The 55663-nt window shown below is 66.0% G+C and carries 50 protein-coding genes and 1 tRNA gene (2 of these 51 running past the window's edge); 35 read left to right on the top strand and 16 right to left on the bottom strand.

Annotation, left to right across the window (positions count from 1 at the left end; all coding sequences use genetic code 11):
• Positions 1–720: the 3' portion of an HlyD family secretion protein gene (locus tag ACYJSS_RS10775; protein WP_111263974.1), read on the top strand. 468 nt of this gene lie to the left of the window's left edge; the window shows 720 of its 1188 coding nt (coding positions 469–1188); its start codon lies beyond the left edge, outside the window; its stop codon occupies positions 718–720.
• A gap of 10 nt (positions 721–730) precedes the next feature.
• Positions 731–2266: a DHA2 family efflux MFS transporter permease subunit gene (locus ACYJSS_RS10770; RefSeq protein WP_111263973.1), complete on the top strand. Its 1536-nt coding sequence runs from the start codon at positions 731–733 to the stop codon at positions 2264–2266.
• Positions 2267–2444: 178 nt separating this feature from the next.
• On the opposite strand, the gene ACYJSS_RS10765 is transcribed toward ACYJSS_RS10770, so the two are convergent.
• The 3 genes from ACYJSS_RS10765 to mobA all read right to left on the bottom strand — a co-directional run bounded on the left by ACYJSS_RS10765 (position 2445) and on the right by mobA (position 3600).
• Positions 2445–2521 (bottom strand) — tRNA-Pro (locus ACYJSS_RS10765).
• 185 nt (positions 2522–2706) lie between these two features.
• Complete coding sequence (locus ACYJSS_RS10760) at positions 2707–2928, bottom strand: YgdI/YgdR family lipoprotein (RefSeq protein WP_111263972.1); 222 nt, start codon at positions 2926–2928, stop codon at positions 2707–2709.
• A gap of 84 nt (positions 2929–3012) precedes the next feature.
• Entirely contained in the window at positions 3013–3600 is a 588-nt protein-coding gene (gene mobA / locus ACYJSS_RS10755) for a molybdenum cofactor guanylyltransferase MobA (protein WP_111263971.1), read from the bottom strand.
• 72 nt (positions 3601–3672) lie between these two features.
• Here mobA and moaB point away from each other — a divergent pair, with 72 nt between their 5' ends.
• Together moaB and ACYJSS_RS10745 are read left to right on the top strand one after the other, a co-directional pair.
• Positions 3673–4212 carry a molybdenum cofactor biosynthesis protein B gene (gene moaB, locus ACYJSS_RS10750; protein WP_236205736.1) on the top strand — a complete coding sequence of 180 codons (540 nt, stop codon included), beginning with the start codon at positions 3673–3675 and terminating at the stop codon, positions 4210–4212.
• Positions 4209–5423, top strand: coding sequence for a molybdopterin molybdotransferase MoeA (locus ACYJSS_RS10745; RefSeq protein ID WP_236205737.1), 1215 nt, complete (start codon positions 4209–4211; stop codon positions 5421–5423). The genes moaB and ACYJSS_RS10745 overlap by 4 nt, the downstream gene beginning before the upstream one ends.
• A 112-nt stretch (positions 5424–5535) precedes the next feature.
• Here ACYJSS_RS10745 and gliR read toward each other — a convergent pair whose 3' ends face one another.
• Entirely contained in the window at positions 5536–6558 is a 1023-nt protein-coding gene (gliR, locus tag ACYJSS_RS10740) for an AraC family transcriptional regulator GliR (protein WP_111262727.1), read from the bottom strand.
• A gap of 132 nt (positions 6559–6690) precedes the next feature.
• Here gliR and ACYJSS_RS10735 point away from each other — a divergent pair, with 132 nt between their 5' ends.
• Genes ACYJSS_RS10735 through ACYJSS_RS10725 form a run of 3 tightly spaced genes read left to right on the top strand, consistent with a single transcriptional unit; the run spans position 6691 to position 11442 of the window.
• Complete coding sequence (locus tag ACYJSS_RS10735) at positions 6691–8286, top strand: FAD-binding oxidoreductase (protein WP_236205738.1); 1596 nt, start codon at positions 6691–6693, stop codon at positions 8284–8286.
• Between the two features lie 2 nt (positions 8287–8288).
• Positions 8289–9866, top strand: coding sequence for a glycerol-3-phosphate dehydrogenase/oxidase (locus ACYJSS_RS10730; protein WP_236205739.1), 1578 nt, complete (start codon positions 8289–8291; stop codon positions 9864–9866).
• A 16-nt stretch (positions 9867–9882) separates the two neighbouring features.
• The gene (locus ACYJSS_RS10725; protein ID WP_236205740.1) at positions 9883–11442 is read left to right on the top strand and encodes an FGGY-family carbohydrate kinase; all 1560 of its coding nucleotides are present in this window, start codon (positions 9883–9885) and stop codon (positions 11440–11442) included.
• Positions 11443–11815: 373 nt separating this feature from the next.
• On the opposite strand, the gene ACYJSS_RS10720 is transcribed toward ACYJSS_RS10725, so the two are convergent.
• Positions 11816–12514, bottom strand: a complete 699-nt coding sequence (locus ACYJSS_RS10720) for a pirin family protein (RefSeq protein ID WP_111262731.1) — start codon at positions 12512–12514, stop codon at positions 11816–11818.
• Between the two features lie 212 nt (positions 12515–12726).
• Here ACYJSS_RS10720 and yegS point away from each other — a divergent pair, with 212 nt between their 5' ends.
• The 3 genes from yegS to ACYJSS_RS10705 all read left to right on the top strand — a co-directional run bounded on the left by yegS (position 12727) and on the right by ACYJSS_RS10705 (position 15577).
• The gene (gene yegS / locus ACYJSS_RS10715) at positions 12727–13632 is read left to right on the top strand and encodes a lipid kinase YegS (protein ID WP_111262732.1); all 906 of its coding nucleotides are present in this window, start codon (positions 12727–12729) and stop codon (positions 13630–13632) included.
• 130 nt (positions 13633–13762) lie between these two features.
• Positions 13763–14689 carry a chemotaxis protein CheV gene (locus ACYJSS_RS10710; RefSeq protein WP_111262733.1) on the top strand — a complete coding sequence of 309 codons (927 nt, stop codon included), beginning with the start codon at positions 13763–13765 and terminating at the stop codon, positions 14687–14689.
• An 84-nt stretch (positions 14690–14773) separates the two neighbouring features.
• The gene (locus ACYJSS_RS10705; RefSeq protein ID WP_236205741.1) at positions 14774–15577 is read left to right on the top strand and encodes an MOSC domain-containing protein; all 804 of its coding nucleotides are present in this window, start codon (positions 14774–14776) and stop codon (positions 15575–15577) included.
• Positions 15578–15649: 72 nt separating this feature from the next.
• Here ACYJSS_RS10705 and ACYJSS_RS10700 read toward each other — a convergent pair whose 3' ends face one another.
• Complete coding sequence (locus ACYJSS_RS10700; protein ID WP_111262735.1) at positions 15650–17578, bottom strand: transglycosylase SLT domain-containing protein; 1929 nt, start codon at positions 17576–17578, stop codon at positions 15650–15652.
• A gap of 180 nt (positions 17579–17758) precedes the next feature.
• Here ACYJSS_RS10700 and ACYJSS_RS10695 point away from each other — a divergent pair, with 180 nt between their 5' ends.
• Positions 17759–19678: an ATP-binding cassette domain-containing protein gene (locus ACYJSS_RS10695; RefSeq protein WP_111262736.1), complete on the top strand. Its 1920-nt coding sequence runs from the start codon at positions 17759–17761 to the stop codon at positions 19676–19678.
• Positions 19679–19701: 23 nt separating this feature from the next.
• Positions 19702–20388, top strand: a complete 687-nt coding sequence (locus ACYJSS_RS10690) for a DUF6901 family protein (RefSeq protein ID WP_111262737.1) — start codon at positions 19702–19704, stop codon at positions 20386–20388.
• A gap of 21 nt (positions 20389–20409) precedes the next feature.
• Here the strand turns inward: ACYJSS_RS10690 and ACYJSS_RS10685 are convergent, their stop codons facing one another.
• A complete protein-coding gene (locus ACYJSS_RS10685) occupies positions 20410–20850 on the bottom strand; it encodes a universal stress protein (protein WP_111262738.1) in 441 nt (146 codons plus the stop codon).
• Positions 20851–20937: 87 nt separating this feature from the next.
• Here ACYJSS_RS10685 and ACYJSS_RS10680 point away from each other — a divergent pair, with 87 nt between their 5' ends.
• Complete coding sequence (locus ACYJSS_RS10680; RefSeq protein ID WP_111262739.1) at positions 20938–21375, top strand: hypothetical protein; 438 nt, start codon at positions 20938–20940, stop codon at positions 21373–21375.
• Positions 21376–21425: 50 nt separating this feature from the next.
• Here ACYJSS_RS10680 and ACYJSS_RS10675 read toward each other — a convergent pair whose 3' ends face one another.
• Positions 21426–22238, bottom strand: a complete 813-nt coding sequence (locus tag ACYJSS_RS10675; RefSeq protein ID WP_111262740.1) for a hypothetical protein — start codon at positions 22236–22238, stop codon at positions 21426–21428.
• 473 nt (positions 22239–22711) lie between these two features.
• On the opposite strand from ACYJSS_RS10675, the gene fadB reads away from it, so the two are divergent.
• The 6 genes from fadB to ACYJSS_RS10645 all read left to right on the top strand — a co-directional run bounded on the left by fadB (position 22712) and on the right by ACYJSS_RS10645 (position 30066).
• A complete protein-coding gene (gene fadB / locus ACYJSS_RS10670) occupies positions 22712–24859 on the top strand; it encodes a fatty acid oxidation complex subunit alpha FadB (RefSeq protein WP_111262741.1) in 2148 nt (715 codons plus the stop codon).
• 30 nt (positions 24860–24889) lie between these two features.
• Positions 24890–26065, top strand: a complete 1176-nt coding sequence (fadA, locus tag ACYJSS_RS10665) for an acetyl-CoA C-acyltransferase FadA (protein ID WP_111262742.1) — start codon at positions 24890–24892, stop codon at positions 26063–26065.
• 150 nt (positions 26066–26215) lie between these two features.
• Entirely contained in the window at positions 26216–26452 is a 237-nt protein-coding gene (locus ACYJSS_RS10660; protein ID WP_111262743.1) for a DUF1653 domain-containing protein, read from the top strand.
• Between the two features lie 113 nt (positions 26453–26565).
• Positions 26566–29175, top strand: coding sequence for a type I DNA topoisomerase (gene topA, locus ACYJSS_RS10655; protein ID WP_111262744.1), 2610 nt, complete (start codon positions 26566–26568; stop codon positions 29173–29175).
• Between the two features lie 67 nt (positions 29176–29242).
• Complete coding sequence (locus ACYJSS_RS10650) at positions 29243–29761, top strand: DUF6586 family protein (RefSeq protein WP_111262745.1); 519 nt, start codon at positions 29243–29245, stop codon at positions 29759–29761.
• A 71-nt stretch (positions 29762–29832) separates the two neighbouring features.
• Positions 29833–30066: a hypothetical protein gene (locus ACYJSS_RS10645; RefSeq protein ID WP_111262746.1), complete on the top strand. Its 234-nt coding sequence runs from the start codon at positions 29833–29835 to the stop codon at positions 30064–30066.
• An 89-nt stretch (positions 30067–30155) separates the two neighbouring features.
• On the opposite strand, the gene sulA is transcribed toward ACYJSS_RS10645, so the two are convergent.
• Together sulA and lexA are read right to left on the bottom strand one after the other, a co-directional pair.
• Positions 30156–30623, bottom strand: a complete 468-nt coding sequence (sulA, locus tag ACYJSS_RS10640; protein ID WP_111262747.1) for an SOS-induced cell division inhibitor SulA — start codon at positions 30621–30623, stop codon at positions 30156–30158.
• An 11-nt stretch (positions 30624–30634) separates the two neighbouring features.
• A complete protein-coding gene (lexA, locus tag ACYJSS_RS10635; protein WP_111262748.1) occupies positions 30635–31243 on the bottom strand; it encodes a transcriptional repressor LexA in 609 nt (202 codons plus the stop codon).
• A gap of 240 nt (positions 31244–31483) precedes the next feature.
• On the opposite strand from lexA, the gene ACYJSS_RS10630 reads away from it, so the two are divergent.
• From ACYJSS_RS10630 to ACYJSS_RS10615, 4 genes are read left to right on the top strand one after another with little or no spacing between them, the layout of a single operon-like run.
• Entirely contained in the window at positions 31484–32191 is a 708-nt protein-coding gene (locus tag ACYJSS_RS10630; RefSeq protein ID WP_111262749.1) for a TetR/AcrR family transcriptional regulator, read from the top strand.
• 43 nt (positions 32192–32234) lie between these two features.
• Positions 32235–32759, top strand: a complete 525-nt coding sequence (locus tag ACYJSS_RS10625) for a L,D-transpeptidase (protein WP_111262750.1) — start codon at positions 32235–32237, stop codon at positions 32757–32759.
• Positions 32760–32767: 8 nt separating this feature from the next.
• A complete protein-coding gene (nagZ, locus tag ACYJSS_RS10620; protein WP_236205742.1) occupies positions 32768–33766 on the top strand; it encodes a beta-N-acetylhexosaminidase in 999 nt (332 codons plus the stop codon).
• 10 nt (positions 33767–33776) lie between these two features.
• Positions 33777–34514, top strand: coding sequence for an S-methyl-5'-thioinosine phosphorylase (locus ACYJSS_RS10615; RefSeq protein WP_111262752.1), 738 nt, complete (start codon positions 33777–33779; stop codon positions 34512–34514).
• Between the two features lie 7 nt (positions 34515–34521).
• Here the strand turns inward: ACYJSS_RS10615 and ACYJSS_RS10610 are convergent, their stop codons facing one another.
• From ACYJSS_RS10610 to mfd, 3 genes are read right to left on the bottom strand one after another with little or no spacing between them, the layout of a single operon-like run.
• Positions 34522–37170 (bottom strand): DEAD/DEAH box helicase, encoded by a 2649-nt coding sequence (locus ACYJSS_RS10610; RefSeq protein ID WP_373875128.1) that lies wholly within the window; start codon positions 37168–37170, stop codon positions 34522–34524.
• Between the two features lie 5 nt (positions 37171–37175).
• Positions 37176–37700 carry a CsiV family protein gene (locus ACYJSS_RS10605; RefSeq protein WP_111262753.1) on the bottom strand — a complete coding sequence of 175 codons (525 nt, stop codon included), beginning with the start codon at positions 37698–37700 and terminating at the stop codon, positions 37176–37178.
• A gap of 11 nt (positions 37701–37711) precedes the next feature.
• Positions 37712–41164 carry a transcription-repair coupling factor gene (gene mfd / locus ACYJSS_RS10600; protein ID WP_236205743.1) on the bottom strand — a complete coding sequence of 1151 codons (3453 nt, stop codon included), beginning with the start codon at positions 41162–41164 and terminating at the stop codon, positions 37712–37714.
• 134 nt (positions 41165–41298) lie between these two features.
• On the opposite strand from mfd, the gene ACYJSS_RS10595 reads away from it, so the two are divergent.
• From ACYJSS_RS10595 to sthA, 11 genes are all read left to right on the top strand, one after another.
• The gene (locus tag ACYJSS_RS10595) at positions 41299–42765 is read left to right on the top strand and encodes a glyceraldehyde-3-phosphate dehydrogenase (protein WP_111262755.1); all 1467 of its coding nucleotides are present in this window, start codon (positions 41299–41301) and stop codon (positions 42763–42765) included.
• A 93-nt stretch (positions 42766–42858) separates the two neighbouring features.
• Positions 42859–44250: an amino acid permease gene (locus ACYJSS_RS10590; protein ID WP_111262756.1), complete on the top strand. Its 1392-nt coding sequence runs from the start codon at positions 42859–42861 to the stop codon at positions 44248–44250.
• A 270-nt stretch (positions 44251–44520) separates the two neighbouring features.
• Entirely contained in the window at positions 44521–45858 is a 1338-nt protein-coding gene (locus ACYJSS_RS10585) for a Na(+)-translocating NADH-quinone reductase subunit A (RefSeq protein WP_111262757.1), read from the top strand.
• Between the two features lies 1 nt (position 45859).
• Positions 45860–47071 carry an NADH:ubiquinone reductase (Na(+)-transporting) subunit B gene (locus ACYJSS_RS10580; protein WP_111262758.1) on the top strand — a complete coding sequence of 404 codons (1212 nt, stop codon included), beginning with the start codon at positions 45860–45862 and terminating at the stop codon, positions 47069–47071.
• Positions 47064–47852, top strand: a complete 789-nt coding sequence (locus tag ACYJSS_RS10575) for a Na(+)-translocating NADH-quinone reductase subunit C (RefSeq protein WP_021219524.1) — start codon at positions 47064–47066, stop codon at positions 47850–47852. The genes ACYJSS_RS10580 and ACYJSS_RS10575 overlap by 8 nt, the downstream gene beginning before the upstream one ends.
• On the top strand, positions 47849–48523 hold the full coding sequence (locus tag ACYJSS_RS10570) for an NADH:ubiquinone reductase (Na(+)-transporting) subunit D (RefSeq protein WP_178082988.1): 675 nt from the start codon (positions 47849–47851) through the stop codon (positions 48521–48523). The genes ACYJSS_RS10575 and ACYJSS_RS10570 overlap by 4 nt, the downstream gene beginning before the upstream one ends.
• Entirely contained in the window at positions 48523–49131 is a 609-nt protein-coding gene (nqrE, locus tag ACYJSS_RS10565) for an NADH:ubiquinone reductase (Na(+)-transporting) subunit E (protein ID WP_021219522.1), read from the top strand. Before ACYJSS_RS10570 ends, nqrE begins: the two co-directional genes overlap by 1 nt.
• Positions 49132–49140: 9 nt before the next feature.
• A complete protein-coding gene (nqrF, locus tag ACYJSS_RS10560; protein WP_111262759.1) occupies positions 49141–50367 on the top strand; it encodes an NADH:ubiquinone reductase (Na(+)-transporting) subunit F in 1227 nt (408 codons plus the stop codon).
• A complete protein-coding gene (locus ACYJSS_RS10555) occupies positions 50360–51367 on the top strand; it encodes an FAD:protein FMN transferase (protein ID WP_111262760.1) in 1008 nt (335 codons plus the stop codon). Before nqrF ends, ACYJSS_RS10555 begins: the two co-directional genes overlap by 8 nt.
• Before the next feature lie 2 nt (positions 51368–51369).
• A complete protein-coding gene (gene nqrM / locus ACYJSS_RS10550) occupies positions 51370–51597 on the top strand; it encodes a (Na+)-NQR maturation NqrM (RefSeq protein ID WP_111262761.1) in 228 nt (75 codons plus the stop codon).
• A 118-nt stretch (positions 51598–51715) separates the two neighbouring features.
• Positions 51716–53110, top strand: coding sequence for a Si-specific NAD(P)(+) transhydrogenase (gene sthA / locus ACYJSS_RS10545; RefSeq protein WP_111262762.1), 1395 nt, complete (start codon positions 51716–51718; stop codon positions 53108–53110).
• Positions 53111–53390: 280 nt separating this feature from the next.
• Here the strand turns inward: sthA and ACYJSS_RS10540 are convergent, their stop codons facing one another.
• From ACYJSS_RS10540 to ACYJSS_RS10530, 3 genes are read right to left on the bottom strand one after another with little or no spacing between them, the layout of a single operon-like run.
• On the bottom strand, positions 53391–54110 hold the full coding sequence (locus ACYJSS_RS10540) for a glycerophosphodiester phosphodiesterase (protein ID WP_111262763.1): 720 nt from the start codon (positions 54108–54110) through the stop codon (positions 53391–53393).
• Positions 54107–54400 carry a phosphodiesterase gene (locus ACYJSS_RS10535; RefSeq protein WP_459479845.1) on the bottom strand — a complete coding sequence of 98 codons (294 nt, stop codon included), beginning with the start codon at positions 54398–54400 and terminating at the stop codon, positions 54107–54109. Before ACYJSS_RS10535 ends, ACYJSS_RS10540 begins: the two co-directional genes overlap by 4 nt.
• Before the next feature lie 4 nt (positions 54401–54404).
• Complete coding sequence (locus tag ACYJSS_RS10530; RefSeq protein WP_111262765.1) at positions 54405–54992, bottom strand: PilZ domain-containing protein; 588 nt, start codon at positions 54990–54992, stop codon at positions 54405–54407.
• Positions 54993–55087: 95 nt separating this feature from the next.
• Here ACYJSS_RS10530 and ACYJSS_RS10525 point away from each other — a divergent pair, with 95 nt between their 5' ends.
• Positions 55088–55663 carry the beginning of a lipoprotein-releasing ABC transporter permease subunit gene (locus tag ACYJSS_RS10525; RefSeq protein WP_111262766.1) on the top strand. The gene runs 675 nt beyond the window's last position, so 576 of the gene's 1251 nt are visible here — the first part of the coding sequence; its start codon is at positions 55088–55090; its stop codon lies beyond the right edge, outside the window.

Below are 55663 nucleotides of genomic sequence, written 5' to 3'. Positions count from 1 at the left end.
GCCCACGCCCGAGACGCCCTGGATTCCGCGCAGAGCGCCCTGACCAGCGCCGAGCAGCAGCTCAATACCAGCCGCGCGCTGGTGGACGACACCGTGATCGCCTCCCACCCGGATGTGAAGGCTGCCGCCGCGACCCTGCGCCAGGCCTACCTGGAGGACGCCCGCGCCACCCTGGTGGCCCCGGTCACCGGCTACGTCGCCAAGCGCACGGTGCAGCTCGGCCAGCGCGTGCAGCCCGGCACCGCGCTGATGGCGGTCATCCCCCTGGACCAGGTGTGGATCGACGCCAACTTCAAGGAAACCCAGCTGAAGAACATGCGCATCGGCCAGCCGGTGGAGATCGAGTCCGACCTCTACGGCGGCGACGTGAAGTACAGCGGCACGGTGGACAGCCTGGGCGTCGGCACCGGCAGCGCCTTCTCCCTGCTGCCGGCGCAGAACGCCACCGGCAACTGGATCAAGATCGTCCAGCGCGTACCGGTGCGCATCCGCATCAACCCCGACCAGCTCAAGGAGCACCCGCTGCGCATCGGCCTGTCGATGAACGTCAAGGTCGACCTGCACGACCAGAGCGGCCCGTCCCTGGCCCAGCAGGCACCGAAGCAGCCGCTGTTCGCCACCGACGTTTACCAGCGCCAACTGGCGGAAGCCGACCAGTTGATCGAGCAGCTGATCCACGCCAACGGCCCGGACGCCACCCACACCACCGCGCAGCGCTGAGACGGCGACCATGAGCGATAACGCAGCAGCCAGCTTCACCCCGCCGAACCTGGTGCTGGCCACCATCGGCCTGTCGCTGGCGACCTTCATGCAGGTGCTCGACACCACCATCGCCAACGTGGCGCTGCCGACCATCGCCGGCAACCTGGGGGTGAGTTCGGAGCAGGGCACCTGGGTGATCACCTCCTTTGCGGTGAGCAACGCCATCGCCCTGCCGCTGACCGGCTGGATGAGCCGTCGGGTGGGCGAGGTGCGCCTGTTCATCGGCGCCGCGCTGCTGTTCGTGCTGGCATCGTTCCTCTGCGGCGTGGCCCAGTCGATGAACAGCCTGGTGGGCTTCCGCGCCCTCCAGGGCTTCGTCGCCGGGCCGCTGTACCCCATCACCCAGACCCTGCTGCTGTCGATCTACCCACCGGCGAAACGGGGCATGGCCCTGGCGCTGCTGGCGATGGTGACGGTGGTGGCGCCCATCGCCGGGCCCATCCTCGGCGGCTGGATCACCGACGACTTCAGCTGGCCGTGGATCTTCTTCATCAACCTGCCCATCGGCCTGTTCGCCGCCTTCGTGGTCTACCAGCAATTGCGCAAGCGGCCGGTGACGCTCAAGCGCGAGCCCATGGACTGGATGGGGCTGGCGACCCTGGTGATCGGTGTCGGCGCGTTGCAGATCGTGCTCGACAAGGGCAACGACCTGGACTGGTTCGAATCGAACTTCATCGTCGGCGGCACGGTGATCGCGGTCATCGCCCTGGCGGTGTTCATCATCTGGGAATTCACCGACCGCCACCCCATCGTCAACCTGCGGCTGTTCCGCCATCGCAACTTCAGCGCCGGCACCGTGGCGCTGGTGGGGGGCTACGCGGCCTTCTTCGGCATCAACCTGCTGTTGCCGCAATGGTTGCAGACCCAGCTCGGCTACACCGCCACCTGGGCCGGCCTGGCGGCGGCGCCCATCGGCCTGCTGCCGGTGATCATGTCGCCGTTCGTGGGGCGCTACGCGCAGAACTTCGACCTGCGCGTGCTGGCCAGCCTGGCGTTCTTCGCCATCGGCGCCAGCTGCTTCATGCGGGCGTCCTTCACCACCGAGGTGGACTACCTGCACATCGCCCTGGTGCAGCTGTTCATGGGCTTCGGCGTGGCGCTGTTCTTCATGCCGATCCTCAGCATCCTGCTCTCGGACCTGCCGCAGAGCGAGATCGCCGATGGCTCGGGCCTCGCCACCTTCCTGCGGACCCTGGGCGGCAGCTTCGCGGCCTCGCTCACCACCTGGATCTGGATACGCCGGGCCGACCAGCACCACGCCTACCTCACCGAGCACATCAGCAGCTACGACCCGGGCACCCGGCAGATGCTGGAGCAGATGGGTGGCATGAGCCAGCAGAACGCCGCGTCCCTGGACCAGATCGTCACCGGGCAGGCGTACATGATGTCGACCATCGACTACTTCACGATGATCGGCTGGGTCTGCATGGGGTTGATCCTGCTCATCTGGCTCGCCAGGCCGCCGTTCGGCGCCAAGCCCGGTGCGGCGGCCAACGCCCACTGAAGCAATGCGCACAGGCAGGTTGGCGCCGCGCCTAGCGAGGCCCAACACAACGAAGCCCGATGCCCTCGCATTGGGCTTCTTTCCTGGCAGAAGGGAGAGGGTGGGGGAGGAAAGGAAAAGGGGCTGACTTTTTCGCAGGCAATAAAAAACCCGCCTATAAGGCGGGTTTTTCGGGATTTGGTCGGAGCGACTGGATTCGAACCAGCGACCTTCTCGTCCCGAACGAGACGCGCTACCAAGCTGCGCTACGCTCCGTGGAATGAGCGCGCATTCTACAGAAAACTTTTTGGTCGACAAGGGGTTAGCTGAAATTTTTTTATCGGGCAGGGCTGCCGCGGTGTCCAGGGTGCTGCCCATGGCGGGGCGGAAAAAACCAAGCCCGCCGCAAGGTGGCTTGCGGCGGGCTTGGCCGGGCGATCGCGAAGGTCGCCGGGTGGGGCTCAGAGTTCCTTGATGGTGCGGACCTGGTCCTTGTTGACCCTGGCGCGCTTGCCGTCGAGTTGCTCGAACTCGTAGAAGCCGGAGTCATCGTCGTAATCGGGCTTGTCCACGGCCTGGATCTCGCGGCCGTCGTTCAGGGTGATCACGGTGGGGGACGAGCAGCCGGCCAGGGTGACCAGGCCGAGCGCGAGCACGAATGCGGGAATGATCCGCTGGTTCATCTTCCATCTCCTTGATGAATGAACGGGAGGTTCTCGGGCTCTGACGGAAAACCAGCCGGCAAAGTTCCGGAAGCCCGCTGCAATTCATGCCGACCCGCGAGGGCTCTCCAGCAGGTCCGGGGTGTTCAGGTTGGCCAGGCGTGGGTCGCCCACCGGGCATTCCACGGCGATCGGGTCGAGGGTGCGGAAGATGCGCTGGGGGCTGCGCTCGCCGGCCTGCCAGGCGTGTTCGATCTGCGGCAGAAGGGCGCGTGGCAGCACGCTGAACAGGGGTTCCCAGAAGCCGCCCTGGTGCAGCATCACCGGGCGTTCCCCGGCCTCGCGCAGCAGCGCATCGAGCAGCGGGGCGTCCACTAGCGGCGCATCGCAGGGCAGTACCAGCAGGTGCGCGTGGCGCGCGGCGGCGAGGCCCGCGCGGATGCCGGCCAAGGGGCCCGGGTAGTCGGGGCTGTCGTCCGCCACCAACTGGTCCGCCCACTGCGCGTAGCGCTCGGCGTTGCGGTTGCAGGAAATGATCAGGTCGTCGGTGAGCCCGCGCGTCGCGGCGTGCAGCCAGGCGATCAGCGGCTGGCCGCGCCATTCCACCAGGCCCTTGTCACGGCCGCCCAGGCGCTGGCCACGGCCGCCGGCGAGCAGCAGGACGGAGCAGGGAAGGGGGGCGTTGCCGGGCATGGGCGGGCTCTCGGGAGGGGGCGGCGCTGTGATATAACACCGGGCATTCTGTCCTACAACTGGAAGCCTGCCATGAACCACAAGGCCGAGGCGGTGTTCGTGCCGCTCGATATCGCCGTCCTCACCGTCAGCGACACCCGCAGCCTGGAGACCGACACCTCCGGCCAGCTCTTCGTCGACCGCCTCACCGCCGCCGGCCATCGCCTCGCCGCCCGTGTGCTGCTCAAGGACGACCTGTACAAGATCCGCGCCCAGGTGGCGACCTGGATCGCCGAGGATCAAGTCCAGGTGGTACTGATCACCGGCGGCACCGGTTTCACCGGTCGCGACAGCACCCCCGAGGCCATCGCCTGCCTGCTGGACAAGCAGGTGGATGGCTTCGGCGAGTACTTCCGGCAGATCTCGGTAGCCGACATCGGCACCTCCACCATGCAGTCCCGCGCCCTGGCCGGCCTCGCCAACCGCACCCTGGTGTGCAGCATCCCGGGGTCGACCAACGCCTGCCGCACCGCCTGGGACGGCATCCTCGCCGAGCAGCTGGACAACCGTCACCGCCCCTGCAACTTCGTGCCGCACCTGACCCGCGTCGACGCCTGCGAGAGCCGCGGATGAGTGGCTGCGACCACCCCGGCCTGATGCCGGTGGAGGAGGCCCAGGCGCGGCTGCTGAAGCTCGCCGGGGAGGCCACGATCCGCGAGCAGGAGGAAGTCGCCCTGGCCGATGCCGATGGGCGCGTGCTGGCCGAGCCCTTGGTGGCAGGGCTCGACCTGCCGCCGTGGGACAACAGCGCGATGGATGGCTACGCGCTGCGCCTGGCCGACTGGACCGGCGAGGCGCTGGTGGTCAGCCAGCGCATCCAGGCGGGCAGTGCCCCCGGCCCGCTGCAGCCGGGAACCTGTGCGCGCATCTTCACCGGCGCGCCCTTGCCCGAGGGCGCCGACACGGTGGAGATGCAGGAGAACGCCGAGGTGCTCGACGATGGCCGCGTGCGCTTCCTCGAAGCCCTCAAGGCGGGGCAGAACGTACGCCCCAAGGGCCAGGAGACCCGCACCGGCGAAACCGTGCTGGACGCCGGCACCCTGATGGGCCCCATCGAGATGGGCCTGGCCGCCACCCTGGGCGTCGCGCGCCTGCAGGTGCGCAGGCGGCCCCGCGTGGCCGTGCTCTCCACCGGCGACGAACTGGTGGCGCCGGGTCAGCCGCTCGGCCCGGGGCAGATCTACAACAGCAACCGCACCCTGCTGATCGCCTGGCTGCGTCGCCTGGGCTGCGAGGTGGTCGATGGCGGCATCCTCGCCGACGACCTGGAGCTGACCCGCAAGGCCCTGGGCGAGCTGACCGGCGTCGACCTGATCCTCTCCACCGGCGGGGTGTCCGTCGGCGAGGCGGATTTCCTCGGCGTGGCCCTGCGTGAAGCGGGCGAGCTGGCGCTGTGGAAACTGGCGATCAAGCCGGGCAAGCCGCTGACTTTCGGTCATTTCCAGGGCGTGCCGGTGATCGGCCTGCCGGGCAACCCGGCGTCCACCCTGGTGACCTTCGGCCTCTTGACCCGGCCCTATCTGCTGCGCCGCCTCGGCGTGGACAAGGTCGCGCCCCTGGGCTTCCCGGTACCGGCCGGCTTCACCTGGAGCAAGCCGGGCAACCGCCGCGAATACCTGCGTGCCCGCCTCGAAAACGGTCGCGCGGTGATCTACCGCAACCAGAGCTCCGGCGTCCTGCGCAGCGCCGCCTGGGCCGAAGGCCTGGTGGAGGTGCTCGAAGGCACCACCCTCGCCGAAGGCGACAGCCTGCGCTTCATTCCGCTGAGCGAACTGCACGCCTGACCTGCTGTGAACGGGGTATCGCCAGGCATTGGGCCGTAGCTCGGGTGCAACCCGAAAGCGCCCTCGCGGGTTTCATCCGCCCGACATGCCGCAAGGCCACGGTGCCGCCTGATCACCCCTGCCGCTTGGCCTCGCGGTATTCACCGGGCGTCTGGCCGGTCCAGGTCTTGAAGCTGCGGTGGAAGGAGCGTGACTCGGTGAAGCCGAGGTAGCTGGCGATGTCCTGGATGGCCAGGTCGCTGCGCAGCAGGTAGTGCTCGGCCAGTTCCTGGCGCAGCTCGTCGAGGATCTGCTGGTAGCTGGTGCCGGCCTGCTGCAGGTGGCGTTGCAGGGTGCGCACCGTCATGTGGAATTTCTCCGCGACCCGCTCCTTGCGTGGCAGGCCGTCCTTGAGCAGCAGGCGCAGGGCGTTCTTCACCCGTTGCGGCAGCGGCTCGTCCTGGTCCAGCCCGGCCATCAGCGCCAGGGCGTGCTCCTCCAGGGTGCGCAGCAGGTTGGCGTCGGCCTGGCGCAGGGGCACGCCGAGGTATTCCAGCGGCACCAGCAGGGCATTGCAGGGCTGGCCGAAGCGGACCGGGCAGCCGAAGACCGCCTCGTAATCCTCCAGGCGGGTGCCGGCGGGCTGGGCGTGCTCGAACCAGACCTCGCGGGGCGAGCGCTCCATGTCGGCGATCCAGCGGGCGTAGAGCAGCCAGGAGGCGAGCACGTTCTCCACCATGTGGCGGCGGATCTCCGGGGCTTCGTGGCGGCAGTTCCAGATCAGACGGATGTGGTCGCCTGCAGCCTCGATGCGGCTGGTGCCCATGTCGCCCACCAGTTTCTCGTAGGGGACGATGCGGCTCATCGCCTCGCCCAGGGTGGCGCAGTTCATGGTGATGTAGCCGAGCACGCTCCACGAGCCCGGCTGCACGAAGCGCGCGGAATGCAGGCCGAACAGCGGGTCGCCGGAGACCGCCATCAGGTGCTCCAGCAGGCGCTCGTGGGCCTCGCTGGGCATGCGCTTGCCGTTGTCGGCCAGCTCCTCGGCGCGGATGCCGGCGGCGTCGAGCGCAGCGGCCACGTCCAGGCCGAGGTGCTCGGCATGGCGCAGGTACTTGAGCAGGGCGGGGACGGATGTGTAGCCGAGGGAATCCATGGTTTCTTCTTGTTCTGAAATGTCTTGATTGGCGATAGCCACTGTCCCGATCCGACAGTGACGCCCTTGCGCGGCTGGCTAGTATAGGCACCCATTGAAAACCTCCGAAACAACTCGAACAAGGAGATGGGCATGCGACGCTGGAACGGCTGGGGCGACGAGTCGACCGTGGTGGAACTGCCGGCCAATGGCACGGATTTTCTCGCTCAGCGCGTCGGCGCCGGCCAGCGCCTGGACGATGCCACCCTCGCGCAGGTGCTGGCCCAGGTGCCGCCCTCGCGACTGCCACCCCACGTGCTGGTCAGCCAGGATGCCGAGGAGCGCGTGCGTCATGCCCGTGGCCAGAGCCTGCCGGACTGGCTGGCGATGCGCGAAGGCCGCTTCGAGGTGTTCCCCGACGGCGTCGCCTACCCGGAAACCGCCGAGGACATCCGCCAGCTGATGGCCTGGGCGAAGAAGCACGATGTGGTGCTCATCCCCTACGGTGGCGGCACCTCGGTGGCCGGCCACATCAACCCGCAGGCCGGCGAACGCCCGGTGCTGACGCTTTCCCTGGAGCGCATGAGCCGCCTGCTGGACCTGGACGAGCAAAGCCTGATCGCCACCTTCGGCCCTGGTGCCAACGGCCCGCAGGTGGAAAGCCAGCTGCGTGCCAGGGGCTACACCCTCGGCCACTTCCCGCAGTCCTGGGAGCTTTCGACCATCGGCGGCTGGGTCGCCAGCCGCTCCAGCGGGCAGCAGTCCCTGCGCTACGGGCGCATCGAGCAGCTGTTCGCCGGCGGCACCCTGGAAACCTTCGACGGCCCGCTGGAGCTGCCGACCTTCCCGGCCTCGGCTGCGGGGCCGGACCTGCGCGAGGTGGTGCTGGGCTCCGAAGGCCGCTTCGGGGTGATCTCCGAGGTGCGCGTGCGGGTCACCCGCCTGGCCGACCAGGAAAATTTCTACGCCGTGTTCCTGCCGAGCTGGGAGCAGGCCCTGGCAGGTATCCGCGCGCTGGCCCAGGCCCGCGTGCCGTTGTCGATGCTGCGCCTGTCCAATGCCATCGAGACCGAGACTCAGCTGGCCCTGGCCGGCCACCCCGAGCAGATCGCCCTGCTGGAGAAGTACCTGGCCTTGCGCGGTGCGCGCACCGGCAAGTGCATGCTCACCTTCGGCGTCACCGGCAACCGCCGGCAGAACGCCGTGTCGCTGCGCCAGGCGAAGAAGCTGCTCAAGGGCTTCGGCGGGGTGTTCACCGGCACCCTGCTGGGCAAGAAGTGGGCGGAGAACCGCTTCCGCTTCCCCTACCTGCGCCATGGCCTGTGGGATGCCGGCTACGTGGTCGACACCCTGGAGACCGCCACCGACTGGATCAACGTCGACACCCTGCTGAACAAGGTGGAGGCCAGCCTGCGCGAGGGGCTGGCGGAGGAGGGCGAGCGCGTCCACGTGTTCACCCACCTGTCCCACGTCTATGGCGAGGGCTCCAGCATCTACACCACCTATGTGTTCCGCCCCGGCGCCAGCTACGAGCAGGCGCTGCAGCGCTGGAGCCGGCTCAAGCGCGCGGCCAGCGAGGTGATCGTGCACAACCGCGGCACCATCAGCCACCAGCACGGCGTGGGTCGTGACCACGCGCCCTGGCTGCCGGTGGAGAAGGGCGAGCGCGGCATGGCGGTGCTCAAGGCGCTGGCCGGGCATTTCGACCCCGAGGGCCGCCTGGCCCCCGGCGTGCTGATCCAGGATTGACCATGCAGCCCTGGAACGCGGCCTGGCGTGAGCGCGCACTGCCGGAGCTGGTGGCGCGGGACTGGGACCTGATCGTCGTCGGCGGCGGCATCACCGGCGCCGGCATCCTCCGCGAGGCGGCCAGGCGGGGCTGGAAGTGCCTGCTGCTGGAACAGCGCGACTTCGCCTGGGGCACCTCCAGTCGCTCATCGAAGATGGTCCATGGCGGCCTGCGCTACATCGCCAAGGGCCAGTTCGGCCTGACCCGCGACTCGGTGCGCGAGCGCCAGCGCCTGCTGGCCGAGGCGCCGGGGCTGGTGGATCCGCTGAGCTTCGTCATGCCCCATCGCGGCGGCTTTCCCGGCCCCCGCGTGTTCGGCAGCCTGCTGGCGGTCTATGACGCCCTGGCCGGCAAGCGCAACCACCTCTATCACTCGCTGCAACAACTGCGCTTCCTCACTCCCGGGCTGGACGAGGCGAAGCTGCAGGGTGGCACGCAGTTCTTCGACGCGGTCACCGACGACGCGCGCCTGGTGATGCGCGTGCTGGCCGAGGCCCGCCGCGACGGCGGCGAGGCGCTCAACGGTGTGCGTGTGGTGGAGCTGACCCGCGAGCAAGGCCAGGTCACCGGCCTGGTGGCGGAAGACATCGAGAGCGGCCAGCGCTACGCCCTGCGGACCCGTGCCGTGGCCCAGGCCACCGGCGCCTGGGCGGATCGCCTGCGCCGTCGCGAGGGCAGCGAGCACATCCGCCCGTTGCGGGGCAGCCACCTGCTGCTGCCCGGCTGGCGCCTGCCGCTGGCCCACGCCATCAGCTTCATGCACCCGGACGATGGCCGGCCGGTGTTCGTCTTCCCCTGGGAAGGCGCGACCGTGCTCGGCACCACCGACCTGGACCACCGCGAAGAGCTGGACCTGGACGCGCGCATCAGCACCGGGGAAGTCGACTACCTGCTGGCCGCCTGCCGCGCGCAGTTCCCGGCCGCCGCCATCGGGCGCGCGGACGTGCTCTCCACCTGGGCCGGCGTGCGTCCGGTGGTGAGCGATGGCGAAGGCTCGCTGAAGCCTTCCGACGAGAAGCGTGAACACGCGCTGTGGGTCGAACCCGGCTGCGTGACCCTGGCCGGCGGCAAGCTGACGACCTTCCGCCTGCTGGCGCTGGAGGTGCTGCGTGCCTGTGCGGCCTTCACCGGCCGCGCCGTGGACGATCTCGGCGCGACGGTGTTCACCCCGGCGCCGGGAGCGGACCTGGCAGGCCTGGGGCCCCTGGCGCATCGGCGCCTGGCGGGACGGCACGGCCCCGAGCTCGCCGTCATCGCGCGGTTGGTCGAGGAGCTGGGCAGCGATCGCGTCGGCGCCACCGATACGCTCTGGGCGGAACTCGCCTGGGCGGCCGAGGGCGAAATGGTGCTGCACCTGGACGACCTGCTGCTGCGTCGCACCCGCCTGGGCCTGCTGCTGCCTTGCGGCGGCGCGGCGCTGATGCCGCGCATCCGTGCGTTGTGCCAGGCCCGCCTGGGCTGGAGCGATGGGCGCTGGGAAGACGAGGAACGGGCCTATGCTGCGCTCTGGCAGCGCAGCTACAGCCTGCCCGCAGAATAAGAACAAGGAATCCACCGTGAGCGAGAAGAGCTACCTGCTGGCGATAGACAATGGCACCCAGAGCGTGCGCGCGCTGCTGTTCGACCTGGACGGCAACCTGGTGGGCAAGGGCAAGGTGCCGCTGGAGGCCTATTACTCCAGGCAGCCCGGCTGGGCCGAGCAGGATGCGGAGTACTACTGGTCGAGCCTTGCCGAAGCCTGCCGCCTGCTGTGGGCGTCCGTGGACATCGACCGCAGCCTGATCCGTGGCGTCTCGGTCACCACCCAGCGCGGCACGGTGATCAACGTCGACGAGCAGGGCCAGCCACTGCGCCCGGCGATCATCTGGCTGGACCAGCGCCGCGCCGAGGTCGAAGGGCGCATCAGGGGGCCCTGGGGCTGGCTGTTCCGCCTGCTGCGCATCGAAGGCACGGTGGACTATTTCCGCGCCCAGGCCGAGGTGAACTGGGTGTCGCAGCACCAGCCGGACATCTGGCAGCGGACCCACAAGGTGCTGCTGCTGTCGGGCTTCCTCACCCATCGCCTGTGCGGCCGCTACGTCGACTCGGTGGCCTGCCAGGTGGCCTACCTGCCGTTCGACTACAAGCGCCTGGACTGGGCCTCGCCCAAGGACTGGAAGTGGCAGGCGATGCCGGTGCGCCGGGAGCAACTGCCGGACCTGTTCAAGCCCGGCGAGCGCCTGGGCAGCATCAGCGCCGAGGCCAGCCGCCTGACCGGCATTCCCGAGGGGCTGCCGCTGATCGCCGCTGGCGCCGACAAGGCCTGCGAAGTGATGGGCTCGGGCGGGGTGGAGCCGGATACGGCCTGCCTGTCCTACGGCACCACGGCGACCATCAATACCACCCGGCGCAGCTACCTGGAGACGATTCCGCTGATCCCGCCCTACCCGGCGGCGATTCCCGATCACTTCAACACCGAGGTGATGATCTACCGCGGTTTCTGGATGGTCAGCTGGTTCAAGCAGGAGTTCGGCCTGCGTGAGATGCAGCGGGCCAAGGAGCTGGGCGTGGAGCCCGAGGCGCTGTTCGACGAACTGGTCGACAGCGTGCCGCCGGGCTCCATGGGCCTGATGCTGCAGCCCTACTGGACGCCGGGCATCCGCGAACCGGGGCTGGAGGCCAAGGGCTCGATCATCGGCTTCGGTGACGTGCACACCCGCGCGCACATCTACCGCGCCATCCTCGAAGGCCTGGCCTATGCGCTGCGCCAGGGCAAGGAGCGCATCGAGAAGCGCTCGGGCACGCCGATCAAGCGCCTGCGCGTCTCCGGTGGTGGCTCGCAAAGCGATGCGGCCATGCAGCTGACGGCCGATATCTTCGGCCTGCCGGCGGAGCGTCCGCATGTCTACGAAACCTCGGGGCTGGGGGCGGCCATCGATTGCGCGGTGGGGTTGGGGCTGCACCCGGACTTCCCTACGGCGATCCGCGCCATGACCCGTGTCGGCCAGGTGTTCCACCCGGACCCGCAGGCGCAGCGCACCTACGAGCGGCTCTACCAGGGCGTTTACCAGCGCATGTACCGGCAGTTGAAGCCGCTGTACCAGAAGATCCGCGAGATCACCGGGTATCCGGCCTGATGCGGTTGACGCCTTGGGTCGGGTTCGACCCGGCGTCGCGGTGATGGGTTGATCGCGAGTAAAAATCCATGTTCATAGAACATGGCTTTGCTTTTGGCCCTCTAGAAGGGGGCGCAATCAGACTTCGGAACATGCAGCCGCCGCTCACTTCGGGCGTAGGGTGTGCTGCGCGCACCTTGGACTTGCCAGAGGCACCGTGCGGCGGTGCGCACGGCACACCCTACGGCACGAGTCCATCCTCAGGGGTATCAATTCAAATCGTCACAGGCAGAGCCGATGACTCATGGCCGCGCCCTAAGGACGTGGTTTCCCAGGTTCAAATGAAAAACGCCCCCGGAGCGGAACCTCGGGGGCGTTTTCGTTGCGGGCCTGATCAGGCGACGTCGACCAGCACGATCTCGGTGTCTTCGCTGGCGGTGAAGCTCAGAACCTCGACATCGCGTATCGCCACGCCATCGCGCGCCTCGGCGGCCACTCCGTTGACTTCATAACGGCCCTGGGCCGCCACCAGGTAGGCCTTGCGGCCGTTCTCCAGGCGGTATTCCGCCTGCTGGCCGGCCTTCAGGGTGGCGGCTACCAAGCGGGCATTGGCGCGGATGGGCAGGGCGTCGCTGCCCTCGTCGATACCGCTGGCCAGGGTTACGAAGCTGCCGGCACGCTCGCCTTTCGGGAAGGGCTTGGCACCCCAGGACGGCGCGGCGCCGAACTCGGTGGGCATGATCCAGATCTGGAAGATCTTGGTCGTCTCGCCTTCCAGGTTGTACTCGCTGTGGGCGATGCCGGTGCCCGCGCTCATCACCTGCACGTCGCCGGCCTCGGTGCGGCCCTTGTTGCCGAGGTTGTCCTGGTGGGTGATCGCGCCTTCACGGACATAGGTGATGATTTCCATGTCCCGGTGCGGGTGCGGCGGGAAGCCACTGTTGGCGGCGATCTCGTCATCGTTCCAGACGCGCAACTGGCCCCAGTTCATCCGCGCCGGATCGTGGTACTCGGCGAAGGAGAAGTGGTGACGGGCATTGAGCCAGCCGTGATGGGCACCGCCGAGCTGGTTGAAGGGGCGTACTTCGATCATGGGAATCTCCTCGTGGCTCGCAGGGGGTTGGGCTCTGCGGCGTGTTGGAGGCCATTTTTCATCAAGTTCGTATCGAAAAAAAAAGCGTAAATACTTCAACAAACAGATCGACATATTAGATATTTGTGTAATCCGTCTCTGATGCTTGTCTGAAGTTGTTCCTACGGTACGAGGCATATACTCGACCGATTCCCCGGTGAATGGAGTGGTTCATGAGCGAGCGCAAGGCGTTGCTGATCCTGCATGGAAAACAGGCACTGAACGAGGAGGTGCGCGCAGCCGTGCAGGCGCGTCGCGATGCGGGATGGGAACTGGCGGTGCGCGTCACCTGGGAAGGCGGTGACGCCCGGCGCATCGTCGGGGAGGCGCTGGATGCCGGCTACCGCACCCTGATCGCCGGCGGTGGCGACGGCACCTTGCGCGATGTCGCCGAGGCCATGGCGCTTTCCGGGGAAGACGCGAGCCTGGCGTTGCTGCCCCTGGGCACCGCCAACGACTTCGCCCGTGCGGCCGGCGTGCCGTTGCTGCCTGGCGAGGCGCTGGCGCTGCTGGACGTGGCGCCCCGGTCGATCGACCTGGGCGAGGCGGATGGGCGGCTGTTCCTCAACATGGCCACCGGCGGCTTCGGGTCGAAGATCACGGCCAACACTTCCGAGGACCTGAAGAAGGTGCTGGGCGGCGCGGCCTACTTTCTCACCGGGCTGACGCGCTTTTCCGAAGTGCACTCGGCCTTTGGGCGCTTCAAGGGGCCTGACTTCGAATGGGAGGGTGAATTCCTCGCCGTGGGCATCGGCAATGGCTGCCAGGCCGGCGGTGGCCACGTGCTGTGCCCCAATGCGCGGGTGGACGACGGGCTGCTGGAGTTGTGCATCGTGCCGGCCCCGCAGGACGTGGTGGGCACGCTCGGCACCCTGCTTTCAGGCGGCATCGGCGGGGTGGACGCGGTGTCGGTTAGCGCGCGCCTGCCCTGGGTCGAGGTGGAGGCGCCCGAGGGGCTGGACATGAATCTCGACGGAGAACCCATGGAATGCAGGCAGGTTCGCTTCAATGCGCGCCGCGACGCACTACGCTTACATCTGCCGGACGGTTCTCCGTTGTTGCAGGACGGACGGCAGTAAGCGGCTTCTGGTGCCGTCGACCCGCCTGGTGCATGATGGCGCCAGGCCATGATCGCTACAGTTATACGGCCCTTTGCCGATAACGCAGGTGCAGCCGCAGTCTGGCTCGAACATTCAACAGGAGCACGCAATGGCCGGTATCCTCGACACAGTCGATCAACGCACCCAGCTGGTTGGCGAGAACCGCCTGGAAATCCTCATGTTCCGCCTGGCCGGCCGCCAGCTGTTCGCCATCAACGTGTTCAAGGTGCAGGAAGTCCTGCAACTGCCGAAGCTGACCCTGATCCCCCAGCGCCACCCCTTCGTCTGCGGTGTGGTCAACCTGCGCGGCCAGACCCTTCCGGTGATCGACCTGTCCCGCGCCATCGGCATGCGCGCGCTGGTGCCGGATGAGCGCAGCACCATCATCGTCACCGAGTACAACCGCTCGGTGCAGGCCTTCCTGGTGGGGGGCGTGGACCGCATCCTCAACCTCAACTGGGAGTCCATCCAGCCGCCGCCCGGTGGCGCTGGTCGCCAGCACTACCTGACGGCGATCACCAAGGTGGAGGACCAGATCGTCGAGATCATCGATGTGGAGAAGGTCCTCGCCGAGATCGTGCCCATGAGCACCCGGGTGTCCGAGGAGCGCCTGAGCAACCCGTTGCTGGACAAGGCCCGTGGCCGCGAAGTGCTGCTGGTGGACGACTCCAACGTCGCCCTGACCCAGCTGCGCGAGACCCTGTCGCAGCTGGGTATCCGCACTCATTCGGCCAGCGACGGCCTCAAGGCGCTGAACCTGCTGAAGAAGTGGGCCGACACCGGCGAGGTGATGACCGACAAGCTGCTGATGATCTTCACCGATGCCGAGATGCCGGAGATGGACGGCTACCGCCTGACCACCGAGATTCGCAACGACCCGCGCCTGCGCGACCTCTACGTGGTGATGCACACCTCGCTCTCCGGCAGCTTCAACGACGCCATGGTGAAGAAGGTCGGCTGCGACAACTTCCTCTCCAAGTTCCAGCCCGACAAGCTGGTGGACGTGGTGGCGGACCGCCTGAAGAAGGACGAGTGAGCTTATTTGCGAGCCGGGGTTGAGGCCCCGGCCCGCGATTCCGTATAACGGGGCCTTCGCTGACCGCCCAAGGATGCCGGCCCCATGTTGCGTCTCTCCGCCCTCTATCGTTTCCCCATGAAATCCGCTATCGGCGAACGCCTGGAGCGTGCCGAGCTCGATGGCCTCGGGCTGGCCGGCGATCGGCGCTGGATGCTGGTGGACGCGAGCAATGGCCGCTTCCTCACCCAGCGCGCACTGCCGCAGATGTCGCAGCTGAGCGCGTTGTGGAATGCCGAGGGCGGCCTGACCCTGGCCACCGCCGGTCGGCCGTCGCTCGATGTGAAGCTGCCCGATCCCGACAGCGACCTGCGCGGGACCTTCATCTGGAAGGATTCCATGCGGGTACCCGATGCCGGCGAGGAGGCCGCCGATTGGCTCAGCGCCTTCATCGGCAAGCCCACTCGCCTGGTGCACGTGCCCGAGAAACGCGCCCGGGATATCCCCGGTAGCCTGCTGCCGGAGGAGAAGGTCGGTTTCGCCGACGGCTTCCCGCTGCTGCTGATCGGCCAGGCCTCGCTGGACGATCTTTCCAGCCGCGTTGGCCGCCCGCTGGAGATGCTGCGCTTCCGTCCCAACCTGGTGGTGGAGGGCGGCGCGCCCTTCGCCGAGGACGAGTGGAAGCGCATCCGCATCGGTGGCGTCGAGTTCAGCGTGGCCAAGGGCTGCACCCGTTGCATCCTCACCACCATCGACCCTGCCACCGGTGAGCGCAGCCCGGACCGCGAGCCCCTCACTACCCTCAAGACCTACCGGGAGCGCGAGGGCGAGATCTATTTCGGCCAGAACCTGATCAACCGTTCCAACGGCACGCTGGAAGTGGGGATGGAAGTCGAAGTGCTGGAGTAACCCCGCAGCAGATTTCATCCAGGAAACGAAACGGGCGCCACGTGGGCGCCCGTTTGCATTCCGGCGAAGGGGTCACTGGTCGTCGAAGAAACGCTCGTGCCAGTCCACCAGGGGCTGCGGGGCGTTGAGCTTCTGGCCGTAGATCACCGAGTAGGACAGTACGTTCTGCACGTACTGGCGGGTCTCGTCGAAGGGGATGCTTTCCACCCAGACGTCGAAGGCCAGGTGGTTGGCTCCCTTGAGCCACTGGCGCACGCGACCGGGGCCGGCGTTGTAGGCGGCGGAGGCGAGCACGCGGTTGCCGTTGAACTGGCCGTGCACCTGGCTGAGGTAGGCGGCACCGAGCTGGATGTTGACGTCCGGGTTCAGCGCCTGTTGCGGCGAGGCCAGGGGGATGCCGAACTTGCGTGCGGTCTCCTTGGCGGTGCCGGGCATCAGCTGCATCAGGCCCATGGCGCCGACGCCCGAGCGCGCATCGGCCATGAAGGCGCTTTCCTGGCGGGTGATGGCGAATACCCAACTGGAGTGCAGCCCGCGCACCTTGGCCTGCTGGGTCAGGGCGCTGCGGTGGGCCATGGGGAAGCGGATGTCCAGGTCGTCCCAGTACTGGGCCTGGCTGATGGTGCGGATGGCCGGGAAATACCACTGCATGTCGTAGGCGAGCTTGGCCTGGGCGACCAGTTCGTCGCGGCTGAACAGGCGGCTTACGTAGTACCACTCGCGGCGCCCATCGACGATCTGGCCGCGATCGTGGAATTCCAGTGCGCGGCGGATGCCGGCGGTGTTGCGCACCTTCTGCACCAGGCGCGGGTCGAGGGCCAGCGGCTTGTTGTTGAGCTGGTAGGGCGCCTGGATGCGGTCGGCGGCGAGGAAGCCGTAGAAGTCGCGCTCCTTGGCCAGGGGCTGGTAGAGGCGGGCGGCTTCGGCGCTCTGCGGCTGTGCCAGCTGCAGGCTGCGGGCCTGCCAGTAGCGCCAGCGGTTGGTGTTGGCCAGCTCGGCGGGCATTTGCTTGGTCAGCTTGTAGGCGTCGTCCCACTGGCCCAGGCGCAGCAGTAGGCGCGCGCGCCACTCGCTGACGGTGTTGTCGCGCAGCTTGGGGTCGTACTGGGTCATGACCTTGAGGGCGCGCGAGTCGTAGCTCTTGGCCAGGGTCAGCCCGATCTCGCGGGCGATGGCGACCTTCTCGCTGCTGGAGAATTTCATCCGTGCGGCGTAGCCATCGAGGAGGGACATGGCCTTTTCCGGGTCCTGGCGGGCCAGGCGGCGCAGGCCCAGGCCGACCACATCGGCCATGGCCTTGTCGGCCGGTGCGAAGCGGGCGGTCTGGCTCAGCATCTGCGGGTTCTGTGCGACATCCAGCAGCAACTTGCCCTGCGCCTGCAGGGTCGGCAGGCCCTTGACCAGGAAGCTGGCCAGGCCGTAGTTGCGCGCCTCGGCGGCGAGCTTGGCGCGGCGCCAGCGCATCTGTTCGGTCATCTGGCCTTCGGCGCGCCAGAGGTCGAAGAGCACGTCGCAGGCTTCCGGCTGGGACTTGCCCACCAGCCAGAGCTTCTCGGCGCTCTTGTAGCCCTCGGCCTTGAGGCCGCTCTTGATCTGGTACTGGCCATAGAGGCAGTCCAGTTCGGTGAAGTTCATCTTCGGGTCGTAGTAGTTGACGAAGGTCTTCCACTCGCCGCGTTCGGCCAGCCAGCGCAGCCAGCGCAGCTTCATCCAGTTGGCCTGGGGCAGGTCGCCATGCTCGGCGAGGAACTTCTCGATCTCGTCGTTGCTGGCCCATTTCAGGCGCGCGGTCAGCTCGTCGTAGGCGAGATAAGGCTCCAGCGGGTAGTCGGCCAGGGCAGTGGCATAGCGCTTGTAGGGGCCGCTGTCGCCCTTGGCGAGGGCACGCTTGGCCTCGTCGTACATCTGACGTTGCTGGGCAAGAGGGACCGCGTGGGCTGCATCGAGGGTGACGGTGGTGAGAAGCAGGCAGGAGAACAGGCTGAGCAGACGACCGCGCATGACACTTCCGGGTAGAGAAATCGTATGGGGCAACGGCCTGGCCGCCACCGGACCTGCGTAGCTTAGCCTGTTGCCCGGCCGGGGTGAAATCCGATCCGGCGGAGGAAACATGATGAAAAAATGGCGGATATGCCGGGGCGCAAACCGGGTAGAATGCGCCCCCTGTTTTCGGAGGCGCCCATGACCCTGCTCAAGTTCAGCGATGTATCCCTTGCCTACGGCGCCATGCCGCTGCTGGACAAGGTGTCATGGCAGATAGCCCGTGGCGAGCGGGTGTGCATCATCGGCCGCAACGGCACCGGCAAGTCGAGCATGCTGCGCCTGGTCAAGGGCGACCAGCATGGCGATGACGGCGAGATCTGGCGCGCCCCTGGCCTGAAGATCGGCGAGCTGCCGCAGGAGCTGCCGCGTGCCGACGATCGCACGGTGTTCGACGTGGTGGCCGAGGGGCTGGCCGGCGTCGGCGCGCTGCTGGCCGAGTACCACCACCTCAGCCAGAACATCCATAACGACGAAGACCTGAACAAGCTGATGCACGTGCAGCAGGAGCTCGAGGCGAAGGATGGCTGGCGCCTGCAGCAACTGGTGGACAGCACCCTGAGCCGCCTGCAACTGCCGGCCGACAAGACCCTGGCCGAGTTGTCCGGTGGCTGGCGTCGCCGCGTGCTGCTGGCCCAGGCGCTGGTTTCCGAGCCGGACCTGCTGCTGCTGGACGAACCCACCAACCACCTGGACATCGGCGCCATCGCCTGGCTGGAAGAGGCGCTGATGGGCTTTGGCGGCGCTGTGCTGTTCATCACCCACGACCGTTCCTTCCTGCAGAACCTGGCGACGCGCATCCTCGAACTGGACCGTGGCCACCTGATCGACTGGAACGGCGACTACGCCAGTTTTCTGGTGCACAAGGAACAGCAACTGGCGGCGGAAGAGACCGCCAATGCGCTGTTCGACAAGCGCCTGGCCCAGGAGGAGGTGTGGATCCGCCAGGGCATCAAAGCCCGCCGTACCCGTAACGAGGGGCGTGTGCGCGCGCTGAAGGCCATGCGTGCCGAGCGTGCCGATCGCCGTGAGCGCCAGGGCAAGGCCACCATCCAGCTGGAGTCCGCGGAGAAGTCGGGCAAGCAAGTGATGGTCGCCGAGGGCGTGAGCTTCGCCCATCCGGGCGGCGCGCCGCTGATCCGCGATTTCTCCCTGGTGCTGCAGCGCTCCGACCGCATCGGCCTGCTGGGCGCCAACGGCACCGGCAAGACCACGCTGCTCAAGTTGCTGCTGGGCGACCTGGAACCGACCAGTGGCAAGATCGAGGTCGGCACCAAGCTGGAGGTGGCCTATTTCGACCAGTTGCGTCACCAGCTCGAGCCCGAGAAGACGGTGATCGACAATATTTCCGAAGGCCGCGACTTCATCTCCATCGATGGCCAGAACCGCCATGTGCTGAGCTACCTGGGCGACTTCCTGTTCAGCCCGCAGCGCGCCCGCACGCCGGTCAAGGCGCTGTCGGGCGGTGAGCGCGCGCGCCTGCTGCTGGCCAAACTGTTCAGCAAGCCGGCCAACCTGCTGGTGCTGGACGAACCGACCAACGACCTGGACGTTGAAACCCTGGAGCTGCTGGAGGAAGTGCTGCTGAACTTCCCGGGCACCGTACTGATGGTCAGCCACGACCGGGCCTTCCTCGACAACGTGGTGACCAGCACTCTGGTGTTCGAGGGGGAAGGGCGCGTGCGCGAGTACGTCGGTGGCTACCAGGACTGGCTGCGCCAGGGCGGTTCGCCGCGCCTGCTGGGCGTGGGCGAGACCAAGTCCGGCAAGGCCGAGCCCACCGCTACGGTCGCGCCGGCCCCCGTCGAGCCCGCACCGGTGGCGACCGCCAGCGAGGCGCCGAAGAAGAAACTCAGCTACAAATTGCAGCGTGAGCTGGAAGCGCTTCCCGGCCAGATCGAGACCCTGGAAGCGGAGATGGCGGCGGTACAGCAGGAAATTTCCGACCCGGCGTTCTACCAGCGGCCTGCGGAGCAGACCCGCGCCGTACTGGAGCGTTTCGAGCGGCAACAGCAGGAGCTGGATCGCCTGCTGGAGCGCTGGGCCGAACTGGACGACTGAAGAATCACCGAGCTGGAGAGCCCATGGCTGTCGAGTACCGCATCACCCTGGATGACGAACACGAGTTCAGCTATCGCATCGAGCTGGATCGCCAATACGATCAGGAGCGCGCACTGGCCGCGCCGAAATGGACGCGCCTGGAGTTCCAGCAGTGCAGCAACTGCCCGCTCTCCAGGGACAAGTTCAGCCATTGCCCGGCGGCGGTCGACCTGCACCGGGTGATCGAGGACTTCCACGGGCTGCCGGCCTTCAAGAAGGCGGTGTTCCTGGTGCGCACCCCGGAGCGGGAGTACACCAAGCAGGTGGGGCTGGAAGAAGGGTTGCGGGCGTTGCTCGGCGTGATCATGGCGACCAGTGCCTGCCCGGTGCTGGGCCGCCTCAAGCCGATGGCCCAGCAGCACCTGCCGTTCGCCAGCAACCAGGAGTTCATCCTGCGCGCCGTATCGCTCTATCTCGCGCGGCAGTACTTCAATTTACGCGAAGGACGGCACGCGGACTGGGAGCTGAAGGGGCTGGTGCGTCTGTTCCAGCAATTGCAGCTGGTCAACCAGGCGTTCTGGCAGCGCATCCACGATGTGTGCGATGGCGATTCGAACCTGAAGGCCTTCCTGACCTTCTTCTCGATGGCATCGAGCATGACCTACTCGCTGGAAACCCAGCTGCAGAAGATCCGTCCGCTGGTCATGAGCGCCGACGAAGGCTTCTTCTGAGGCCTCCGCCGGCGGATGGGGTCAGTCGTTTTTCTTAAGGCGGACGGCGATCACGTCGCAGGGTGCCCCATGCAGGACGTCATTGGCGGTGGAGCCCAGCAACAGGGCGAGACCGTGGCGGCCGTGGCTGCCGACGACGATGAGGTCACAGCCCTGTTCCTCGGCGAGTCGGTGGATTTCCTGGCGCGGCTGGCCATAGGCCAGGTGGCGCTGTTCGGCGAGCAGTTCCGGGTAGAGGCCGGCGAAGCCATCCAGGCGTTCCCGGGCCTGTTCGAACTGCTGCTGCTGGAGCATCGAGAGGTCCATGGGGACGTCACCGCCAAAGGCCATGGCCATGGGTTCGACGATATGCACCAGCGACAGCTTGGCCTGGGTCGCCAGGGCGAGAGCCTGGGCGCGGCGCACCACCGGGTGGCACTCGTCGGTGAGGTCGACGGCGACCAGAATGTGCTTGTAGGGCATGGGTGACTCCTCCTTAAGGTTTGCGCTTGGACTCAGTATGGCCGCCATGGGTGCCTGGCGGCATGATTTTCATCATGGGATGACGTTATGACCCTCTGGTTGGTGGTATTTCTCCTGCTTGCCGTGCTCAGCCCGCTGGTATGGCTGGTGCCTTCCAAGGGGCAGCGAGGGCGCATGGAGTTGCGCATGCAGGCGAGGCGGATGGGGCTGGCCATGCAGCTGTCGCGCCAGGAGTGGCCCCATTGGTTGCCGGTGGAGCCACCTGCCTCCTGTGCTCAATATCACCGGCCGCGCCCTCGCGGGGCACCCGGCGCCTGGTGCTACTGGCAGGTTGCGCCCGGGCAGTGGCAGAACCAGTGGCGCGAACCGCTGGAGGACCCGGCGATGCTGGCGCGTTTTGCGGGGCTGCCGGCTGATGTCTACAAGATCGAGGCAAATTCGCAGATGATCGCTCTGTGCTGGGGGGAGCGGGGCACGCCCGAGGACCTGCAGCGCATCGCCGACGTGCTGCGCGCAGTGGTCTGATGCAGGCGTCGCCCGGGCCGCGCAATGGGCCCGGGTGGGCGTGGGGGCCTTCAGAGTTGCGTCGCGGCGTACTGGGCTGAAACGCCTTCGAGCCCCTCGATGATGCTGTCGGAATACTTGTTGATCAGGAACGGCACGCTGTTTTCGTTGTAGTTCTGCAGCGATTTCTCAATGTAGCGCCACTTCGTGCCGATGCTGGTGAGCGCCTGCTTGATCTGCGGGGTGTTCTTCGGCTGCTGCTCAAGGGCTGCCAGCTGGCCGGCGAAGTCGCGCGCCAGTTCGTCGATGGGCTTGCCTTCGCCACCACCGAAGAAGGACGCGCCGACCGAGGCGCTGCGAGACGCGTAGTCGACGGCAATGGTCTGCATCAGCAGGCTCTGCTCGCGGCTTTGCTGGGTCAGCGGGGGGACGTTGACGCCGCTTTCCTGCTGGATCTTCCCGTAGAGCTCCTTGGCCATGGCCAGCAGCTTCTGGTTGCGGGCGGTCATGTCGGCGATGGGTTGCAGGTCGGTGAAACCCTTGGTCTTGAGCGCGACGACCAGGTTGGTGAGCTCGCCGGAATAATCCTTCCATTGCTCGCCCAGTTGCGCGCGCAGGGCCTTGGAGCCGTCGCCCGGCATTTCGGTAAGTTCCTTCAGGCGTGCATCCGCTTCCTGGACGGACTCGTCGATCATTCGCGCGTAGCGCTGGTCGCCCTCCATGCCGTTGTACATATAGAAGTCGCCCAGGCTCTTCTGCGCGGCGAGGCGCATCTGGTGCAGCTTGAGCAGGCTGGTGGCGGGGTCTGCGGCTTGAGCGGGGGTGGATAGGATGGAAAGGGTGAGCAGGGTGCCCAGCAGAATGGCAAGCGTACGGCTCGTCATGTCGCTACTCCGTGTGCCTCTAAGGGCGTCATCTAGTTGTTTTTGTTATTCGGCCCGTCCCGGCCGTAACGCGCGACTCTACCCGCCGCGCTGGCGTTTGGCTAGCGTGCGGCACGTCACGTTATCGAGCCTTGCGTCGCCTGCCTGATGGCTTGTCATAACCATCCTGCATGTTGCTTTCCAGAGGGCTGCCGGGCCTGCGCAAAGGCTGGTGGCAGAGCGGATTGAGCGTGGCTGTACGGTCACGAAGCGCAATTGACAACAGCGGACTTTTCCGTGAATGTGTGCGCACCCAAATCAAACGGGCGTATGAATTGAGCGTTTGTCTTACAGAAACGTCCAATAACTACCCGATATCGCGTCGGCGGGTGTGCCGGACCGAATCGGACTAAGCTCGACGGCAATGCCTCGAGCCGGTTCGCCGGTTGGCTCCGATGTGTACTGTTCAGCTTCCATACCGTGGAGATCAGTTGATGATTTACGAAGGTAAAGCCATCACGGTTAAGGCTCTTGAGGGCGGCATCGTCGAACTGAAGTTCGACCTCAAGGGTGAGTCCGTCAACAAGTTCAACCGTCTTACCCTCAATGAGCTGCGTCAGGCGGTTGATGCCATCAAGGCCGATGCGTCGGTCAAGGGCGTTATCGTCAGCAGTGGCAAGGACGTGTTCATCGTCGGTGCGGACATCACCGAATTCGTCGACAACTTCAAGTTGCCCGACGAGGAGCTGGTGGCAGGCAACCTCGAAGCCAACAAGATCTTCAGCGATTTCGAAGACCTGCAGGTTCCGACCGTGGTTGCGATCAATGGCATCGCCCTCGGCGGCGGCCTGGAAATGTGCCTGGCCGGTGACTACCGCGTCATGAGCGAGACCGCCAAGATCGGCCTGCCTGAAGTCAAGCTGGGCATCTACCCGGGCTTCGGCGGCACCGTGCGCCTGCCGCGCGTGATCGGTACCGACAACGCCATCGAGTGGATCGCATCCGGCAAGGAAAACAAGGCTGCCGACGCCCTGAAAGTGGGTGCCGTCGACGCCGTCGTCGCCCCTGCGAAACTCCAGGAAGCCGCCCTGGACCTGGTCAAGCGCGCCATCTCCGGCGAGCTGGACTTCAAGGCCAAGCGTCAGCCCAAGCTGGAAAAGATCAAGCTCAATGCCATCGAGCAGATGATGGCCTTCGAAACCGCCAAGGGTTTCGTGGCTGGCCAGGCCGGTCCGAACTACCCGGCTCCGGTCGAAGCAATCAAGACCATCCAGAAGGCCGCCAACTTCGGTCGTGACAAGGCGCTGGAAGTCGAGGCCGCCGGCTTCGTCAAGCTGGCCAAGACCCCGGTCGCTGCCAGCCTGATCGGCCTGTTCCTGAATGACCAGGAGCTGAAGAAGAAAGCCAAGCAGCACGACGAGATCGCTCGCGACGTGAAACTGGCCGCCGTGCTCGGCGCCGGCATCATGGGCGGCGGCATCGCCTACCAGTCGGCTTCCAAAGGCACTCCGATCCTGATGAAGGATATCCGCGAAGAGGGTATCCAGATGGGGCTGTCCGAGGCGTCCAAGTTGCTCGGCAAGCGCGTCGAGAAAGGCCGCATGACCCCGGCCAAGATGGCCGAGGCCCTGACCGCCATCCGCCCGACCATGTCCTACGGCGACTTCGGTGCCGTCGACATCGTCGTCGAAGCCGTGGTCGAGAACCCGAAGGTCAAGCAGATCGTGCTGGCCGAAGTGGAAGGCGTGGTTCGCGAGGACGCCATCCTGGCTTCCAACACCTCCACCATCTCCATCAGCCTGCTGGCCAAGGCGCTGAAGCGTCCCGAGAACTTCGTCGGCATGCACTTCTTCAACCCGGTGCACATGATGCCCCTGGTCGAAGTCATCCGTGGCGAGAAGTCCAGCGAAGTGGCCGTTGCCACCACCGTTGCCTACGCCAAGAAGATGGGCAAGAACCCGATCGTGGTCAACGACTGCCCCGGCTTCCTGGTCAACCGCGTACTGTTCCCGTACTTCGGCGGCTTCTCCAAGCTGCTGGGCTTCGGCGTCGACTTCGTGCGCATCGACAAGGTCATGGAGAAGTTCGGCTGGCCCATGGGCCCGGCCTACCTCTCCGACGTGGTCGGCATCGATACCGGCCACCACGGCCGTGACGTGATGGCCGAGGGCTTCCCGGACCGCATGGCGGTGGAAGGCAAGACCGCCGTTGACGTGATGTACGAGGCCAACCGCCTGGGCCAGAAGAATGGCAAGGGCTTCTACGCCTATGAAACCGACAAGCGCGGCAAGCCGAAGAAGGTCTCCGATCCGGAAGCCTACGAGCTGCTGAAGTCCATCGTCGTTGAGCAGCGTGAGCTGACCGACGAAGACATCATCAACTTCATGATGATCCCGCTGTGCCTGGAAACCGTTCGTTGCCTGGAAGACGGCATCGTCGACACCGCAGCCGAGGCCGATATGGGCCTGATCTACGGTATCGGCTTCCCGCCCTTCCGTGGTGGTGCACTGCGTTACATCGACTCCATCGGTGTAGCCGAATTCGTTGCCCTGGCCGACAAGTACGCCGAACTGGGCGCGCTGTACCACCCGACCGCCAAGCTTCGTGAAATGGCCGCCAAGGGCCAGAAGTTTTTCGGTTAATCGCGGAACGAACAGAGCGAGAGTAGAAATATGAGCCTGAATCCTAGAGATGCAGTCATTGTCGACTTCGGCCGTACCCCGATGGGTCGTTCCAAAGGCGGCATGCACCGCAATACCCGTGCCGAGACCATGTCGGCACAACTGATCAGCGGCGTCCTGGCCCGCAACACCAAGCTGGACCCGGCTGAAGTCGAAGACGTGATCTGGGGCTGCGTGAACCAGACCCTGGAGCAAGGCTGGAACATCGCACGCATGGCGTCGCTGATGACCCAGATCCCGCACACCAGCGCCGGCCAAACCGTCAGCCGCCTGTGCGGTTCCTCCATGAGCGCCCTGCACACTGCCGTGCAGGCCATCCAGACCGGCAACGGCGACGTGTTCGTCGTCGGTGGTGTGGAGCACATGGGCCACGTCGGCATGATGCACGGCGTCGATCCGAACCCGCACCTGTCCCTGTACGCCGCCAAGGCCTCGGGCATGATGGGCCTGACCGCCGAGATGCTGGGCAAGATGCACGGTATCAGCCGCGAGCAGCAGGACGCCTTCGGTGAGCGTTCCCACCGCCTGGCACACAAGGCTACCGTCGAAGGCAAGTTCAAGGATGAAATCATCCCGATGCAAGGCTACGACGAGAACGGCTTCCTGAAGGTATTCGACTTCGACGAGACCATCCGTCCGGAGACCACCATCGAAAGCCTGGCCGCCCTGAAGCCTGCGTTCAACCCGAAAGGCGGCACCGTGACTGCAGGTACTTCCTCGCAGATCACCGACGGCGCCTCCTGCATGATCGTGATGAGCGCCCAGCGCGCCCAGGATCTCGGCATCCAGCCGATGGCTGTGGTGCGTGCCATGGCGGTCGCGGGTGTCGACCCGGCGATCATGGGCTACGGCCCGGTGCCGTCCACTCAGAAGGCGCTCAAGCGCGCCGGCCTGACCATGGACGATATCGACTTCGTCGAGCTCAACGAAGCCTTCGCCGCTCAGGCACTGCCCGTGCTGAAGGACCTGAAGCTCCTCGACAAGATGGAGCAGAAGGTCAACCTGCACGGCGGCGCCATCGCTCTGGGTCACCCCTTCGGCTGCTCCGGTGCACGTATCTCCGGCACCCTGCTGAACGTGATGAAGCAGAACGGCGGTACCCTGGGCGTGTCCACCATGTGCGTGGGTCTCGGCCAGGGCATCACCACCGTCTTCGAACGCGTCTAAGCGTCCGCTGATGGAAAAGACCGGGGCCTGGGTGCCCCGGTTTTTTGCTTTCATGGGGCTTATTTCGTCAACGGGGCTGGCCAGCGGGCGCGCGAGTGGGCACCATGCGCACCCTTCGCGAACCGGGCCATAGATGGACACGAGGGGAACATGAGCCTGCAACCTGGACTCTATCGTCACTACAAAGGGCAGCAGTACCGCGTGATCGGTACGGCGCGCCATTCCGAGACCGAAGAAGAGCTGGTGGTCTATCAGGCTCTGTACGGCGAGCACGGCCTCTGGGTCCGCCCGCTGAGCATGTTCACCGAGACGGTCGAGGTGGATGGCGAGCAGATCGCCCGCTTCGCTTTGGTGACTGCCGAGTCAGATCTCTTTCCGCGTCGCTGAGGTGTCCCGGGGCGGCGGGCAAGCTTGACCTCGTCTCGTTCGCCACTATATATAGCGGTGCCGCGTCAGGCGGTCCCGCCTTTCATTTATCGAATTCAGGAAATTTCCGATCCATGGGCAAATCGCTGGTCATCGTGGAATCCCCGGCCAAGGCCAAGACCATCAACAAGTACCTGGGCAACCAGTACGTGGTGAAGTCGAGCATCGGCCATATCCGTGACCTGCCTACCAGCGGTTCGGCCAGTGCCAGCAAGGAACCGGTGAAGCGCGGCAAGGCGGCCGCGTCCGAGGCTCCGGCGCTATCGCCCAAGGAAAAGGCCAAGCGCCAGCTGTTCACCCGCATGGGCGTCGACCCCGAGCACGGCTGGAAGGCGAAGTACGAGATCCTTCCCGGCAAGGAGAAGGTGATCGAGGAACTGCGCCGACTGGCCAAGGATGCCGACACCATCTATCTCGCAACCGACTTGGACCGCGAAGGGGAGGCCATCGCCTGGCACCTGCGGGAATCCATCGGTGGTGATGACAGCCGCTACAAGCGCGTGGTGTTCAACGAAATCACCAAGAAGGCCATCCAGGAGGCCTTCTCCCAGCCCGGCGAGCTGGATATCAACCGCGTCAATGCCCAGCAGGCGCGCCGCTTCCTGGACCGTGTCGTGGGTTACATGGTCTCGCCGCTGTTGTGGCAGAAGATCGCCCGCGGCCTGTCCGCCGGTCGCGTGCAGTCGGTCGCTGTGAAGCTTGTGGTCGAGCGTGAGCGTGAGATCCGTGCCTTCGTGCCCGAGGAGTACTGGGAAGTCCACGCCGACCTGGGCACTGCCAAGGGTGCCAACGTGCGCTTCGAGGTGGCCAAGGAGAATGGCGCGGCCTTCAAGCCGCTGAACGAAGCCCAGGCCATGGCCGCGCTGGAGCAGCTCAAGTCCTCCAGCTACAGCGTGCAGAAGCGCGAAGACAAGCCGACCTCCAGCCGTCCTTCTGCGCCTTTCATCACCTCCACCCTGCAACAGGCGGCGAGCAACCGCCTGGGCTTCGGGGTGAAGAAGACCATGATGATGGCCCAGCGTCTCTACGAGGCGGGCTACATCACCTATATGCGTACCGACTCGACCAACCTCTCTGCCGATGCCATCACCATGGTGCGCGGCTTCATCGAAGGCGAGTTCGGTGAGAAGTACCTGCCGGCCAAGCCGAATTTCTATTCGAGCAAGGAAGGCGCCCAGGAGGCCCACGAGGCCATCCGCCCCTCGGACGTCAATCTCAAGCCGACCCAGCTGTCGGGCATGGAACGCGATGCCGAGCGCCTGTACGACTTGATCTGGCGCCAGTTCGTGGCCTGCCAGATGCCGCCGGCCGAGTACCTGTCCACCAGCGTCAGCGTGGCGGCCGGCAACTTCGAGCTGCGCGCCAAGGGCCGCATCCTCAAGTTCGACGGCTACACCCGTGTGCTGCCGCAACAGAGCAAGCCGGGTGAAGACGACGTACTGCCCGACATGAAGGAAGGCGAGGCGCTCAAGCTGATCAAGCTCGATCCCAGCCAGCACTTCACCAAGCCGCCGGCACGTTTCTCCGAGGCCAGCCTGGTCAAGGAGCTGGAAAAGCGGGGTATTGGCCGCCCATCCACCTATGCTGCGATCATTTCCACGATTCAGGAGCGGGGCTATGTGACGGTGCATAACCGTCGCTTCTACTCCGAGAAGATGGGTGACATCGTCACCGAGCGTCTGAACGAGAGCTTCTCGAACCTGATGGACTATGGCTTCACCGCCGGCATGGAAGAGAACCTGGACGATGTGGCCCAGGGAGAGCGCGACTGGAAGAACCTGCTTGACGAGTTCTACGGCGACTTCAAGAAGAAGCTGGAAGTGGCCGAAGTCGCTGACAGCGGCATGCGCGCCAACCAGCCGACCCTGACCGACATCGCCTGCCGCGAGTGCGGCCGGCCGATGATGATCCGTACCGCCTCCACCGGCGTGTTCCTGGGTTGCTCGGGCTACAGCCTCCCGCCCAAGGAGCGCTGCAAGGCCACGATCAACCTGGTGCCGGGTGACGAGATCGCTGCGGACGACGAGGGCGAGTCCGAGTCCCGCGTGCTGCGTGGCAAGCATCGCTGCCCGATCTGCAGTACCGCTATGGATGCCTACCTGCTGGACGAGACCCGCAAGCTGCATATCTGCGGCAACAACCCCGATTGCGCGGGCTACGAGATCGAGCAGGGCCAGTACCGCATCAAGGGCTATGAAGGCCCGAGCCTCGAGTGCGACAAGTGCGGCAGCGAGATGCAGCTGAAGACCGGTCGTTTCGGCAAGTTCTTCGGATGCACCAACCCCAGCTGCAAGAACACCCGCAAGCTGCTCAAGAATGGCGAGGCTGCGCCGCCAAAGATCGACCCGATCAAGATGCCCGAGCTCAAGTGCGAGAAGGTGGATGACACCTACGTGCTGCGCGATGGCGCTTCGGGCCTGTTCCTGGCAGCCAGCCAGTTCCCGAAGAACCGCGAGACGCGAGCGCCTCTGGTGTTGGAACTGATTCCGCACAAGGAAGAGCTCGATCCCAAGTACCACTTCCTGCTCAGTGCGCCGGCCAAGGATCCTGATGGCCGTCCGGCGGTCATTCGTTTCAGTCGCAAGACCAAGGAGCAGTACGTGCAGTCCGAAGTTGACGGCAAGCCGACCGGCTGGCGTGCCTTCTTCGACGGCGGCAAGTGGAAGGTCGAAGACAAGCGCTGATTGGCGGTTGCGCGCCTGCCCGGGTGGGCGCGCATACTACCGATCTGATCCAGCAGGAGTGGCCGTCATGGCGCATGAGCTCTATACCCGCACGAACCAGAAACTCTACTTCGCCGGCCTGGCCCTGGAATCCTTGCGCAAGGCTGAGGAAGGGCGGGCGATGAATGCCCAGGCGCTGGTTCAGGCAGAGCGCGAAGCGGCCCTGTTCCATCTGCATGGTGCTTTGCTCGGTCTCTGCCACGAGATCGCCGGGTTCTACCGGTTGCCCCAGGCCGCCGCGCCGCGCCCGGAATTGCTGTTGACCGCTGATGTGCTCGCCGCTGCGCCGAGCCCCGAGTTGTCCGAGCTGGTCGAACTGGCCCAACAGCCTGAAACCTGGCTGGCCGAACTGCTGGCTGCGCACGCTGCACTATTCCTGCCGCCCCAGGCGCCGAAAAAGGCGAAGGTCGACCCGACGATGCCGCTGATCCAGGCTGTAAGTGTGGATGACGAGCCGACGCCTCTGTCCGGGGTGACCCTGGAAGAGTGGCGGCAGAACTTGAAGGCACTGGCGTTGCGCTTCCGTGAGGGGCTGTCGGAGTGCTGAGTAGATCGATGGGCTAGGGCGGCCCGTCAGCCGGCTGGTACAATGCCCGCCTTTAGTGGAGAGATGACCCCATGCCAACGTCCTTTCTGGAAATAGTCGAGCTGCCCGACGGCCGCATCATCCTGCGCCGCGCGGAAGACGAGGAGGCGTTGGTTACGCTGGACTTCTCTTCCGACGCCAAGGCGTTCCTGCAAGGGCATCACCTGGAAGTCGCCAAGGCCATGCTCAACGTGGGCGTGCAGATGGCCGGTCGTCTGGCTGAAGGTGAAGTGGATCACGACGAAGGTCCGCGCGTCCTGCATTGATGGGTGCTTGGTCGGCTCCTTCGGAACCGATTATTCCCCTCGACTGTTACCAATCCATTGCGGCCGTATTCCGGTCGTGAGCGCGATTCCTATCCCAGTCGGATGTTTAGGCTTTGCGCTCCACCCTGGCGTGCCGCCTGGGCGAGTGCCTGTTTCTCCGTCCGGTTCAGACGCAGCCAGCTGACTACGGTGTGGCTACGGCCTAATCGAAGGGCTTCGCATGTCAACTCCAGCGCACTGCGCTCTCCCCGGGGCTCAAGGAGCAGGATGCGCTCGCGATTCAGCCCGGCGTCCCGCAACCAGCCCTGGGTAAGGCTGGCGGGCGCGCCGATCAATGTCAGCCAGCGGGCATCCTGCTCCTGGCTGAGTTGGCGAAGGATGGGGGCTAGCAGGTGGCGGCAATGCCCGGCAGCGCCGCTCAGCGACAGCTCGCTGAAGGCTTCGGGTTCCTCTTCCCAGTGCTCGTCGAGCTCCAGTGCAAGTGGCGCCGGGCTGGCGACTATGGCGTCATGGAAAAGCGGTAGTTGGGTTCGGCCAAACGATTGCGGAAACTGCATGACGCCTCCTGTTAGCGGCGGATGACGCCGACGCTCAAGCCTTCGATGACCAGATCCCGCTCCTGAAGGTCCACCTCGATCGGTGCGAAATCCGGGTTCTCGGCGATCAGCCAGACCTTGTTGCCCTCGCGTTTGAAACGCTTGACGGTGACCTCGTCATCCAGGCGGGCTACCACGATCTGGCCGTTGCGGGCCTCGCGGGTGGTATGGACGGCGAGCAGGTCCCCATCGTGGATGCCGACATCCTTCATGCTCATGCCGCTCACGCGCAGCAGGTAGTCGGCGCGGGGATGGAAGAACTCCGGGTTGATCCGGCAGGATTCTTCGATGTTCTGCTGGGCAAGTATGGGAGCGCCGGCAGCTACGCGACCGATGATCGGCAGGCCGTCTTCCTCGGTGCTGGGCTCGAAGCCGGGGATGCGGATGCCACGGGAGGCGCCGGGAGTCATCTCGATCGCACCCTTGCGGGCCAGCGCCTTGAGGTGCTCTTCGGCAGCATTGGGTGACTTGAAGCCCAGTTCCTGGGCGATCTCCGCACGGGTGGGCGGATAGCCGTTGTCTTCGATGCAGCGCTTGATGAACGCGAGGATCTCGGCTTGGCGGGGCGTGAGTTTCAGCATGTCGGCGCTCTGTTTTTTTATACAGTGACTGGGATTATATACAGTGATCATGGCTTGGCAACAAGTCTTCTCTGCATCCTCTCGCCGTGTGCCTTGTGGCTCTAGTGACTTGCCTGTCGTCTTGCGTGAATATGTCGCCTGCGAGCCGTGACCGGGGCGTCAGAAGATGGTGTGCGCGACTTGACAAGCCAGCGGCTTGAAACGTATGTTTCAAACAAGTGTTTGTCAGGCGGAGGAGCCATGGCCCAGTCGGAAACCGTCGAACGCATTCTTGATGCTGCGGAACAGCTGTTCGCGGAGAAGGGCTTCGCCGAGACTTCGTTGCGTTTGATCACCAGCAAGGCGGGTGTGAACCTGGCTGCTGTGAATTATCACTTCGGCTCGAAGAAGGCGCTGATCCAGGCGGTGTTCTCGCGCTTCCTCGGGCCTTTCTGTCAGAGCCTGGAGCGTGAGCTCGATCGCCGGCAGGCGAAGAGCGAGGCGCGCGCGACTCTCGAAGAGCTGCTGGAGATGCTGGTGGAACAGGCGCTGGCGGTGAAGCCACGCAGCGGCAATGACCTGTCCATCTTCATGCGCCTGCTGGGGCTGGCGTTCAGTCAGAGCCAGGGCCACCTGCGCAAATACCTGGAAGAGGTGTACGGCAAGGTCTTCCGCCGTTACATGCTGCTGGTCAACGAGTCGGCGCCCAAGGTGCCGCCGCTTGAGCTTTTCTGGCGTGTGCACTTCATGCTCGGTGCCGCCGCGTTCAGCATGTCCGGCATCAAGGCGCTGCGCGCGATGGCCGAGACCGATTTCGGCGTGAACACCTCCATCGAACAGGTCATGCGCCTGATGGTGCCCTTCCTGGCCGCCGGCATGCGCGCCGAAACCGGGCTGTCCGACGAGACCCTTTCAAAAGCGGTCCTGAAGCCGCGCAGCAAGTCCCCGAGTACGCCTGCCAAGGCCTGATCCCGGTGGGCGAGGGCAGGGGGATCGGCTAAGCTAGCGCCCCATGCCCGACCTCGATCTTCTCCACGTTTCCATCGCTGACCAGTGCCTCTACGGCTTTGCCGGAGAGCGCCTGGTGTTGCGTCTTCCCGTTTCCACCGCGCTGAACGGCGCCGGTGAGCTGAGTGGCTCCAATCGCACGCCTCGCGGCCTTCATCAGGTGCGCGCGAAGATCGGCGAGGGACTGCCTCAAGGCGCCGTGCTGCGAGGCCGTCGCTGGACCGGCGAGACCTGGACGCCCGAGTTGCACGCGCAGTTCCCCGGTCGCGACTGGATACTCAGCCGCATCCTCTGGCTGAGTGGTTGCGAGCCCGGGCGCAACCGCCTGGGCAAGGTCGACACCATGCGTCGCTACATCTACCTGCACGGCACGCCGGACACCGAACCCATGGGCGTACCGCTGTCCCATGGCTGCGTGCGCCTGCGCAATGCCGACCTGCTTGAACTCTTTCCCCGCGTTCCCGTCCATTGTGCGGTGCGGATCGATGAAGCGCCCCGGCCTGACTGGGCCGCGGCAGAACTCTCCTGAGGAATCCCATGCAAGGCTCCCTGATGCTGGACATCGGCGGCACCTGGCTGACCGCTGAGGATCGCCAGATCCTGCGGCAACCCGAAGTGGCCGGCCTGATCATCTTCGCGCGCAATATCGAGGACCCGCGCCAGGTGCGCGAACTCTGCGCTTCCATCCGCGCCCTGCGCCCGGACCTCATTCTCGCCGTCGACCAGGAAGGCGGGCGTGTGCAGCGTCTGCGCCAGGGGTTCGTGCGCCTGCCGGCCATGCGTGCGCTGGCCGACAACGCCGATGCCGAAGCGCTGGCCCGGCTGTGCGGCTGGCTCATGGCGACCGAAGTCCTGGCCGTTGGGCTGGACATCAGCTTCGCCCCGGTGCTCGATCTCGATCACCAGCGCAGCGCCGTGGTCGGCAGCCGTGCCTTCGAGGGCGATCCGCAGCGCGCCACCGACCTGGCCGGTGCTTTCATCAAGGGGCTGCGTGCTGCCGGCATGGCGGCCACCGGCAAGCACTTCCCCGGCCATGGCTGGGCGGAAGCCGACTCCCACGTCGCCATTCCCACGGATGAGCGCAGCCTGGAGCAGATCCGCGCCGCGGACCTGGTGCCCTTCACCCGCCTGGCCCCCGAGCTGGACGGCATGATGCCCGCCCACGTCATCTACCCCCAGGTCGATGCCCAGCCCGCCGGTTTCTCGCGCCGTTGGCTGCAGGACATCCTGCGAGGCGAGCTGAAGTACACCGGGGTGATCTTCAGCGACGACCTGTCGATGGCCGGCGCCCACGTGGTGGGTGACGCCGCCGAGCGCATCGAGGCCGCGCTGAGCGCAGGCTGCGACATGGGCCTGGTGTGCAACGACCGTGCTGCCGCCGAGCTGGCCCTGTCGCGCCTGCAGCGTCTCGGGGTGACGCCGCCTGCGCAGCTCGCGCGCATGCGCCGCCGCGCTTTCCCGGGCACCGAATACCGTCAAGACCCGCGTTGGCAAACGGCGATCGCCGCCCTGCGCGAAGCCCAGCTGATCGACTGAAGGAAGCGAAATGACCGTTTACGCGATTATCGGTGGTACCGGCCTTACCCAGCTCGAGGGCCTGACCATGAAGGCGCTGCTCAACCCCGAGACGCCCTACGGTGCGCCTTCGGCGGGGATCGTCCAGGGCGATTACGCCGGCCGCGACCTGCTGTTCCTCGCCCGCCATGGCCACCCGCACCGCATTCCTCCGCACCAGGTCAACTACCGCGCCAATCTCTGGGCGCTCAAGCAGGCTGGCGCCCAGGCGGTGGTCGCGGTCAATGCGGTGGGCGGTATCAATGCCGCCATGGGCACCGGGCATCTGGTGGTGCCGCACCAGTTGATCGACTACACCCACGGTCGCACCGACACCTTCTTCGAAGGCGAGCTGGACCATGTGACCCACATCGATTTCAGTCATCCCTACGACGAGGCGCTGCGGCAGAAGCTGCTCACCGCACTTGCCGCCACCGGGCACGCGCACAGCGATCACGGCGTGTATGGCTGCACCCAGGGCCCGCGCCTGGAGACAGTCGCCGAGATCGCCCGCATGGAGCGCGACGGCTGTGATCTGGTCGGGATGACCGGCATGCCCGAAGCCGTGCTCGCCCGTGAGCTGGACCTGCCCTACGCCTGCATCTCGCTGGTGGTCAATCCGGCTGCCGGCAAGTCCAGCGGCATCATCACCATGGCCGAGATCGAGGCCGCCCTGGCCGACGGCATCGGCAAGGTGCGCGAAGTCCTCGTCCGCCTGTTCAAGGCCTGAGCGGCCTTCAGGCCGTCGGCAGGGGCGCGAAGAGGGCGTCGAGGTCCTCTTCGCGCAATTGCCAGTCCGCGCCCTCGCTCTGCCCGAGTATGCCCTCGGCGAGCAGCGCCTTGCGTTGCTGCAGTTGCTGGATCTTCTCTTCCACCGTGCCCCGGGCGATCAGCTTGTAGACGAACACCGGCTTGTCCTGGCCGATGCGGTAGGCGCGGTCGGTGGCCTGGCGCTCGGCGGCCGGGTTCCACCAGGGGTCGTAGTGGATCACCGTGTCGGCGGCGGTTAGATTCAGGCCCGTGCCACCCGCCTTCAGGCTGATCAGGAACAGCGGCGCTTCTCCGGCCTGGAAGCGCTTCACGGGGGTGCGCCGATCACGGGTGTCGCCCGTGAGGATCAGGTACTCGATGCCGCGCTGCTGCAGTTCGGCCTCGATCAGCTCCAGCATGCTGGTGAACTGCGAGAAGAGCAGCACCTTGCGCCCCTCCGCGAACAGCTCCACCAGCATCTCCATCAGGCTGTCCAGCTTGCCCGAGGTACTGCCGCGCAGCGGCCGGGTGCGCTCGTGCTCCACCAGGCGCAGGTCGCAGCAGGTCTGGCGCAGCTTCAGCAGTGCCTCGAGGATCACCATCTGGCTGCGCGCCATGCCCTTGTCCTGGATTTCCGCGCGGACCTTCCGGTCCATCGCCAGGCGCACCGTCTCGTAGAGATCACGCTGCCCTTCGCTGAGCTCCACGCGCTGGACTATCTCGGTCTTGGCGGGCAGTTCGGTGGCCACCGATTCCTTGGTCCGGCGCAGCAGGAAGGGGCGGATGCGGCCATTGAGGTGGGCCAGGCGCTCGTTGTCGCCGCGCTTCTCGATCGGGGTGCGGTAGTCGCGCGCGAACTGCTTGGCGTCACCCAGCCAGCCGGGCATGAGGAAATGGAACAGCGACCAGAGCTCGCCCAGGTGATTCTCCAGCGGCGTTCCGGAGAGGCACAGGCGTTGTCGCGCCTCCAGCTGGCGTACGGCCTGGGCGGCCTTGCTGGTGGGCGTCTTGATGTTCTGCGCCTCGTCCAGCACCACCAGGTGCAGGGGCTGCGCCTTCCAGGTCGCGAGGTCGCGTGGTAGCAGGGCATAGGTGGTGAGCAGCAGGTCGAACTCGCCCAGGCGTGCGAAATCCTTCTTGCGGTTCGGGCCATGCAGCGCCAGCACCCGCAGGTTGGGGGCGAAGCGCGCGGCCTCGTCCTGCCAATTGGGGATCAGGCTGGTGGGCATCACCACCAGCGCCGGACGGTCGAGGCGGCCGGCGTTCTTCTCGGTGAGCAGGTGGGCCAGGGTCTGCAGGGTCTTGCCCAGGCCCATGTCGTCACCCAGCACGCCGCCCGCGCCCAGTTCGCGCAGGCTCTGCAGCCAGGCGAGGCCTTGCAGCTGATAGGTGCGCAGGTCCGCCTGCAGGCCGGCAGGGGCCTCGTGGCGGGTCTGCCGGCTGTCACGCAGGCGTTCGGCGAAGCGGCGCAGGCGCTCGCCGCCCTGCCATTCCAGTTGCAGTTCGTCCAGTTGTCCCAGGCGTGCGGCATCGGGCAGGGCGAGGCGCAGGCTGCGGCCTTCCGGCCGATCTCGCAGGTAAAGCTCGCCCAGGGTGGCCAGCAGCGGCTTCAGGCGTCCGAAGGGCAGGGCGACCTGCAGGGGGCGGCCGGTGCTGGCGCCCAGGGTGTCCAGCTGCAGGCGCAATTGCTCGTCGTCGCGCCGCTTTTCCAGGTTCTTCGGGCTGAGCAGCTTGGGGTTCTGCTGGATCAGGCGCAGGAGGATGGGCAGCAGGCTGATGCGCTGGCCTTCGACGACGATGCCCAGCTCCAGGTCGAACCAATGCTGGCCCGGGACTTCGTCCACCTCGGCATACCAGCGCTCGACACTGGACAGGTCGAAGTGGAAGCCGGAGCGGATGTCCACCTCCCAGCCCTCGGCGCGCAGCTCCGCCAGGCCCTTGTTCATGAAACGCTGCCAGGCGCTGTCGCTGGGCAGCTCGAAGAGTTCGTAGACGTCACTGGGCAGGGCGAGGCTCTGGCGCAGTGATTCCTTGAAGCCGAGCTGGCGCAGGCGCTCGCGCAGGGCCTCTTCGGTGGCGATCTGGCGTTGGACTTCCAACAGTTCGCCCTGGCGCTTGCTCACCGCGTTGTGGCGGGCGTTCTTGCCGTGGGCGCTGATACCGGCGTAGTCGAATGCCAGGCCGGCACGATGCTGCTGGCTGCCGACCATGCGTCCGCTGCGCAGGTCGTAGAGGCTCTGCGCCAGGCTGCCGAGGGCCAGCAGCGGGCGCGGCTGGATGTCCTTGAGCACGCGCCTGACCGTTGGCGTCTCGGCGGCCGACAGGGGCCGTTCCGGACGCTGGCTGGGCGCGCCTTCCTCGAGTACTTGCAGGATGGCCGCGACGCAGTGCTTGCAGTTGATGCCCACCGGGCAGCTGCAGCGCCCGATGATGCCGAGGCCGTGGGGGGCCAGGCGGATGTTCTGATGGTAGAAGTTGTCGCCAGAACCGGCGCAGCTGGACTGCAGCAGGGTCTCGTCCATGGCCCGCAGGCGCGCCAGGCGCTGGCGGGCATAGCCCGTGCCACGCTGCAGCGCGCCGCTGTCGAAGTCCTGCCGCCAGTCGTGCTGGCGCAGGTGTTCGAGCAGGGTGAGCACGTCGGTCAGAGCGGGCTGACGCGGATCAGGACGCCGAGGCTGGAGTGATCGAGGTAGGTCAGCTCGCCGGTCTTGAGGCGGGTGCCCTGCTTGATGCGTTCGCTGCCGCTGAGCAGGCCGCTCCCGTCGAACTGGTTGACCCAGAAGTCGACGGCGACATCGGTGTAGCGCACCTGGGACAGGGTCACGGTGCCTTCCACCGGGAAGTGGCCGAGCTGCTGGTCACCGGCGCTGACGGCCACGCGGCTGGGGTTGGCGCCGACGCTCTGCGTCCAGGCCTTGTGCAGCAGCACCTGGTAGCCATTGCCGGGGTTGAGCTTGGCGGCCTCGCCATTCAGCGCGGTGGCGCGCTCACCGACGCTGGCCAGGCTCTGTGCGCCGTTGGCCCAATCGTCCGGGGCCGGCTGGCTGGCGGGGGTGGCGTCGCCCGACTGGCGGAACAGGATCAGCTCGACCTGGTAGAGCCCATCGGCAAAAGCGCTGGGGGCCAGCAGGGCAAGCATCAGGGCGAGGTAACGGAACGCACGCATGGATCGGTCCTTTAAGCGGATTGCGGAGTCAGGCGCTCGAACAGCGCCTCGAGTGTATTGAAACGTTCTTCCGGGCGCTCCATAGGCACCTGGAAGCGGAACAGCGTGGCGCCTTCGAACTTGTAGCGCTTGGGCTGGCCCTGGATCAGCTTGATCAGCACCAGCGGATCGACGCAGGTGTCGGTGGCGAATTCTATCCGACCGCCTTGCGGGCCGGCGTCGACTTTCTTGATGCCGAGCTTCTCCGCCTGCAACTTCAGCAGGGTCAGACGCACCAGGTTCTTGGTCGGTTCCGGCAGCAGGCCGAAGCGGTCGATCATCTCCACCTGCAGTTCCTTCAGGCCGTCCTCGTCGGCGGCCGAGGCGATGCGCTTGTAGAGGATCAGGCGTGCGTGCACGTCGGGGAGGTAGTCCTCGGGAATCAGCGCCGGCAGGCGCAGGTTGATCTCCGGTCCGCCGCCCAGCGGTTGCTCCAGGTTGGGCTGCTCGCCCTTCTGGATGGCCTTGACCGCGCGCTCGAGCATTTCCATGTAGAGGGTGAAACCCACCGCCTGGATCTGCCCGCTCTGCCCGTCGCCGAGCAGCTCGCCGGCGCCCCGTATCTCCAGGTCATGGGTGGCCAGGACGAAGCCGGCCCCCAGGTCCTGGGCGTTGGCGATGGCTTCCAGGCGCTTCTCGGCGTCCGGGGTCATCTGCTTGCGTGGCGGGGTGAGCAGGTAGGCGTAGGCCTGGTGGTGGCTGCGACCGACGCGGCCGCGCAGCTGGTGCAGCTGGGCCAGGCCGAACTTGTCGGCGCGCTCGATGATGATGGTGTTGGCGCTGGGCACGTCGATGCCGGTCTCGATGATGGTCGAGGCGATCAGCACGTTGAAGCGCTTGTGGTAGAAGTCGCTCATCACCTGTTCGAGCTCGCGCTCGTGCATCTGCCCGTGGCCGATGCCGATGCGCGCCTCGGGCACCAGTTCGGCCAGGTCGGCGGCGCACTTCTCGATGCTCTTCACTTCGTTGTGCAGGTAGTACACCTGGCCGCCGCGCAGCAGCTCGCGCAGCAGCGCCTCCTTGATCACCGTGTTCTGCTGTTCCATGACGAAGGTACGCACCGACAGGCGGCGCGCGGGCGGGGTGGCGATGATCGACAGGTCGCGCATGCCGGCCACGGCCATGTTCAGGGTGCGCGGGATCGGCGTGGCGGTGAGGGTGAGGATGTCCACCTCGCTGCGCAGGGCCTTGAGCTGCTCCTTCTGGCGCACGCCGAAGCGGTGTTCCTCGTCGATGATCACCAGGCCCAGGTTCTTGAAGGTGATGTCGTCCTGCAGCAGCTTGTGGGTACCGATGACGATGTCCACCTTGCCGTCGGCCAACTGTTGCGCAGCGCCTTCCACTTCCTTGGCGGTCTTGAAGCGGCTCATCACCTCGACCTTTACCGGCCAGTCGGCGAAGCGGTCGCGGAAGCTGTTGTAGTGCTGCTGGGCGAGCAGGGTGGTAGGCACCAGCACCGCCACCTGCTTGCCGCTGTGCACGGCGACGAAGGCGGCGCGCATGGCCACCTCGGTCTTGCCGAAGCCGACGTCGCCGCAGACCAGGCGATCCATCGGCTTGGGCGCCAGCATATCGGCCAGTACGGCGTCGATGGCGGTCTGCTGGTCCGGCGTCTCCTCGAAGGGGAAGCCGGCGGAGAAGGTGGCGTAGTCCGCCATCGGGTCCTTGAAGGCGTAGCCTTCGCGGGCGGCACGACGGGCATAGATGTCCAGCAGTTCGGCGGCGACGTCGCGCACCTGTTCGGCGGCCTTGCGCTTGGCCTTCTGCCAGGCCTCCGAGCCCAGGCGGTGCAGTGGCGCGAGGGCATCGTCGCTGCCGGTATAGCGGGCGATCAGGTGCAGGCTGGCCACGGGTACGTAGAGCTTGGCTTCCTCGGCGTACTGCAGGGCGAGGAATTCGGCGGACTGGCCTTCGATCTCCAGGGTGATCAGGCCCAGGTAGCGGCCGACGCCGTGGTCGATGTGCACCACGGGCGCGCCTTCGCGCAGTTCGGCGAGGTTCTTGATGACGTTGTCGCCACCGTCGCCCCGACGGTCGCGGCGGCGGCGTTGCATCACGCGCTGGCCGAACAGCGGGCTCTCGGCGATCAGCGCCAGGCCCGGGTCATCCAGCAGCAGGCCTTCGTCCAGGGGCGCGATGGTGATGGCGAGGCGTTCCTTGCTGGCGACGAATTCCGGCCAGCCGGTCACTTCCTGCGGGCGCAGCTTGAGACGGGCGAGCAGCTCCAGCAGCACTTCGCGGCGGCCGGCCGATTCGGCGCTGAACAGCACGCGGCCGGGGAACTCTTCCAGGAAGCGGCGCAAGGCGGCCAGGGGTTCGCTGGCCTTGGCCTGGATCGCCAGGTCCGGCAGCGGGCGGGCCGGGAAGCGTTCGCGACCGACGCCGGTGCCCGAGTCCTCCTGGCTGACCACGACCCGTGGCGAGCCCTTGAGCCGGGCGAAGCAGTCCTCCACCGGCAGGAACAGCTCGGCGGGCGGCACCAGTGGTCGCTCGGGGTCGACGCGGCGCTCTTCATAGCGGTTGCGCACGTCGTTCCAGAACTGCTCGGCGGCCTGCTCGATGCCGGGCAGGGAGAACACCTGGGTGTCGGCCGGCAGGTAGTCGAAGAGGGTGGCGCTGTCCTCGAAGAACAGCGGCAGGTAGTACTCGATACCGGCGGGGGTGATGCCGCTGGCCAGGTCCTGGTAGATGGGGCACCGGCGGAAGTCCACGTCGAAGCGCTCGCGGAAGCGACCGCGGAAGTCGGTCACCGCCTTCTTGTCCAGCGGGAACTCGCGGGCCGGCAGCAGGCGGATCGACTCCACCTTGTCCACCGAGCGCTGGGTCTCGGGGTCGAAGGTGCGCAGGGTCTCGATCTCGTCATCGAACAGGTCGATGCGGAAGGGCACGTCGCTGCCCATCGGGAACAGGTCGATCAGCGCACCGCGCACGGCGAACTCGCCGTGTTCGTAGACGGTGTCCACGCAGCGATAGCCGGCCGCCTCCAGGCGGCTGCGCATCTGCTCGACGTCGAGCTTCTGGCCGACGTCCAGTACCAGGCTGGAGCCCAGCAGGAAGCGCGTTGGCGCCAGGCGGTGCAGGGCGGTGGTGATGGGCACCACCAGCACGCCGTGGGTCAGCTGCGGCAGGCGATAGAGGCTGGCGATACGCTGGGAGATGATGTCCTGGTGCGGCGAGAACAGGTCGTAGGGCAGCGTTTCCCAGTCCGGGAAGTGCAGCACCGGCAGGTCCGGGGCGAAGAAGCTCAGTTCCTGCTCCAGGCGTTCGGCGCTCTGGCTGTCGGCGGTCAGCAGCAGGGTGAAGCGCCGGGCGGCGCTGGCGGCTTCGGCGATCGCCAGGCTGAGGGCGGCACCGGGGAGGTTGCCCCATTGTTGCTTGCCGGCGGCGGCGGGCAGGGTCGGGAGACGCAGGACGGACTCGGGCAAAGGTGGCTCCGGTCGGAAAATTGGACCCGGGCGATTGTAACTATCCCGACTGACGGATGTCAGTCTTACGTCCGCTGCAGATTGCCGCCGCTTGCGCGCGCCGTCATAATGTAGCCCCTTTTTTCAGCCCCTACATGTGGAAGGTACTGCCCGTGACTCAGAAGCCCGACCAGTGTCTCGGTGAGTGGATTGATCGTGAAGCCCTCGCGGAAGCGATGATTCCGCTGATTGGCCAGCTCTACCGCAACAACAGCGTGGTGACCTCGATCTATGGCCGTGGTCTGATCAACCGTTCGGTGATCGACATTCTCAAGGCCCATCGTTTCGCCCGTCACCGCCTGGCTGACGACAGCGAGCTGTCGGTCCACGATACCTTCCCGATCCTCAAGGCCATGAGCGAGCTGAAGCTGGGCGCGGCTTCCGTGGACCTGGGCAAGATGGCCAGCAAGTTCAAGGCCGAAGGCAAGGGCCGTGCCGTCGAGCAGTTCGTCAAGGACGAGCTGGCCGACGTGGTCGGCAAGCAGAACGGCGCCGCCCGTGAAGGCACCGACGTCGTCCTCTACGGCTTCGGCCGCATCGGCCGCCTGCTGGCACGCATCCTGATCGAGAAGACCGGTGGCGGCGACGGCCTGCGCCTGCGCGCCATCGTCGTGCGCAAGGGCGCCAGCAACGACCTGGTCAAGCGCGCCAGCCTGCTGCGCCGCGACTCGGTACACGGCAAGTTCGATGGCACCATCACCATCGACGAGGAAAACAACACCCTCACCGCCAACGGCAACCTGATCCAGGTGATCTACGCCAAGTCGCCGACCGAAGTCGACTACACCCAGTACGGCATCAAGAATGCCCTGCTGGTCGACAACACCGGCGTGTGGCGTGATGCCGAGGGCCTGGGCCAGCACCTGAGCTGCCCGGGTGTCGATCGCGTCGTCCTGACCGCCCCGGGCAAGGGCGCGCTGAAGAACATCGTGCACGGCATCAACCACTCCGAGATCACCGCCGAAGACAAGATCATCTCGGCCGCCTCCTGCACCACCAACGCCATCGTGCCGGTGCTCAAGGCCGTCAACGATCAGTACGGCATCGTCAACGGCCACGTCGAGACCGTTCACTCGTACACCAACGACCAGAACCTGATCGACAACTTCCACAAGGGCGATCGTCGTGGCCGCAGCGCGCCGCTGAACATGGTGATCACCGAGACCGGTGCCGCCACCGCCGCCGCCAAGGCCCTGCCGGTGCTGAAGGGCAAGCTGACCGGCAACGCCATCCGCGTGCCGACGCCGAACGTGTCGATGGCCATCCTCAACCTGAACCTGGAAAAGGCCACCACCCGCGAAGAGATCAACGAGTACCTGCGCCAGATGGCCATGCATTCGGACCTGCAGAAGCAGATCGACTTCGTCAGCTCGCAGGAAGTGGTCTCCACCGACTTCGTCGGCTCCCGCCATGCCGGTGTGGTCGATGCCGAGGCCACCATCTGCAACGACAACCGTGTCGTGCTCTACGTGTGGTACGACAACGAGTTCGGCTACAGCTGCCAGGTGGTCCGCGTGATGGAAGAGATGGCCGGGGTCAACCCGCCTGCGTTCCCGCGCTGATACCGCGTTGAACAGAACGGGAGCTTTCGGGCTCCCGTTTTTCATTTTTAGGTCTGTAATCGCTATACCCACCTCCTGCTTGGAAACCCCTTGATGGACGGACAACAGCTGCACGCCGGCTCGCTCAAGCGCGGCCTGGAAAATCGCCATATCCAGCTGATCGCCCTGGGCGGCGCCATCGGCACCGGTCTGTTCCTCGGCTCGGCCGGGGTACTCAAATCCGCCGGCCCCTCGATGATCCTCGGCTACGCCATCGCCGGCTTCATCGCCTTCCTGATCATGCGCCAGCTGGGCGAGATGATCGTCGAGGAGCCCGTGGCCGGTTCCTTCAGCCACTTCGCCCACAAGTACTGGGGCGGCTACGCGGGGTTCCTCTCCGGCTGGAACTACTGGGTGCTCTATGTGCTGGTGGGCATGGCCGAGCTGACCGCCGTGGGCAAGTACGTGCAGTTCTGGTGGCCGGAAGTGCCCACCTGGGCGACGGCGGCAGCCTTCTTCGTGCTGATCAACCTGATCAACCTGGCCAACGTCCGCGCCTTCGGCGAGACCGAGTTCTGGTTCGCCCTGATCAAGGTGGTGGCGATCATCGGCATGATCATCCTCGGCCTCTACCTGCTGATCTCCGGCACCGGCGGCGAGCAGGCGGCGGTGAGCAACCTGTGGAGCCACGGCGGGTTCTTCCCCAATGGCCTGGAAGGGCTGGTGATGGTGCTGGCGATCATCATGTTCTCCTTCGGTGGCCTGGAGCTGGTGGGCATCACCGCCGCCGAGGCCAGCGAGCCGAAGAAGGTGATCCCCAAGGCGATCAACCAGGTGATCTGGCGCATCCTGATCTTCTACATCGGTGCCCTCACCGTGTTGCTGATGCTCTACCCCTGGGACAAGCTGCTGGAAACCCTGGGCGCCGCCGGCGACCCCTACAGCGGCAGCCCCTTCGTGCAGATCTTCTCGCTGATCGGCAGCGACACCGCCGCCCACCTGTTGAACTTCGTGGTGCTGACCGCCGCACTGTCGGTCTACAACAGCGGCGTGTACTGCAACAGCCGCATGCTCTACGGCCTGGCCGAGCAGGGTGATGCGCCGAAGGCGCTGCTCAAGGTCAACCGCCGTGGCGTTCCGGTGCTGGCCATCGGCGTCTCCGCGCTGGTGACTCTGCTCTGCGTGCTGGTGAACTACCTGGCGCCCAAGCAGGCCCTGGAACTGCTGATGGCGCTGGTGGTGGCGGCCCTGGTGATCAACTGGGCGATGATCAGCCTGTCGCACCTGATGTTCCGCAAGTCGCTGCAGCGCCAGGGCATCGAGCCGTTCTTCAAGTCGCTCTGGTACCCCTTCAGCAACTACCTGTGCCTGGCCTTCGTGGTGCTGATCCTCGGCGTGATGCTGATGATCCCCGGCATCAACGTGTCGGTGTACGCCATTCCCTTCTGGCTCGGCTTCATCGCCATCTGCTACGCCATCCGACGCTCCGCGGGGCCTCGCTCGTAATGACGGAAACGGGGGCTGCGGCCCCCGTTTTTCATGGTGCGGCGGGCTGTGACCGTTCGTCCGCTGGCTGACTTCCGGTTGCCCAAATAGCGCTAACAGTCGGAAATTTCAGGACTTTCAGTGGCCGCTTGGGAAGTCGCCTCTTTATAATGCGCGGTTCTCGTCCCGGGGCCCTGCCGCGTGCTGGAGTTCGATCCGGCGCCTGCCTGGCGTTTGGCGGCTACTGTTCCACACCGGGACGAAACCCTTCTCAAGGTTCAGGCGAGAGACATGACAAGAATCAGACGGGGGTTGGACCTGCCCATCGCAGGCCAGCCTGAGCAGCGCATCGAGGCTGCACGGGCCGTGCGTAGCGTGGCCGTGATCGGCTTCGACTACCACGGCATGAAGCCCACCATGCAGGTGCAGGTCGGCGACCGGGTGAAGCTGGGCCAGGCCCTGTTCGCCGACAAGAAGAGCCCCGGCGTGATCTTCACCGCCCCGGCGGCGGGCGTGGTCTCGGCCATCCACCGCGGCGAGCAGCGCGTGTTGCAGTCGGTGGTGATCGACGTGGACGGCGAGGACGAAGTCCTCTTCGACACCTGCCCGGACAACGCCCTGGATGCCCTCGAGCCCCAGGCCGTGCGGGACAACCTGCAGCGTTCGGGTCTCTGGGCTGCGCTGCGCACGCGCCCGTTCAGCCGGGTGCCGGCCGTCGATGCCGTACCCAGCTCGATCTTCGTGACCGCCCTCGATACCCACCCGCTGGCCGCCGATCCGCAGCCGATCATCGCTGCTCATGCCGCCGACTTCGAACGCGGCCTCAAGGTGCTGGCGCGTCTGGGCCGGGTGTTCCTGTGCAAGGCCGAGGGGGCCAGCCTGCCGGGTGAGCAGGTGACCGGCGTGCACGCCGAGGCCTTCTCCGGCCCGCATCCGGCGGGCCTTCCGGGCACCCACATCCACTTCCTCGACCCGGTCAGCGCCACCAGGAGCGTCTGGCACATCGGCTACCAGGACGTGATCGCCGTCGGCAAGCTGTTCGCCACCGGCCGCCTGTGGGTCGAGCGCGTCGTAGCCCTGGGCGGCCCGGTGGTGGAGAAGCCGCGTCTGCTGGCCACCCGCCTGGGCGCCAGCCTCGACGAGCTGACGGCCGGCGAACTCAAGCCCGGCGTCAACCGCGTGGTGTCCGGCTCCCTGCTGGGCGGGCGCACCTCCCGTGGCGCCTGCGCCTACCTGGGGCGCTACCACCTGCAGGTGTCCTGCCTCGCCGAAGGCCATGACCGCGAGCTGCTGCACTACCTGCGCGCCGGGGTGAACAAGCATTCGGTGCTGAACATCTTCGTCTCCAAGCTGATGGCGGCCCGCCGGTTCGCCTTCAGCACCAGCACCAACGGCAGCCCGCGCGCCATGGTGCCGGTGGGCAACTACGAGGCGGTGATGCCGCTGGACATCCTGCCCACCCAGTTGCTGCGCTACCTCATCGTTGGCGACACCGAGATGGCCCAGAAGCTGGGCTGCCTGGAGCTGGACGAGGAAGACTTGGCGCTGTGCAGCTACGTCTGCGCCGGCAAGTACGAATACGGCCCCATCCTGCGGGACAACCTCAACCGCATCGAGAAGGAGGGCTGACATGGGCCTGCGTAAATTCCTCGACCGGATCGAGCACAACTTCGAACAGGGGGGCCGCTTCGAGAAGTGGTACGCCCTGTACGAAGCGATCGACACCTTCTTCTACCGGCCGGCCAATGTCACCCGGACCACGGCCCACGTGCGCGATGGCATCGACCTCAAGCGCATGATGATCACCGTGTGGCTCTGCACCTTCCCGGCGATGTTCTTCGGCATGTGGAACGTCGGCTACCAGGCCAACCTGGTGTTCGCCCAGAGCCCGGACCTGCTGGCCGCCCAGGACGGCTGGCGCTTCGCGCTGATCGGCAGCCTGGCGGGCTTCGACCCCAACAGCCTGTGGGACAACGTCATCCAGGGCGCCGCCTGGTTCCTGCCCATCTACGCCGTGACCTTCATCGTCGGCGGCTTCTGGGAAGTGCTGTTCGCCGCCATCCGCCGCCATGAAGTGAACGAAGGCTTCTTCGTCACCTCCGTGCTCTTCGCCCTCACCCTGCCGCCGAGCATCCCGCTGTGGCAGGTGGCCCTGGGCATCAGCTTCGGCGTGGTGCTGGGCAAGGAAGTGTTCGGCGGCACCGGCAAGAACTTCCTCAACCCCGCCCTGGTGGGTCGTGCCTTCCTGTTCTTCGCCTACCCGGCACAGATTTCCGGTGACGCCGTGTGGACGGCGGTGGACGGCTTCGCCGGCGCCACCTCCCTGAGCCTGGGCGCTGCCGGTGGTGTAGAGAACATCATCGGTCACGGCATCACCTGGATGGACGCCTTCCTCGGCACCATTCACGGCTCCATCGGCGAGACCAGCACCCTGGCCATCTTCATCGGCGGCGGTGTGCTGCTGCTGACCCGCATCGCCGCCTGGCGCATCGTCGCCGGCGTGATGCTGGGCATGATCGCCACCAGCACGCTGTTCAACGCCATCGGTTCCGACACCAACCCGATGTTCGCCATGCCCTGGTACTGGCACCTGGTCCTCGGCGGCTTCGCCTTCGGCATGATGTTCATGGCCACCGACCCGGTGTCCGCCTCCATGACCAACACCGGCAAGTGGCTGTTCGGTGCGCTGATCGGCCTGATGGTGGTGCTGATCCGCGTGGTCAACCCCGCCTTCCCGGAAGGCATGATGCTGGCGATCCTCTTCGCCAACCTCTGTGCACCGCTGATCGACCACTTCGTCGTCCAGGCCAACATCAAGCGGAGGCTGGCACGCCATGGCTAACCAGAAGGAATCCACGATCCGCACCCTGCTGGTGGCCCTGGTGGTCTGCCTGGTGTGCTCCATCTTCGTCGCCGGCGGGGCAGTAGCCCTCAAGCCGGTGCAGGTGGAGAACCGCGAGCTGGACAAGCAGCGCAGCATCCTCTCCATCGCCGGCCTCGGCCAGCCGGGCATGTCCGCCAGCGAAGTGAAGGCGCTCTATGCCGAGCGCATCACCGCCAAGGTGGTGGACCTCTCCAGCGGCGAATACAGCGACGCCATCCAGGCCGCCGGTTTCGACCCGCTGAAGGCCGCCAAGGACCCGAAGCTCTCCGACGCCCTGCCGGGTGATCAGGACATCGCCTCCATCAAGCGCCGCGAGCGCTTCACCACCGTCTACCTGGTGGAGAAGGACGGCCAACTGGACACCCTGATCCTGCCGGTGCGCGGCTACGGCCTGTGGTCCACCCTGTACGGCTTCCTCGCCCTCAAGGGCGACCTCAATACCGTGGTTGGCCTCGGCTTCTACCAGCACGGTGAGACCCCCGGCCTCGGCGGCGAGGTGGACAACCCGAAATGGAAGGCGCTGTGGAACGGCAAGAGCCTGTTCGATGAGCAGGGCCAACTGGCCATCCAGATCATCAAGGGCAGCGTCGAGCCCGGCTCGCCCAACGCCAGCCACCAGGTCGACGGTCTGGCCGGCGCCACGCTGACCAGCAAGGGCGTCAACAACCTGCTGCATTTCTGGCTTGGCAAGAACGGCTTCGGCCCCTTCCTGGCCAAGCTCAACGACGGGGAGGCATGAACATGGCGCAACCCACGATCCGCTCGGTCCTGCTGGACCCGATCCTGCACAACAACCCCATCGGCCTGCAGATCCTCGGCATCTGCTCGGCCCTGGCGGTCACCTCCAACCTGAAGACCGCGCTGGTGATGTCCATCGCCCTGACGCTGGTGACCGGCTTCTCCAACCTGTTCATCTCGATGATCCGCAGCCAGATCCCCAGCTCGATCCGCATGATCGTGCAGATGGTGATCATCGCCTCGCTGGTGATCGTGGTCGACCAGGTGCTCAAGGCCTATGCCTTCAGCCTGTCCAAGCAGCTCTCGGTGTTCGTCGGGCTGATCATCACCAACTGCATCGTGATGGGCCGCGCGGAGGCCTTCGCCATGGCCAACCCGCCGCTGCTGTCGTTCTTCGACGGCATCGGCAACGGCCTGGGCTACAGCGCCATGCTCATCGTCCTCGGCGTGATTCGCGAGCTGTTCGGCTCCGGCAAGCTGCTGGGCTACGAGATCCTCCCGGTGATCAACGACGGCGGCTGGTACCAGCCCAACGGCATGCTGCTGCTGCCGCCCTCGGCCTTCTTCCTCATCGGCCTGATCATCTGGGCCCTGCGCAGCTGGAAGACCGAGCAGAAGGAAGCCCCGGCCTACAAGATCGCGCCCCAGGTATCCAACAAGGAGGCCTACTGATGGAGCACTACATCAGCCTGTTCGTGAAGGCAGTGTTCGTCGAGAACATGGCGCTGGCCTTCTTCCTCGGCATGTGCACCTTCATCGCCATTTCCAAGAAGGTGGAAACCGCCATCGGCCTCGGCATCGCCGTGATCGTGGTGCAGGCCATCACCGTGCCGGCCAACAACCTGCTCTACACCCTCCTGCTCAAGGACGGCGCGCTGGCCTGGGCCGGCCTGCCGGACGTGGACCTGTCGTTCCTCGGCCTGCTCAGCTACATCGGGGTGATCGCCGCCATCGTGCAGATCCTCGAGATGCTGCTCGACAAGTACGTGCCATCGCTCTACAACGCCCTCGGCGTGTTCCTGCCGCTGATCACGGTGAACTGCGCCATCATGGCCGGCTCGCTGTTCATGGTGGAGCGCGACTACAACCTGGGTGAGAGCGTGGTCTACGGCGTCGGTTCCGGCTTCTCCTGGGCCCTGGCCATCGCGCTGCTCGCCGGCATCCGCGAGAAGCTCAAGTACAGCGATGTACCCGAGGGCCTGCAGGGCCTGGGCATCACCTTCATCACCATCGGCCTGATGTCGCTGGGTTTCATGTCCTTCTCGGGCGTCCAGTTGTAAGGAGGCGACATGCCGAGTTTCGAAATCTTCCTCGCCATTGGCATGTTCACCGCCATCGTCCTCGCGCTGGTGGTGGTCATCCTCGCCGCCCGCGCCAAGCTGGTGTCCAGCGGCGACGTGAACATCGTGATCAACCGCGAGCGCACCATCACCGTCCCGGCCGGCGGCAAGCTGCTGCAGACTCTGGCGGCGCAGAACGTCTTCCTCTCCTCGGCCTGCGGCGGCGGCGGTACCTGCGCCCAGTGCAAGTGCGTGGTGGAGAGCGGCGGCGGCGAGATGCTGCCCACCGAGGAGTCCCACTTCACCCGCCGCCAGGCGAAGGAAGGCTGGCGCCTGTCCTGCCAGACCCCGGTGAAGCAGGACATGCACATCGAAGTACCCGAAGAGGTCTTCGGCGTTAAGAAGTGGGAGTGCACGGTGGAGTCCAACCCCAACGTCGCCACTTTCATCAAGGAGCTGACCCTGCGCCTGCCGGAAGGGGAGAGCGTGGACTTCCGCGCCGGTGGCTACGTGCAGCTCGAGTGCCCGCCCCACGAGGTGCACTACAAGGACTTCGACATCCAGCCCGAGTACCGGGCCGACTGGGACAGGTTCAATTTCTGGAAGTACGTCTCCAGGGTCGACGAGACCGTCATCCGTGCCTACTCCATGGCCAACTACCCGGACGAGAAGGGCATCGTGAAGTTCAACATCCGCGTGGCCTCGCCGCCGCCGGGCAAGGACGAGATCCCTCCGGGCAAGATGTCCTCCTGGGTGTTCAACCTCAAGCCGGGCGACAAGGTCACCGTGTACGGCCCCTTCGGCGAGTTCTTCGCCAAGGACACCGACGCCGAGATGGTCTTCATCGGTGGCGGCGCGGGCATGGCGCCCATGCGCTCGCACATCTTCGACCAGCTCAAGCGCCTGGGCTCCCAGCGCAAGATCAGCTTCTGGTACGGCGCGCGCTCCCTGCGCGAGGCCTTCTACACCGAGGAGTACGACCAGCTGGCCGCCGAGAACCCCAACTTCCAGTGGCACCTGGCGCTGTCCGACCCGCAGCCCGAGGACAACTGGACCGGCTACACCGGCTTCATCCACAACGTGCTGTTCGAGAACTACCTCAAGGACCACCCGGCCCCCGAGGACTGCGAGTTCTACATGTGCGGCCCGCCGATGATGAACGCGGCAGTGATCAAGATGCTGCTGGACCTGGGCGTCGAGCGCGAGAACATCCTGCTGGACGACTTCGGTGGTTAGATCCGTTGCCCTGCTGCTTTCGGCCAGCTTCCTGCTGGCCGGTTGCGGCGATTCCCTGGAACAGTTCGGCGGCCCGACCATGGGCAGCAGCTACTCGGTGAGGTACGTGCGCAGCGCGTCCGGGCCCGCCGTGGAGCAGGTGCGGGGGGAGGTGGAGGGCATCCTCGCCGAGATCGACCGGCAGATGTCCACCTACCGCGCCGATTCCGACGTGGAGCGCTTCAACGCCCTGCCGGCGGGCCGCTGCATGGCCCTGCCGGCGCCCATGCTGGAGCTGGTGGCCTTCGGCGACAGCCTGTCCGCACAGAGCGACGGCGCCTTCGACATGACCCTGGAGCCGCTGCTCAACCTCTGGGGCTTCGGCCCGCAATCGCGAGGCGACCAGGTGCCCAGCGCCGAGGCCATTGCCACGGCCCGTGCCGATGTCGGCCACCAGCACCTCAAGCGCCAGGGCGACCAACTGTGCAAGGACGCCGCCGTGCAGCTGGACTTCAACGCCATCGCCGCCGGCTACGCCGTGGACCGTGTCAGCGCGCGACTGGGCGAGCTGGGCGTGACCAGCTCGCTGGTGGAGATCACCGGGGAAATGAAGGCCGTCGGCCACAAGCCCGATGGCAGCCCCTGGCGCGTGGCCATCGAGGCGCCGCGCGATGACCGCCAGGTGGCGCAGAAGATTGTTGCACTGCAGGACATGGGCATTTCCACCTCAGGCGACTATCGCAACTACTTCGAACGGGGTGGACAGCGGTATTCTCACACCCTCGATCCCACCAGCGGCGCCCCCATCACCCATCACCTGGCAGCGGTCACGGTCATCGACCCGTCGGCCCTGCGTGCCGATGGACTGTCTACGCTGTTGATGGTGCTCGGTCCCGAGGCCGGCCTGGCGTTCGCCGACCGCCACGACATCGCGGCGTTCTTCATCACCCGTGAAGGCACGGGCTTCGCCACCCGCGGCAGCCGCCGCTTCGAGCAACTGTTCCCCACGGAGGCGCACTGAACATGACCTGGCTACTGGTCTTTTTGATCATGCTGCTGGTGGTGCTGGGCATGGCCATCGGCGTGATCATGGGGCGCAAGCCCATCGCCGGCTCCTGCGGCGGCATCGCCAACCTGGGGATCGAGAAGGAATGCTCGATCTGTGGCGGCAATCGCGAAAAGTGCGAGGAGGCCAATCGCGACGGCGATGTAGTGGATACAAAACTCGCCTACGACGCGACCAAGCGCTAATGTGCAGCGCCATGCAGTGTGACTAAGCTGCGCGCCGAGTTCGAAACGCTGCGGTGACCTGTTCCGCGGCCCTGCCGGAGGCCACAGAGAGCCCTTCGGCCCGTTATGAGGAGTAAGCATGGCTGTCTACAACTACGACGTAGTGGTGCTGGGTTCCGGCCCGGCGGGTGAGGGCGCGGCGATGAACGCCGCCAAGGCCGGGCGCAAGGTGGCGGTGGTCGACAACCGCCCGCTGGTCGGCGGCAATTGCACCCACCTGGGCACCATCCCGTCCAAGGCCCTGCGTCACTCGGTGCGGCAGATCATGCAGTACAACACCAACCCGCTGTTCCGCCAGATCGGCGAGCCGCGCTGGTTCTCCTTCCCCGACGTGCTCAAGAGCGCCGAGCGGGTGATCTCCAAGCAGGTCGCCTCGCGCACCGGCTACTACGCCCGCAACCGCGTCGATGTGTTCTTCGGCACCGCCAGCTTCTCCGACGAGCAGACCGTCGAAGTGGTATGCGCCAGCGGCGTGGTGGAAAAGCTGGTGGCCAAGCAGGTCATCATCGCCACCGGCTCGCGCCCCTATCGCCCGGCGGACGTGGACTTCCATCACCCGCGCATCTACGACAGCGACACCATCCTCAGCCTCACCCATACCCCGCGCCGCATCATCATCTACGGCGCCGGTGTGATCGGCTCGGAATACGCCTCCATCTTCAGCGGCCTGGGCGTGCTGGTGGACCTGATCGACAACCGCGACCAACTGCTCAGCTTCCTCGACGACGAGATCTCCGACGCCCTCAGCTACCACTTGCGCAACAACAACGTGCTCATCCGCCACAACGAGGAGTACGAGCGCATCGAGGGGCTGGAGAACGGCGTGATCCTGCACCTGAAGTCCGGCAAGAAGATCAAGGCCGACTGCCTGCTGTGGTGCAATGGCCGTACCGGCAACACCGACCGCCTGGGGCTGGAGAACATCGGCATCAAGGTCAATAGCCGTGGCCAGATCGCCGTGGACCAGTACTACCGCACCGAGGTGGGCAACATCTTCGCAGCGGGTGACGTGATCGGCTGGCCGAGCCTGGCCAGCGCCGCCGCCGACCAGGGCCGCTCGGCCGCCGGCAGCGCGGTGGAGAACGACAGCTGGCGTTTCGTCGATGACGTGCCGACCGGCATCTACACCATTCCGGAGATCAGTTCCATCGGCAAGAACGAGCGCGAGCTGACCCAGGCGAAGATCCCCTACGAGGTGGGCAAGGCCTTCTTCAAGGGCATGGCCCGGGCGCAGATCTCCCACGAACCGGTGGGCATGCTGAAGATCCTGTTCCACCGCGAAACCCTGGAGGTGCTCGGTGTGCACTGCTTCGGCTACCAGGCCTCGGAGATCGTCCACATCGGCCAGGCGATCATGAACCAGAAGGGCGAAGCCAACAGCATCAAGTACTTCATCAACACCACCTTCAACTACCCGACCATGGCGGAAGCCTATCGGGTGGCGGCGTTCGACGGCCTCAACCGGCTTTTTTGAGCGGCACCGGCCGGGCGCCTGAACCGGCCGGGGAGGACCCTCTCGGCGATCCGCGCACCTGGCGCTGGCCGAATCGGGAGAGCTTCTGATCAGGCGACGCCCATGAAAAGACCGGCCCTTGCGGCCGGTTTTTTCGTTCTGGGGGGAGTGACACTCGGATGGGCGTAGGGTGGGCTTCAGCCCACCGCTTGCTCAGTAAGCCGTGCTGAACCTCGCACCCTTGGGCCTCCCTGCGCTCGGCGCCAACCCAGGGTGCCGAGAGGGCGGGAACAACGAGGCTTCAGCGTGCCAACGTGCTCACCGCCACGCCAGGGAAGTCGGTGATGATGCTGTCCACGCCGAAGTCGGCGAGGCGGCGCATCAGGGCCGGCTCGTTCACCGTCCACACCGACACGTGCAGGCCCTGCTTCTGCGCCTTCTGCAGGCGCTCGGGGGTGCACAGGGTCCAGTTCAGCGCCAGCAGGCTGCAACCATGGTTGGCGGCGACCTTCAGCGGGTCGAGCCAGGCATACTCGGCTACCAGGCCACGGGCGAGGTCGGGCGTCAGGCGGTTCAGCGCGCGCAGTACCTCGCGGGAGCTGGAGGTGACGGTGACCTTCTCCAGCAGCCCGTGGCGCTCGGCCAGTTCGCGGATGGCCAGCACGGTGCGCGCGGCGCGCACGCGGGAAGCGCTCTTCACTTCCAGCTGCCAGTGGTCGAAGTCGCACTGCTCGAAGAGCTCTTCCAGGCGCGGGATGGGGCAGGGCTTCACCCAGCCGGGCCCGCCCTGGCGGGCGTCGTAGGTCACCAGTTCTTCGGCATCGTGCTCCACCACCTTGCCGCGGCGACCGGTGGTGCGCTTGAGCGTCGGGTCGTGGATCACCATCAGTTCGCCGTCACGGGACAGGTGCAGGTCGAGTTCGCAGCGTTTCACGCCGTGGGAGAGGCACTGCTGGAAGCTGGCCAGGGTGTTTTCCGGGCATTCGCCCTTGGCGCCGCGATGGCCGTAGATCAGGGTCACTGTGAAACCTCGGGGTGTCTTGGTTGGTGGTAGCGGACGCTGTCGACGACATGCCCGCTCTCGAAATAGACGGAGAACTCCCGGTAGTCCCAGCGCGTGATCGGCGGTTTGCCGACGGCGGGATGTTCCTCGTCCGGCAGGCCGAAACGCTCGAGTACGGCGCGCTGCGATTCGCCGCGCGCGGGCAGCGAAAGGCCGCTGTCGCCTTGCTGGCCGACAGGGATCTCGATGGTTTCGGCCAGGGCCGGGAGGGGGAGGGACAGGCAGAGCAGGAGCAGAAGGCGCGACATGGAGTCATCCTGGAGGCGGAACCGGGCGAGCGCGGGCCTGGCGGCGAGCCTGGGCCTGCTTCTGCAGGATATGTCGGGCGAGCAACTGGCGCTGTGCGTCAGTCAGCGCTTCGAATTCGGTGCCGATCTCGAACTGGCCGTCATCGCGTGGCTGGCTGTGGATCACCACTGCACGCAGCAGCAGGCCGAGCGCCTGGGGCATCAGTACCATCTTGATGGCCAGGTGGCTGCCGAGCTCGAAGGGCTGCGGGCAGAGGAAGCCGACACCGCCCTCGGAGAGCGTCACCCGGCGCGGTGGGCCGATGTCGCGCATCAGGCTCTGGGCCACGGCCTGGCCGAGCAGGTCGATGCGCTTGTTCATCACCTTCAGGTAATTGGCCAGGGTCCGGTCGCGCTCGGAAATGTGCCGCAGCAGGTGCTGGGACTCGAAGTCCATCAGGTGCAGGTCACTGAGCAGATTGAACAGCGGCGACGGGTCGTGGAGCTCCTCGCTGGCCTGCGCCTGGGCGTGGGTCAGGGGGGTAAATTCCAGTGCGATCGTATCGTCGATACGGTAGTATTCGCGGCGGTCATCTGCGTCTTGTGTCGACATGGCGAACCCATGGCTGCAGGGGTGGTCTGAGTGTAAAGCTGCTCGCCGGGCCCCGCCACAAGGACGTTCCTTTCTTCGCAAGCGAACTTTTTTCTATGTTCAGACCGCTGCCCCTGTTCATCGGCGCCCGCTACACGCGCGCCAAGCGTCGCAGTTACTTCGTCTCGTTCATCTCCCTGACTTCCATGATCGGCCTCGCCCTCGGCGTGCTGGTGATGATCCTCGTGCTGTCGGTGATGAACGGCTTCGACCGCGAGATGCGCGAGCGCGTGCTGGGCATGGTGCCCCACGCCACCATCGAGTCCGCCGTGCCGATCAACGACTGGCAGGCGCTGGCCGACAAGGTCCGCGCACACCCGGGCATCGTCGCGGTGGCACCTTTCACCCAGATGCAGGGCCTGCTGACCAACGACGGCAAGGTACAGAAGGTGCTGGTCAATGCGGTCGACCCGGCGCTGGAAAGCCAGGTCTCGATCATCGACGACTACTTCAAGCAGGGCGACCTGGCTTCGCTGCGCGCCGGCGAGTTCGGCATCGTCATCGGCGACAAGGCGGCTACCAAGCTCGGCGTCGGCCTCGGCGACAAGGTCACCTTCGTGCTGCCGGAAGTGGCGGTCACCCCGGCCGGCGTGTTCCCGCGCATGAAGCGCTTCACCGTGGTCGGCATCTTC

The organism is Pseudomonas sp. No.21 (genome assembly GCF_054558415.1).
This window is presented reverse-complemented; position numbering and strand designations above follow the sequence as displayed.

What these genes read in the sequence shown, in the direction of transcription:
- ACYJSS_RS10745 (WP_236205737.1), top strand. Translation starts at nt 4,209, where the DNA reads ATGAGTGGCTGCGACCACCCCGGCCTGATGCCGGTGGAGGAGGCCCAG.
- fadB (WP_111262741.1), top strand. Translation starts at nt 22,712, where the DNA reads ATGATTTACGAAGGTAAAGCCATCACGGTTAAGGCTCTTGAGGGCGGC.
- ACYJSS_RS10590 (WP_111262756.1), top strand. Translation starts at nt 42,859, where the DNA reads ATGGACGGACAACAGCTGCACGCCGGCTCGCTCAAGCGCGGCCTGGAA.
- nagZ (WP_236205742.1), top strand. Translation starts at nt 32,768, where the DNA reads ATGCAAGGCTCCCTGATGCTGGACATCGGCGGCACCTGGCTGACCGCT.
- ACYJSS_RS10645 (WP_111262746.1), top strand. Translation starts at nt 29,833, where the DNA reads ATGCCAACGTCCTTTCTGGAAATAGTCGAGCTGCCCGACGGCCGCATC.
- ACYJSS_RS10770 (WP_111263973.1), top strand. Translation starts at nt 731, where the DNA reads ATGAGCGATAACGCAGCAGCCAGCTTCACCCCGCCGAACCTGGTGCTG.
- ACYJSS_RS10695 (WP_111262736.1), top strand. Translation starts at nt 17,759, where the DNA reads ATGACCCTGCTCAAGTTCAGCGATGTATCCCTTGCCTACGGCGCCATG.
- ACYJSS_RS10720 (WP_111262731.1), bottom strand. Translation starts at nt 12,514, where the DNA reads ATGATCGAAGTACGCCCCTTCAACCAGCTCGGCGGTGCCCATCACGGC.
- ACYJSS_RS10705 (WP_236205741.1), top strand. Translation starts at nt 14,774, where the DNA reads ATGTTGCGTCTCTCCGCCCTCTATCGTTTCCCCATGAAATCCGCTATC.
- ACYJSS_RS10710 (WP_111262733.1), top strand. Translation starts at nt 13,763, where the DNA reads ATGGCCGGTATCCTCGACACAGTCGATCAACGCACCCAGCTGGTTGGC.
- ACYJSS_RS10535 (WP_459479845.1), bottom strand. Translation starts at nt 54,400, where the DNA reads ATGTCGCGCCTTCTGCTCCTGCTCTGCCTGTCCCTCCCCCTCCCGGCC.
- ACYJSS_RS10585 (WP_111262757.1), top strand. Translation starts at nt 44,521, where the DNA reads ATGACAAGAATCAGACGGGGGTTGGACCTGCCCATCGCAGGCCAGCCT.
- topA (WP_111262744.1), top strand. Translation starts at nt 26,566, where the DNA reads ATGGGCAAATCGCTGGTCATCGTGGAATCCCCGGCCAAGGCCAAGACC.
- ACYJSS_RS10615 (WP_111262752.1), top strand. Translation starts at nt 33,777, where the DNA reads ATGACCGTTTACGCGATTATCGGTGGTACCGGCCTTACCCAGCTCGAG.
- yegS (WP_111262732.1), top strand. Translation starts at nt 12,727, where the DNA reads ATGAGCGAGCGCAAGGCGTTGCTGATCCTGCATGGAAAACAGGCACTG.
- ACYJSS_RS10760 (WP_111263972.1), bottom strand. Translation starts at nt 2,928, where the DNA reads ATGAACCAGCGGATCATTCCCGCATTCGTGCTCGCGCTCGGCCTGGTC.
- nqrE (WP_021219522.1), top strand. Translation starts at nt 48,523, where the DNA reads ATGGAGCACTACATCAGCCTGTTCGTGAAGGCAGTGTTCGTCGAGAAC.
- fadA (WP_111262742.1), top strand. Translation starts at nt 24,890, where the DNA reads ATGAGCCTGAATCCTAGAGATGCAGTCATTGTCGACTTCGGCCGTACC.
- sthA (WP_111262762.1), top strand. Translation starts at nt 51,716, where the DNA reads ATGGCTGTCTACAACTACGACGTAGTGGTGCTGGGTTCCGGCCCGGCG.
- ACYJSS_RS10625 (WP_111262750.1), top strand. Translation starts at nt 32,235, where the DNA reads ATGCCCGACCTCGATCTTCTCCACGTTTCCATCGCTGACCAGTGCCTC.
- ACYJSS_RS10680 (WP_111262739.1), top strand. Translation starts at nt 20,938, where the DNA reads ATGACCCTCTGGTTGGTGGTATTTCTCCTGCTTGCCGTGCTCAGCCCG.
- moaB (WP_236205736.1), top strand. Translation starts at nt 3,673, where the DNA reads ATGAACCACAAGGCCGAGGCGGTGTTCGTGCCGCTCGATATCGCCGTC.
- sulA (WP_111262747.1), bottom strand. Translation starts at nt 30,623, where the DNA reads ATGCAGTTTCCGCAATCGTTTGGCCGAACCCAACTACCGCTTTTCCAT.
- gliR (WP_111262727.1), bottom strand. Translation starts at nt 6,558, where the DNA reads ATGGATTCCCTCGGCTACACATCCGTCCCCGCCCTGCTCAAGTACCTG.
- ACYJSS_RS10675 (WP_111262740.1), bottom strand. Translation starts at nt 22,238, where the DNA reads ATGACGAGCCGTACGCTTGCCATTCTGCTGGGCACCCTGCTCACCCTT.
- ACYJSS_RS10570 (WP_178082988.1), top strand. Translation starts at nt 47,849, where the DNA reads ATGAACATGGCGCAACCCACGATCCGCTCGGTCCTGCTGGACCCGATC.
- mobA (WP_111263971.1), bottom strand. Translation starts at nt 3,600, where the DNA reads ATGCCCGGCAACGCCCCCCTTCCCTGCTCCGTCCTGCTGCTCGCCGGC.
- ACYJSS_RS10595 (WP_111262755.1), top strand. Translation starts at nt 41,299, where the DNA reads ATGTGGAAGGTACTGCCCGTGACTCAGAAGCCCGACCAGTGTCTCGGT.
- ACYJSS_RS10530 (WP_111262765.1), bottom strand. Translation starts at nt 54,992, where the DNA reads ATGTCGACACAAGACGCAGATGACCGCCGCGAATACTACCGTATCGAC.
- lexA (WP_111262748.1), bottom strand. Translation starts at nt 31,243, where the DNA reads ATGCTGAAACTCACGCCCCGCCAAGCCGAGATCCTCGCGTTCATCAAG.
- ACYJSS_RS10730 (WP_236205739.1), top strand. Translation starts at nt 8,289, where the DNA reads ATGCAGCCCTGGAACGCGGCCTGGCGTGAGCGCGCACTGCCGGAGCTG.
- ACYJSS_RS10575 (WP_021219524.1), top strand. Translation starts at nt 47,064, where the DNA reads ATGGCTAACCAGAAGGAATCCACGATCCGCACCCTGCTGGTGGCCCTG.
- nqrF (WP_111262759.1), top strand. Translation starts at nt 49,141, where the DNA reads ATGCCGAGTTTCGAAATCTTCCTCGCCATTGGCATGTTCACCGCCATC.
- ACYJSS_RS10700 (WP_111262735.1), bottom strand. Translation starts at nt 17,578, where the DNA reads ATGCGCGGTCGTCTGCTCAGCCTGTTCTCCTGCCTGCTTCTCACCACC.
- ACYJSS_RS10580 (WP_111262758.1), top strand. Translation starts at nt 45,860, where the DNA reads ATGGGCCTGCGTAAATTCCTCGACCGGATCGAGCACAACTTCGAACAG.
- ACYJSS_RS10660 (WP_111262743.1), top strand. Translation starts at nt 26,216, where the DNA reads ATGAGCCTGCAACCTGGACTCTATCGTCACTACAAAGGGCAGCAGTAC.
- ACYJSS_RS10650 (WP_111262745.1), top strand. Translation starts at nt 29,243, where the DNA reads ATGGCGCATGAGCTCTATACCCGCACGAACCAGAAACTCTACTTCGCC.
- ACYJSS_RS10685 (WP_111262738.1), bottom strand. Translation starts at nt 20,850, where the DNA reads ATGCCCTACAAGCACATTCTGGTCGCCGTCGACCTCACCGACGAGTGC.
- nqrM (WP_111262761.1), top strand. Translation starts at nt 51,370, where the DNA reads ATGACCTGGCTACTGGTCTTTTTGATCATGCTGCTGGTGGTGCTGGGC.
- ACYJSS_RS10735 (WP_236205738.1), top strand. Translation starts at nt 6,691, where the DNA reads ATGCGACGCTGGAACGGCTGGGGCGACGAGTCGACCGTGGTGGAACTG.
- ACYJSS_RS10690 (WP_111262737.1), top strand. Translation starts at nt 19,702, where the DNA reads ATGGCTGTCGAGTACCGCATCACCCTGGATGACGAACACGAGTTCAGC.
- ACYJSS_RS10605 (WP_111262753.1), bottom strand. Translation starts at nt 37,700, where the DNA reads ATGCGTGCGTTCCGTTACCTCGCCCTGATGCTTGCCCTGCTGGCCCCC.
- ACYJSS_RS10630 (WP_111262749.1), top strand. Translation starts at nt 31,484, where the DNA reads ATGGCCCAGTCGGAAACCGTCGAACGCATTCTTGATGCTGCGGAACAG.